The organism is Dyella sp. 01L423 (genome assembly GCF_056399945.1).
On the sequence record NZ_JBFTSI010000004.1, the window covers coordinates 282,739 to 340,409 of the forward strand.

A 57,671-nucleotide genomic window follows, 5' to 3' on the forward strand; every position below is an offset into this window, starting at 1 on the left:
GGTTGGGCGTGCGGGTGGCAAGGTAACGCCAAATGCGGCCCCCGTCATGCTGAACCGTTCTGCAGCGCACCACGTCACACTTTCGACCCATAGTCCGTTAGCACTATGGCGCCTCGCGCTAGATCGAACTGCGTATCGAAGGGGCGTACGGGATTCTTTAGAGTGCCAATCAGGGCGATTGCGTGAAGCGGCGCCCATCGAATCGTTTTGTTCCCTGCCGGGATCCCGCGTGATGCTTTCAACCTGCCACTGCCTGTACTCAAAGCCCCGGCGCCGGCACGACTGCCTGCCGCCGGTGCGCTGTTGCGAGTGGGAGGTCTGACGCATGGAGCCGCGAGCGCATCTGCTGCCCCGCCTGTTCATCGATGTCGTCCTGCCCAGCACGATTGCCGCTCTGGCCTTGATCCTGGCGCTGTGCCTGCAGCAGACGCACAGCCTGGCCGAGCGCGTGGATGCTGCCGCGAGCCTGCGCTTGGCGCGGCTTGCCGGCGAACTGGAACTCGCCGACGGCGTGTCGCCTCAGGCTGCACTCGATCGCACGCTGCATGAGGGAAAAGCCGATCAGGTGCTGCGCGTGGAGCTGCATGGGTCAGACGGCCGGCTCTGGAGCAGCGGTACCGCAGCGACCACCGGCAGCACCACTTATCGCAACGAGGTGAAGCCGCAGGGCAATATCTCGACGTGGGTGAGCATGGATGTCGATACCCAGCCCCTGCGCAAGGCACAGGCCATGGTGTGGCTGCTGGGTGCCTTGTGCGCCGCGGGCATCCTGGTGCTGGCGTGGCTGGCGCGGGTGTCGATACGCCATCGCGTGCTGGAACCGCTGTCGCAGGTTCGCTATGCCGTGCATGAGCTGGTCAATGCCAGGCATCCGCATATCGACGACACGCCGGTCAGCACCGAGTTCCAGGAACTGCGCAAGACCTTGCAGCGCCTGTCCGAACTGCAGGAAGCACAGCGTCGCGACTGGAGCACGATGCAGCACGACAACGCGGTCGAGGCACTCGATCGATTGCGTCAAAGCCAGGCCGCCACGCGCAGCAAATCGCAGTTCATCGCGCTGGTGAGCCATCACTTCCGCCAGCCCTTGCAGGCGCTGGAACTGTTTGCGGCCGGCCTCGATCAGAACGCAAGCAACGAGCAGCAGTCGCCGTTCCAGCAGATGCGCCACAGCATTGCGTCGATGACGCGCTTGCTCGATGCGCTACTGGAAATCTCGCGCCTCGATGCCGGCGTGATCGCGGTGAAACCGATCGGCTTCACCGCCGCCGAACTGTTCATGCGCGACCGCACTTCGCTCAATCACGAGGCGCTGCAGCATCACGTCACGCTCGCATGGCGCGGCAGCCACCACCAGCTGCACGGCGATGCCGACGTGGCTGCGAGCCTGCTCTATCAGTTGGCCAGCAATGCGATTGCCAATGCGCCGGAAGGACGCGTGCTGATCGCCGCACGCCGTCGCGGCCAGGCCATCCGCATTGAAGTGCGCGACAACGGTCCGGGCATCGCGGTGATCCACCAGCAACGCATCTTCGAAGAATTCGTGCAGTTGCAGGCCGGCGAAAGCGAACGCCGCGGCGGTTACGGCCTGGGCCTGGCGATTGCCGAACGCCTGGCGCGGCTGCTGGGCACGCGCATCGGCCTGCGTTCGGAGCCTGGCCGTGGCAGCACCTTCTGGTTCGACCTGCCGCGCATGCCGGTGATGGAACGTCATTCCAGCGCCAGCGCGCAGAAACCGGCCGCGCCGGCCTGGCGCCAGGCGAGCTGAATTCGCCCTTGTTTCAGACAAAAAAAGACCCGCGTCGCCGCGGGTCTCCGAGATCCTTTGGTGGGTCGTCCGAGATTCGAACTCGGGACCAATAGATTAAAAGTCTACTGCTCTACCGACTGAGCTAACGACCCATGCGTCAAAAGCCAGCCCGATATTTTATGGGCTGGGCGCCCCGGGCACAAGCAAGAACGTTCAGACGTAGCGGGTGGGGTCCGGCAAACCGGCCGCCTTGAAGCCCTGGGCACGCAATACACAGGCATCGCAATGCCCGCAGGCGCGGCCCTGCGCGTCGGCCTGATAGCAGCTCACCGTTTCGGAGAAATCCACGCCCAGGCGCTGGCCTTCGCGGGCGATATCGGCCTTGCTCATGCGCATCAGCGGCGCGTGGATGCGGATGCCCGCGCCTTCCACGCCGGCCTTGGTGGCCACGTTCGCCAGCTGCTCGAAGGCCTCGATGAAGGCCGGGCGGCAATCGGGGTAACCCGAGTAGTCCACCGCGTTCACGCCGCACCAGATATCGGTGGAGCCGAGCACTTCGGCCCAACCCAGGGCGATCGAGAGCATGATGGTGTTGCGCGCCGGCACATAGGTGACCGGAATGCCCTGCTCGCCCGTCTGATCCAGCGGCACGTCGATATCGGCGGTGAGCGCCGAGCCGCCGATGGTGCGCAGGTCCACCTGCACCGTCTTGTGCTCGACCGCGCCCAGCAGGCCGGAGACGCGCTCGGAGGCGGCCAGTTCGGCACTGTGGCGCTGGCCGTAGGCAACGCTCAAGGCGTGCACCTGATAGCCCTGTTCACGGGCGATGGCGATGGTGACCGCCGAATCCATGCCGCCGGAAACGAGCACGACGGCCTTGCGGGGAGTTGCTTGGGACATGGGAGAAATCCACTCAAGAGTCAGGCCGGTGATCCGGCCGATTAAGCACCGTCGGCAACACAGGCCGAAGCGCGGTAGAACCAGAAGTAAGTGAAGAGGAGTGAGAAGTGAGAGCGCGCGCGGGCTTTCTCTCACTTCTCACTCCTATCCACTCACTCCTGCCTTTAGTGTCCTGGCTCGTCGTTCCACAGCAGCTTGTGCAGCTGCAACTGGAAGCGCACATCCAGTTTGTCCTCGATGATCCATTCGGCCAGCTCGCGCGGCTTGATCGCGCCGTGCACGGGCGAGAACAGCACCATGCAGCGGTTGACCAGATCATGCTCGGCGACCACGTCGCGCGCCCATTCGTAGTCGGCGCGACTGGCGATGACGATCTTCACCTGATCGTGCGGCAGCAAGTGCTCGATGTTGGACCACAGATTGCGCTTGGCTTCGCCCGAATCGGGCGCCTTGAGGTCCATCACCTTGCGCACGCGCGGATCGACTTGCGCGACATCCAGCGCGCCAGAGGTTTCCAGCGACACGTCGTGGCCTGCATCGCACAGGCGCTTGAGCAGGATCAGGCAACGCTTCTGCGCGAGCGGTTCGCCACCGGTGACGCACACGTGCCTGGCGCCATGCGAAGCGACCTCGGCCACGATGTCGTCGATATCGCGCCAGTCGCCGCCGTAGAACGAATACTCGGTATCGCACCACACGCAACGCAGCGGGCAGCCGGTCAGGCGCACGAACACCGTGCGCCAGCCGATGGCATCGGCCTCGCCCTGGATCGAATGGAAGATCTCGGTGATGCGCAGGCGCTCAGCCGGCGCCTGCGTCGGCGTGGTGGATGCCACGCTCGTGTTACTGCCAGTCACAACCACTACCTCAGTTGGCCGGCTGGGCCTGCAGGCGGCGCAGGCGCTCCTGGGCCAGGCCGGCGGCCTTGGAGCCGGGGTATTTCGCAGTGACGTTCTTCAGCGTGGCCTTGCCCGCATCGACCTGCTTGAGCTCGATCTGGCTATAGCCGACCTTGAGCAAGGCGTCGGGCACCTTCTCGCTCTGCGGGAACTGGCTGAGCAGACGCTGGAACGCTTCCATCGCCACCTGGTAATTGCTGGTGGCGTAGTAGGACTCGCCCAGCCAATAGAACGCATTGGGCAGCAAGGAGCTGTCCGGGTACTGCTGGATGAAATTGCGGAAGTCGCGCGAGGACTTCACATAGTCGCCGGCACGCAGCGACTTGAAGGCATCGTCGTAAGCGGCCTGCGCATTGGCGTTGGCGGCCGCGGGAGCGGCGCCAGGCTTGCCTGCAGCCGGTGGCGTGACCACGGGCGGAGGCGGCGCGGCATTGGCGGCCGGCGCGTTGTTGGGATTGGCATTCCCCGCATTTGCGTTCGCTGCACCAGCGCCGCTTTCAAGGCGACCCAGGCGCGAATCGAAATCCGTGGCTTGCGATTTGTTCTTGTCGTTGGCTTCCTGCAACTGGTGCTGCAGTTCCTCGATCTGGCCCTGCATCTGCTGCAATTGGGATTGCAGTGCCTGCACCTGATTGACCAGCGTGGTGCCACCCTGATTCTGCTGGTTCTGGGCCTGCTGCTCGAGTCGCGATACGCGGTCGGCGAGGCTGAGCCTGGAATCCTGGGCGTGTACGGAGGCGCCAAAAAGCATGGCGGACGCGATTGCGCCCGCCATGCTCATCCTGGCTGTAAAGCTGTTAGCCAGTCGCTTCTTCATTACTTCGCCGTGTAGACGATCTCGACGCGACGGTTCTTGCTCCAGCAATCTTCGTTGTGCTCACGGCACACCGGCTTTTCCTTGCCGTACGAGATCACGTTGAGCTGGCTGGCCGAGCCGCCGTTGGACTGCAGCGCGCTGGACACGGCATTGCCGCGACGCTCGCCGAGGGCCAGGTTGTACTCGCGCGTGCCGCGCTCGTCGGTGTTGCCTTCAAGGCGGATCTGCGCCATCGGGCGATCCTGCAGGTACTTGGCATGGCAAGCCATGATCTGCTGGAACTCAGGCTTGATTTCGTCCTTGTCGAAATCGAAGTACACAACGCGCTGACGGAGGCAGGCGTCGGTATCGAGATCGGCCGGGGTGTACTTGCCAGCGGTCGACGGAGCCGGGGTGGTCATCGGCGCTTCCGGCTGCGGCTGCGGCTTGACTTCCTGCTTCTTCGAGCATGCGGCCGCGCCAACGCAGAGCAGGGCGACCAGGGCGACGCGAACGGTCTTATTCATGGTGGACGTTCCTTCAAACAGGTTTGAGTTCCGACAGTCAATAATGATTGCGGTTACGGGACAGTTTTCGCCGGTGGACCGGCTGTTATTTTGCCATTTTGATGCCGGCGGTGCGCTGTCTCGCGCCGCCTGGCCCGCCTTCCGCGACGGATTGCCACGGCCGGCAAGCTGTTTGATCCGTCGTGTCGTCCAAGACTTCACGCCCGGATCACATGGCCGTGACGCTTACGCGTCACGGCATGAACTGCTTATCGCTGACGATAGGGACCCCAAGCCGGCTCGCGCACATCGCCATCTGCCAGTACCAGTCGCTGACGGACGAGGCCGTCGGCGGACACGGCATACAGCACACCACGGCGGCCTTCAGAGGCGGCATACAGCAGCATGCTTGCGTTTGGCGCGAAACTCGGTGTTTCGTCGATCGGACCCGGCGAGATGAAGCGCACCTGCCCACCCAGACTGCGGTCCATGATGGCAATACGATACACGTTCCCGTTGCCCTGCACCATCGCGATCTGCTTGCCGTCGTAGCTGATCGAGGCGTTGGCGTTGAACTGACCCTGGAAGGTGATGCGCTCGGCCCCGCCGCCACCGGCCGACATCTGGTAAAGCTGCGGGCGACCCGAACGGTCGGAGGTGAAGATGATGCTCTGGCCATCCGGCGTCCAGCGCGGCTCGGTATCGATGGCCAGGTTGTTGGTGAGGCGGGTTTCCTGGCGGGAGCCCACGTCCATGACGTAGATCTCGGGATTGCCCTGATAGGACAGCGCCAGGGCCAGCTTGCTGCCGTCCGGCGACCAGTTCGGCGCACCATTGATGCCCTTGGCGCGGGCCGAGATCAGCTGACGCGAACCGGTGGTGACGTCCTGCACGTAGATCGCCGAATTGCCGCTCTCGAACGACACGTAGGCGATCTTGCGGCCGTCCGGCGACCACGCCGGCGACAGCAGCGACTCACGCGAACGGGCCACCACCTGCGGGTTATAGCCGTCCGAATCGGCCACGATCAGCGAGTAGGTGGTGTTGTTACCCAGGCCCACCGCGGTGATGTAGGCAATGCGGGTCCAGAACGCGCCACGCACGCCGGTGATCTTCTCGTAGATGGCATCGGCGATCTGGTGAGCCACGCCACGCAGGTCGCCGGCCGGTGCGGTGAACGCCTGGGCCAGCAGACTCTGCTGCTTGTTGACGTCCCACAGCTCGTACTCGACGCGCATCATGCCGCCGCCGGCATCGCTGATGCGGCCGATGGTCAGGTAGTCCTGCTTGAGCAGTCGCCAGGTGGCGAAGTTGACGTCCGCACCCTTCGACGGCGTCTCCACGATTTCGCTCTTGGCGAGCGAGCGGAATTTGCCGGACCGGTTGAAGTCGTTGCGGATGACGTCGGCGATGTCGGTCGGCAGCGGCGCACCGCCCGCCTGGGCGAACGGCACCACGGCGATCGGCGTGGCCGTGGTCGTGCCGCCGACGATGTCGACGTTGAGCGACTGGGTCTGCTGGGCTGCTGCGGGACCGGCGAACAACGCGGCCACCAGGAGCAGGACGAAGGAGTAGCTGAAGGTCAGTTTGCGCATGGGGTCCATCACTGCGGTCTGAAAGTGAAATCAATTTGACGCTGGAACACGCTTTCGAAGCCTTTGTAGGGCAACGGCTGCGCGCGCAGCACCGCGTTTTCGATGGAGCGCTTGCCGGCTTCGTCGTAAGGGCAACTGGAGTCGACCTTGGCGCTCATCACGTCGCCTCCTGGCAACTGCACAATATGCACCGTGCACGGTGTGTTGGGCATGTTATCCGGGCGAAGCCAATTCTGAGTGACCGCGTTCTGAATCGCGGCCAAATACTGCGCCAGCAGGCCGGCATCGGGGCCGTTCTGGCCAGTCTGGCGCTGGGCTGCCACCGGCACGTTGTCCAGGCCGTTGTCCTGGGCGTTCTTCAGGTCCTGCATCTGCTGCTTGGCCTGGTTGGCCTTGCTCTGGGCCTGTTTGACCGACTTGTCGGCCGCATCCATCTTGGCGAACAGCTCGTCGAGCTTCTTCTGCTCTTCCAGCTTGTGCTTGGCCGCCTGGGCGTCCAATTCGGCCGCGCGCTGGCGCTGCTTCTCTTCCTGTTCCCGCTTGGCGTCTTCGGCTTTTTCCGCCGCATCGGCCACCACCTTCTCCTGATCCTTGGTATCGGGATGCTCGGGCGGGGGCGGCAAGGTCTTGATCTTCGGGGTTTCTTCCGAAGGCGGCGGCGGGATCGAAGGCGGCGGCGGCACGGTTGGCGGCGTCGGCTTGGCCTGGGCAGCCTTCGGCGGCGGCGCGCCGGTCGGGCCCACCAGGGTGGCTTCGATGATTTCGCCCTGCAGCTGGATCGGCTTGGCGCAGGCGATCAGGTTCCAGCTCGCCGGCAGGTGCAGCGTCTCGAACAGGCTTTCGTAGAACGAGCACGGCACCACCGCGAGTATCAGGAAACCCACGATGCCCAGATGGAGGATGGCGGAAAGGACAACCGCCTTGGACGTGCCCTTGGGGGTGTCTTCCCTCATTTCTTCTTGCCCGACTCCGGTGCGCTCATCAGGCCGACCTTGGAAACGCCGGCCTGCTGCAGGTCGGCCAGCACCTGATAGACGCCGTCGTACTTGCCGTCGCGGTCACCTGCGACGAGCACGCTGACATCGGGGTTCGCCTTGACGAACGCACCGACCTTGGTCTTCATGGTGTCCACATCGATCGGCTGGCGCTTCTCGGTACCCAGGGTGAGGTAGAGCTGCCCGTTCTGGTCGACCGCGACGATCACCGGATCCTTCTTGTCCTGCAGCGACTTGGCGTTCGCCTGCGGCAGGTTGATGTCGACGTTCTTGTTGATCATGGGTGCGGTGACCATGAAGATGATCAACAGCACCAGCATCACGTCGATATAGGGAACGACGTTGATCTCGGATTTCAGCTTGAGGCGCTTGTGGCGCGCGGAGCTTCGCATGATCGAGTCCCTCAGGCCGCTTCGTCGGTCTGGATCTGACGCTGGAGCACCGAAGAAAATTCTTCCTGGAACACTTCATAGCGCGAGGCGACGCGCTCGACCTTGTTGGCGAAGCGGTTGTACGCCCACACCGCCGGGATCGCGGCGAACAGGCCCATCGCGGTGGCGATCAGCGCTTCGGAAATATGCGGGGCCACCACGGCAATGGTGACGTCCTTCATTTCGCCCAGGCCCTGGAAGGCGCCCATGATGCCGATGACGGTGCCGAACAGGCCGACGTACGGGCTGATCGAGCCGACGTTGGCGAGGAATTCCAGATTGCGTTCCAGGCGGTTGATTTCGCGGGTGCCGGCCACGCGCATGGCGCGCTCGGAACCTTCGATCACCACGCGCATGTCATGCACGCGACGCTGGCGCTGGCGCACGAATTCGCGGAAGCCCGACTCGAACACGTTCTCCAGGCCGCCGTTGCTGGCGCCGCGATTGCTCACTTCGCGGAACAGCTGGGCGAGGTCCGCACCGGACCAGAAGCGCTCCTCGAAGCTCTCCGCCTCTTCCATCGCCGCCTTCAGCTGCGACACCTTGCGGATGATGATGACCCACGAGAGGAAGGAGAGCACCAGCAGCGCCAGCATGACGAACTGGACCAGGATGCTCGCTTCCGCGACCAGTTTGAAAATATTGACTCCACCGTTCATTGCTCGAAGGTCCTCCAGCACACGTACTTTTATTTAAGGGAAAAGGCCGGGGATAAGGTCGGCCGGAATTTGCACCGGACGCATGCGGCGGACATCGACGCACGCCACGCGCACCTTCGCGCGGATCAGCTCCGCGCCGTCCGCCCGGCGGATCGTCTGGGCGAAAAGGATACTGGCTGCCCGCCGTTCTTTGACTTCGACGCTTACCGCCAGTTCATCATCCAGCAGGGCCGCGCGCAGGAAGTCGATCTGCATTTCGCGGACCAGGAAGGCCAGGCCGGTGCTTTCCTTCACCGCGGACTGGCTGATGCCCAAGGCACGTAGCCATTCGCTGCGTGCACGTTCCATGAAACGCAGGTAGCTGGCGTGGTAGACCACCCCGCCCGCATCGGTATCTTCCCAATACACGCGCACCGGCCATTCGAAGGGCTCGGTCGCACTGGCTAGCGTGGTATCAGACATCGCTGTTGTCGGCCGTGAAGAGGTCGGCGGGCACCGAGGGTCGGGGCGGCGGGGTCAGGCCCAGGTGGCGCCAGCCCTTGGCGCTGGCCATGCGGCCGCGCGCGGTGCGCACCAGGTAACCCTGCTGGATCAGATAAGGCTCGACGACGTCCTCGAGGGTGCCGCGGTCTTCGCTGAGCGCAGCCGCCAGCGACTCCACGCCGACCGGACCGCCATCGAAGTTCTCGATGATGATGGTCAGCAGGCGACGGTCGAGCTCGTCGAAACCTTCGGCGTCGATCTTGAGCATGTCGGTGGCGGCACGGGCGGCGTCACGGGTGATCTGTCCTGCCGCGCGCACCTCGGCGTAGTCGCGCACGCGACGCAGCAGGCGGTTGGCGATACGCGGCGTACCGCGCGAGCGACGCGCAATCTCCTGCGCCCCTTCCAGCTCGCAAGGAATACCCATGATGCGCGCCGAGCGCCGCACGATGGCGGTGAGCTCGTCGGGCGTATAGAACTCCAAACGCTGCACGATGCCGAAACGGTCGCGCAATGGCGCCGTGAGCAGGCCGGCGCGGGTGGTGGCGCCGATCAGGGTGAACGGCGGCAGGTCGAGCTTGATCGAACGGGCTGCGGGGCCTTCACCGATCATGATGTCGATCTGGAAGTCTTCCATCGCCGGATAGAGCACTTCCTCCACGATCGGCGACAGACGATGGATCTCATCCACGAACAGCACGTCGTGCGGCTCGAGGTTGGTCAGCAGCGCGGCCAGGTCCCCTGCCCGCTCCAGCACCGGACCGGACGTGGAACGCAGATTGACGCCCAGCTCGTTGGCGATCACATGGCTGAGCGTGGTCTTGCCCAAGCCTGGCGGGCCGAAGATCAGCACGTGATCGAGCGCGCCGCCGCGCTTCTTGGCCGCCTCGATATAGATCGACAGCTGCTCGCGCACCGTCTGCTGGCCCAGGTATTCGGTCAGTCGCTTGGGGCGAATGGAGGCTTCGAGGGCCTCGTCGTCCATCTGGGCGGCAGCGGTAACGATGCGGTGTTCGGTCATGGGGCGAAATTATGGCAGAGCACGATGACGCAGGCTTGAAAAAAAGCCCGCCGAGCCAGCCCTCGCAACGAAAAAGGGCGCCGAAGCGCCCTTTTCGTCAAATTTCGACCTGGGCGCCCAGTTCGATCAGACGATTGCCCGGAATCTGGAAGAACGCCGTGGCCGGCAGCGCATTGCGCGCCATGAAGGCGAACAGCTTGTCGCGCCACAACGCCATGCCCGGTCGCTTGGCGTCCGCGATGATGGTTTCGCGCGAGAGGAAGAACGTAGTGTCCATCATGTCGAAGGGCAGACCCTTCTTGGAGCACTTGGACAGCGCATAGGGGATGTTCGGATCTTCCGCAAAACCGAAGCGCAAGGCCAGTCCGTAGAAATCGCCACCGAGCTCGGTGATTTCGATGCGTTCGCCCAAGTCCGCCGTCGGCGTTTCCAGCATTTCCACCGTCAGCAGCACGTTGCGTTCGTGCAGCACCTTGTTGTGCTTGAGGTTGTGCAGCAACGCGTGCGGCACGGCGTTCTGGTTGGCGGTAAGGAACACGGCCGTGCCCGGCACGCGCAGCGGCGGATGCTCGGCGATGTTCGCGATGAACGGATCCAGCGCCAGGCCCGACTGCTTGATCTCGCGCACCACCAGCTCACGGCCACGGCGCCAGGTGGTCATCACGATGAAGATCGCCACGCCCAGCACCAGCGGGAACCAGCCGCCGTACTCGACCTTGATCAGGTTGGCGCCCAGGAACGACAAGTCGATGGTGAGCAACAGCACGCCGGTCACGATCACCGTGAGGCGGCTCCAGTGCCACTGCCTGCGCGCCACGATCAACGCCAGGATGCTGGTGATGGTCATGGTGCCGGTCACCGCAATACCGTAGGCCGCGCTCAGGTTGTCCGAACTGCGGAAGCCAAGCACCGCGATCAGCACCATGATCAACAGGAAGTTGTTCACCCACGGCACGAAGATCTGGCCGGACATCTCGCGCGAGGTGTGCACCACCGGCATGCGCATCGAATAACCCAGCGACATCGCCTCGCGCGTCATCGAGAACGCGCCGGAGATCACCGCCTGCGAGGCGATCACGGTGGCGATGGTGGCCAGGCCGATCATCGGGTACAGCAGCGGCTCGGGAGTCAGCTTGAAGAACGGGCTGTCGATGGCTTCCGGATGACTCAGCAGCAATGCGCCCTGGCCGAAGTAGTTGAGCACCAGGGCCGGCAGCACGAAGCTGAACCAGGCGAGGCGGATCGGACGCTTGCCGAAATGACCCATGTCCGCGTAAAGCGCTTCGGCGCCGGTCAACGCCAGCACCACGCCGCCGAGCGCGATGAAAGCCTGCATGCCGTGACTGAAGAAGAACTTCACGCCGTAGACCGGATTGATCGCCAGCAGCACCTGCGGATTGTGCACCACCATGCGCAGGCCCAGCAGCGCAATGACGATGAACCACACCACCATCACCGGGCCGAACAGTCGGCCGACGCGCTCGGTGCCATGACGTTGCAGCGCAAACAGGAAGAACAGGATGACTGCCGTGATCGGCACCACCCAGTGGCCCAGATGAGGTGCGGCCACCTTCACGCCTTCCACCGCCGACAACACCGAAATGGCAGGCGTGATGACGCCATCGCCGTAGAACAGCGCCGCGCCAAAAATACCGATGATGGCCAGCAGCCAGCGCTGGCGCGCATCGCCGCGCACGCTGCGCAGCGCCAGAGCGAGCAGCGCCATGATGCCGCCCTCGCCCTTGTTGTCCGCACGCATGATGAACACCACGTACTTGAGCGAGACCACGATGATCTGCGCCCAGAAGATCAGCGACAGCACGCCGTAGATGCTCTCGGGCGTCGGCTTCATGCCGTCGTGGCTGAGCGTGGTCTGCAAGGTGTACAGCGGGCTGGTGCCGATATCGCCATAGACCACGCCGATCGCGCCGAGCGCGAGCGTGGCCAGCCGACGTTTGGTGTCAGCGTCGGACATGCCGTGAGAGGAATCAGGGGTCACGTCTCAGTGTCCTAGTGCGGCGCGCAGCGCCTTGCGAATGATAGCTTCGGCCGTATCGCCGTCGGCGGCGACCTTCTGCACCAGGCGGGTCACTTCGGCCGGCTTGTAGCCAAGTTGCTGCAAGGCCACGGTGGCTTCGCCCGTCGGGTCCAGCGGCGCGCCGTTGGGCGAGGCATGCGAGCCGGGCAGCGTGGTGGCCAGTCCGTCCACGCGATCGCGCAGCTCCACCACCATGCGTTCGGCCGTCTTCTTGCCGATACCGGGAATCTTGGTGAGCGCCACCACGTCGCCCGTCTGCACGAGACGCGCGAAGTCGTTGGTGGATACGCCCGACAGCACGGCCAGCGCGATCTTCGCGCCGATACCGCTGACTTTCTGCAGGTTGCGGAACAGGGTGCGTTCGGACTCGTGCATGAATCCGTACAGCGCGACGCTGTCTTCCTTCACCGCGTAGTGCGTGAGCAGGGTGACTTCCTTGCCGGTCTGCGGCAGGTCGTAGATGGTGGACATGGGCGCTTCGAGCTCGTAGCCCACGCCGCCCACCTCCACCATCAGCCACGGCGGCTGCTTGGACACCAGGGTGCCGCGCAATCGACCAATCATCGACGCCTCCAGGCGGTACGGGGAATGCCCACGCGCAAGAGGCTGGCACGGGTATGTGCGTGGGTCACCGCAATGGCAAGCGCGTCTGCCGCGTCAGCCTGCAGGGGGCCCTTGAGTCCGAGCAGGACGCCGATCATGTGCTGCACCTGGGTCTTGTCGCCGCGGCCGCTGCCGACCACGGACTGCTTTACTTCTGTCGCCGCATACTCGTGCACCGCGATCCCCTGGCTGACCACCGCGCAGATCGCGGCGCCCCTCGCCTGCCCCAGCTTCAACGCCGAGTCCGGGTTGCGCGCCATGAATACGCGCTCCACCCCGCACTCGTCCGGCCGATGGGCGGCGATGATGGCACACAGCTCGTCAAATATGCGTTTCAGGCGCAGCGGGAAGGTGGCTTCGCCGGCCACCACCAACGCACCATGGAAAACATGGGACAGCTTGCCCGTGGCGTCGACATCGATGATGCCTACGCCGGTGCGCTGGCTGCCCGGGTCGATGCCGATGATGCGGGTCATGGGCGAAGAGTCGTCGCGGGCCGATGAAGGGCCCGCGAACTTAGCTCGCAGCCTCGGCCGGCAGCAGCGCGTTGTGCGACACCTCGCTGACGTCGTCGAGCGCGTCAAGCTTCTCGAGCAGATCGAGCAGGGTTTCGAGCGCCTCGTCCGGCACCGCAACGCGATTGCTCGGGCGCATGCCCACGCCGGCATGCTGCGCGTTCAGACCGGCGGCGATCAGCGCCTGCTGCACGGCTTCGAAACTTTCCGGCGCACACAGCACGGTGCTTTCGCCATGCTCGTTCACCACGTCGTCGGCGCCTGCGTCCAGGGCCGCCTCGAGCACCTTTTCTTCAGCCGCTTCGTTGCCGCCGGTGGCAAACACCAGTTCGCCCACGCGGGAAAACTGGAACGCCACGGAACCGGTGGTGCCCAGGTTGCCGCCGTGCTTGGTCAGCGCGTGGCGCACGTCGGCCACGGTGCGGGTCGGGTTGTCGGTGAAGCAGTCGATGATCAAGGCGATGCCGGCGGGGCCATAGCCCTCATAGCGCAGCTCTTCCATGGCGGCGCCGCCATCGGCGCCCGAGCCGCGCTTGATCGCACGCTCGATGGTGTCCTTGGTCATATTGGCCGACAAAGCCTTGTCCACCGCCGCGCGCAGGCGCGGGTTGGCGGATGGATCGGCGATGCCGGCACGTGTTGCCACGGTGATTTCGCGGATCAGCTTGGTGAACACCTTGGCGCGCTTGGCGTCTTCGGCATTCTTGCGACCTTCGATGGACGGGCCTCTACCCATGGCACTTCCTGCAAATCTGGTGAACGGACGAGGCGCGAATTCTATCGCTTCACGGCGTAGTACGGGCAAGCGGCACGCGAAAGCGCTTGGGAATGCGCCCTGTCAGGCCTCAGCGCGATCGAAACGACCCAGCTGGAGGAACTGGGTGACCTGGCGCGCGGCTTCCTGGGAAAACAGCAGCCCCGTATGGTTGGTCTCGATGGCGCAGTGGTCGGCGATGCCAGGCAGGAACGTCTCTTCCACCGTCACACAGCCGTCGTTGTCGCCGGCGAACTGTCCGATCATCGCGCCCAGGCCGAGCGACACCTTGCCGGCAATCACACCCACCTCGCGCTCGCCCTGCCAGCGGTCGAAGCCGTTTTCCAGCAGTTCGCGATTGTGGCCGAGCAAAACCTCGCCACCACGCCCCATGCCGGCGAAGCGACGCGCGGCGGCACTGCCCTTGAGCGGGGATCCGAGGCAGACCACGCGCCCCGGAGGCAACGCGACTTCGGCGCAGGCGCGCAGCGCCAGCAGGCCGCCCAGGCTGTGGCCGACCAGATGCACGGTGTGCGAATCCTGTCCCAGCTCATGGATGCGCGACTGCAGACTGGCCAGGATGCGCGGCTGCGAGGCCGCCACGCTCATATAGTCGAAACGATGGACGCGAAAACCCGCCTCCATCATGCGCCGATGCAGCAGCAAGAGCGCGAAACCGCGCATCCAGAGGCCGTGCAGGAGAATGACGTGATCGGTCATGGCGCGTGTGGGGACTTCATCGACGATGAGAATGATCGTGCTTCGGCAACCAGATCATTCTGAAGAGTCCATTGTGCACAAAAAGTTGCGCTGCGGCCGCGACCCAGTACGCGAAAGGTTTCGCAGCGTCGCTTGCGCGCTCTTTCGCTCGTCATTCCGGCGCAGGCCGGAATCCAGTAGCGAGCGTGCAGGGTTTTCGCGAAAACCATCCACTGAGTCTCTGGATTCCGGCCTGCGCCGGAATGACGGCAGAAAAATCAGACCGGTTTCGTTTCCGCAGCCACCTTCACATGCAATTCCTTCAGCTGTGCCTCGCTCACCAAAGACGGCGCGTCGGTCATCAGATCCTGTGCGCTGGTGGTCTTGGGGAAGGCGATCACGTCGCGGATGGATTCCGTACCGGCCATCAGCGCGGCGATGCGGTCGATGCCGAAGGCCAGGCCGCCGTGCGGCGGTGCGCCGAACTTCAGTGCCTTGAGCAGGAAGCCGAACTTCATCTCGGCCTCGTCCGGCGTGATGCCGAGCAGGTCGAACACCGTGCTCTGCATGTCCGGACGATGGATACGGATGGAGCCGCCGCCGATTTCGTTGCCGTTGAGCACCATGTCGTAGCCGCGGCTCACTGCGTTGGACGCATTCGCGCGCAACTCGGCGATGTCGTCCACCTTGGGCGCGGTGAACGGATGATGCAGGGCGACGAAGCGCTTTTCTTCCTCGTCGTATTCGAACATCGGGAAGTCGGTGACCCACAGCGGCTTCCAGCTGTTTTCGACCAGGCCGCGGTCCTTGCCGACCTTCAGTCGCAGCGCACCCATGAAGTCGGTGACGGCCTTCCACGTGCCCGCGCCGAAGAACAGCATGTCGCCGGATTCGGCGCCGGTGAGCTTGAGCACGCCTTCCAGCGCTTTATCGTCGAGGAACTTGGCAACCGGCGAGTTGATGCCTTCGCGGCCCTTGGACAAGTCATCCACGCGCAGCCAAGCCAAGCCCTTCGCGCCGTACTTGGCCACGTATTCGGCGAGCTGGTCGATTTCCTTGCGCGTCAACGTCGCGCCGCCCGGCACACGCAGCGCGGCCACGCGGCCGTCGTCGGCATTGGCCGGCTCGGCGAACACCTTGAATTCCACGTGCTTCACCGCGTCGGCGATGTCGACCAGTTCCAGCGCAATGCGCAGGTCCGGCTTGTCCGAACCGAAGCGACGCATGGCTTCGGCCCAGGTCATGCGCGGGAACGCCGCATCGAGCTCGACGTTCACCACTTCCTTGAACACGTGGCGGATCAACTCCTCCACGAAATCCTGCACGTCCTTTTCTTCGACGAAGGCGAACTCGAGGTCGAGCTGGGTGAATTCGGGCTGGCGATCGGCGCGCAGATCTTCGTCGCGGAAGCAGCGGGCGATCTGATAGTAGCGGTCGAAACCGGCCATCATCAGGATCTGCTTGAACAGCTGCGGCGACTGCGGCAGCGCGTAGAACTGGCCCGGATGCACGCGGCTTGGCACCAGGTAATCGCGCGCGCCTTCGGGCGTGGCCTTGGTCAGGATCGGCGTTTCGATGTCCTGGAAACCCGCGGCATCCAGATAGCGGCGCAGCGACTGCACCAGCTTGATGCGACGACGCATCATCTGCTGCATGTCCGGGCGGCGCAGGTCGAGGTAGCGATAGGTCAGGCGCATCTCCTCGTTGGGATTCTCGTGCATCGCGAACGGCAGATCCTTCGCGGCGTTGAGAATCTCGACGTTGTCGGCCACCAGCTCCACCGTGCCGGTGCGCAGCTTGTCGTTCACCGACAGGCGCTTGCGGATGGCGCCGGTGACGCGCAGGCAGTACTCGTTGCCGATTTCATTGGCCACGGCAAATGCGGCGGCGTTGTCACGCTCGATCACCACCTGGGCCAGGCCCTCGTGGTCGCGCAGGTCGACGAAAGCCACGTGGCTCTGCAGGCGCAGGGTGTTGACCCAGCCACACAGGGAAACGGTCTGGCCGACCAGTGCCTCATCGATGAGGCCGCAAAAATGCGTGCGCATGCGCTTGGAACTCCGGGCCGCTGGGCGGCGTGATGCGTGGACAAGAAGACCCGGAATGTTAACACCGACCCGCCCGGCGGCGAACGGCAGGCGGGGCTGCAAAACCCCGCCTGCGCCCACTTTTCAGCCCGTTACCAGCGCCGATTGACCGAGAACAGGCCGCGGCAGCCCTTGGAAACCCACACGCCGGCACGGTTCCAGCCCCAGCTATAGCCCTGCTCGCAGGCCGAGCCGGACAGCTGGCGCACCAGCACGGCGTTGCCGCGCGCACCCACGTCCACCTGGCAGAAGTGGTACTGCTTGTCGTTGCTTTCGCATTGCAGGCGGATTTCGCGATCCCAGTCGGGACCCGGGCGCCAGCCGCCGTTATCCGGCGGACGATAGCCCGGCGGCGGGTAGTAGCCACCACCCGGCGGGCGATACCCGCCTCCGCCCATTTCCACGAACTGGGCGCGGCAGCCGCGATCCACCCACAGGCCGCCGCGATCGACGCCCCAGGTCTGGCCGCGTATGCACGGGCTGTTCGATTCCTGGCGGATCATTTCGGCGTCGCGCCACGGCACCTGGCAGCGCGTGAAACGGCCATCGTCGCTGCCGCAACGCACCTGGTCGCGACCCTGCGCATGCACCGCCGGCGCCGCCACCCACAACAGGCCTGCCATGAGACCTGCCGCTACACCCATCAAGCCTGTTCGTATCCGGAACATCGATCCCACTCCTCTGTGACGGCTAGTCACGCTAGTGGGAATATCTTCAACCGGAATTGAATATCTTGCGACTGTTCGTAGAAACCTGCCGGCCGGCTATCCGGCGTTCAGCCATCCGGCTCGCTCAGCTGTCGCTGGAGGAGCTCGATGAGCTTGAGGGAGCGGGCGGGCTCGGGGCGCTGGCCGCAGGCGCGGCGCTGTCGCCGGCCAGGTTGCGCTTCTTGTCGCCGTCCTTCTTGAAGTCGGTCTCGTACCAGCCGCTGCCGGCCAGGCGGAAACCCGGCGCGCTCAGGCGCCGCTTCACTTCGGCCACGTCGCAAGCCGGGCACACCGACGGATCGGGGTCGGCGATCTTCTGCAGGCGGTCAAAACGGTGGCCGCAGCTGGCGCATTCAAATTCGTAGATAGGCATGGACACTCCGAAGGATCGCTCGCCGTGCCGGGATCACGCACCGACGCGTACGACGACAACTGTCCATTATCGAGGCGAACGGCGGGAATTCAACGATTTGTAGGTCCGGCAAGGCAAACGGCTAAAGCGCGAAGGCGACCAGCACCGCTGCTTCGGTGAATTCGGTGAGCGCACCGCAGGTATCGCCGGTCATCCCGCCCAGCCGGCGCATGCAGCTCCATCGCCACCAGACAAACACCAAGGCGGCCACCAGGATGGCCCGCAACCCGTGCCAGCCGGCGAACAGCGTAACGATGGCGGCGAACAGCAGGGCCAGGGCGCATCGCGCGCGCGACTCACCCACCAGGCCGCTGCCAAGGCCGCCGCTGCGTACGTAGGGCGTCGTCATGAACGCCGCGGTGAGGATCGCGCGCCCCAACAAGGGCGCCACCCACAACATCGCCGACGGCTGGGGCATGCTGGCCAGCGCCGCGAATTTCAACAGCAACACCAGCATGATCGCGGTAACCCCGATGGGGCCGCTGCGCGGGTCTTTCATGATGGTCAGCGTGCGCTCGCGATCACCCAGGCCACCCACCCAGGCGTCTGCACTGTCGGCCAGGCCATCCAGGTGCAGCGCCCCCGTCAGCGCCACCCACGCAACCAGCAACAGCGCTGCAGCCAGCAAGGATGACGCGCCCGATAACAACCAACCCAGGCACCACAGCAAACCGCCAATCAACAAGCCCACGGCCGGATACCAGGCCAGCTGCGCCGAGGGGGAGGACGCGCCATCGAACGCGCGCGCCGGCAGCGGCAAGCGCGTGAGAAAACCGATGGCAGCGAACAGTCCCCGCATCAGGCCGGTTCCTGCTTGCTCGTGGGCGACACCCAAGGCAGCACATGCAGCGATGCGTGCGGCACGTCGATGTTCGCCATCTCGCCGAAATCGCGCGCTTCCGCCTCGCAACGCAGCAGACGGATCGCACCGCCATGGGTCACCACCAGCACCCGCTGCGATTCCGCCGCTTCGGCGACCTCGTTCAAGGCGGCGCAGAGACGGTCGCGAAAGGCGGCGAACGGCTCGCCGCCCGGCGGCGGATGCGCGACGGGATCGGCCCAGAAGCGCGTCAGCGCGTCACCTTGTTCCTGCGCCAGCGTCTCGATGGGCACGCCCTGCCAATCGCCGAAGTGATATTCGGCCAGACGCGCATCCACCCGCATCGGCACGCGCCGCGCACAGGCCAGATCCTGCGCGAACTCCGCACAACGACGCAGCGGCGACGTGACGATGGCATCCCAGCTGCGTCCGAAAATCGCCGCACGCAACTGACTCCAGCCCAGCGGGCTGAGCGCGTCGTCGAGTTGGCCGCGATAGCTGCGCTGCCCGGTATCGCCATGGCGCAACAAATCGATGCCGGTGTGCTTGCCGATCATGCGCTGCTCACCCCCGCCTGCGCGAAGGTGGCCATGCGCGCGTGCAGATCGCAGGCCAACCGCATCAACGGTACCGCGGCAGCAGCACCGCTGCCCTCGCCCAGGCGCAGGCCAAGATCCAGCAGCGGATCGGCTTCCAGTACCGCAAGCAGGCGTGCGTGACCGCGCTCGCGCGAGCGATGCGCGAAGAACATCCATTCACGGCAGGACGGATTGATGCGCACCGCTGCCAGTGCCGCCGCCGTGGTGATAAAGCCATCGACCAGCACAGGAATACCGCGCTGCGCCGCGCCGATATACGCGCCGCACAACGCGGCGATCTCGAAGCCACCCACGCGACCGAGCCACGCCAGCGCATCGTCATCGGCGGGATAGAGCGCCAACGCGCGCTCGATCACCGCGGCCTTGTGCTGGATACCCGCGGCATCCAAACCGGTGCCGGCGCCGGCGAGCGCACTGGGCGATTCGCGCAACAGTCCACAGGCCAGCGCCGCCGCCGAGGTCGTGTTGGCGATGCCCATCTCGCCGCCGATGAAAAGCTTCGCACCGGCCTGCCGCGCAGCTTCCGCGCTGTCTGCGCCGGCACGCAGGGCGAGCTCCAATTGCACCGCGCTCATCGCGGGGCTTTCGCAGAAATTGTTGGTCTGCGGCGCAATGATGGCGCGTCGCACATGGGGCAGTTCGCCCGGATCGTTCACCGTACCCAGGTTCACTACCTCGAGCATGGCGCCCAGGCTGCGCGCCAGCACGCTGATCGCGGCACCGCCATTGGCGAAGTTGCGGATCATCTCGCCGGTCACTACCTGCGGAAACGCCGATACGCCTTCGGCGGCCACGCCGTGGTCGCCGGCAAAAATACTGATCCATACCGACTGCACCGACGGCATCACCGCGTGCTGCATGCCGGCCAGACGCACGGCCAGCGTTTCCAACGTGCCCAATGAACCCGGCGGCTTGGTCAGCTGCGACTGGTGTTCCAATGCGCGCTGGCGGCTCGCTTCGTCGATCGCGAAGCAGGGTTCGGTCAGCCAGTCTTGGCTCATGTAAGACTTCCTTTGAGGGGCATGGGTAATCCGGCAGCGACAAACACCACCCGCTCGCACTGCGCGGCAAGGGCTTGGTGCAAGCGTCCGGCTTCATCTACAAAACGTCGCGTGAGTTCACCCATGGGCACCACGCCCAGGCCCACTTCGTTGCTGACTAACAGCAGCTGACCCTTCAGCGAAGGCAGCAGGTGAAGCAAGGCGTCACGCTCCTGCGCGAAGCGTGCGGTATCGGGGGCGCCCAGCAGGTTGCTGAGCCACAGCGTGAGACAGTCGACCAGCACGCATCGGCCAGGGCGCGCATGCGCTTCCAGGGCCGCAGCCAGGGCCAGCGGTTCTTCCACGCTGAGCCAGTGGGAAGGACGTTGCGCCCGGTGACGGGCGATGCGCGCGGCCATCTCCTCATCGTGCGCCTGTGCGGTGGCGATGTAGACCACCTCGTGCCCCGATTCGGCGGCAAGTCGTTCGGCCAGCGCGCTCTTGCCGGAGCGGGCGCCGCCGAGGATCAAGGTGCGCATGGCGTGCCCTCCTTCATCGGTTGCAGCAGTCGCAGCAGTGCCGCGGTATCGAGATGTGCTTCCACGGTATCGGCCACGCGGTCGATGCTCCCCTCGCGCAGCGCGTGCAGGTCGAGCGGAGCGGCATCGCGCAGACCCGCCCAGCCAAGCAGGGCCGCGAGCGCCTGCGGCTCATCGAATAGACCGTGGAGGTAGGTGCCAAGGATCTGACCATCAGTCGACAGCGTGCCGTCAGGTTCGCCCGAACCGAGCACACTAGCCGGCTGCTCCAACGCTGCACCACGACTGACGCCGCAGTGGATCTCATAGCCGCTCACCCGCGCGTCTCCCAGGACCAGTTTCCCCTCCACGCGCCGCAATTGCTTGCGCGATTGAAGCGTGGTCTCCATCTGCAACCAGCCCAGTCCATCGCTCGAGCCCGGCTCGCTCTCGATGCCCAGTGGATCATGCACGAAGCGCCCCAGCATCTGGAAGCCGCCGCAGATGCCGATCACTTTCCCGCCATAGCGTAGATGCCGCGTGATGGTTTCGTTCCAGCCTTGCGCGCGCAGCCAGGCCAGGTCGGCGCGGGTGGATTTGGAACCGGGCAGCACGATCAGGTCCGCGTGCGGATGCACTTCATCGGGACCCACGAAACGCAGCTCGACGTCTGGATGGGCAAGCAAAGCGTCGAAGTCGGTGTGGTTGCTGATGCGCGGCAAAGCGGGAACCAGCACGCGCAGGCGGGCGGCATGCTTTTTTATGGCGTCGCGCGGCAACGCGTCTTCGGCCTCCAGGTGCAGGCCGTGCAGATAGGGCAGCACACCGAGCACCGGTTTGCCGGTTTCGCGCTCCAGCCAATCCAGGCCCGATTGAAGCAAAGCCATGTCGCCGCGAAAACGATTGATGACGAAGCCGGCGATGCGCGCGCGTTCGCTTGGCGAAAGCAGCGCCAACGTACCCACGAGATGCGCGAACACGCCGCCGCGATCGATGTCGGCGATCAGTATCACTGGGCAATCGACCGCCTCGGCGTAGCCCATGTTGGCGATATCGCGATCGCGCAAGTTGATCTCCGCCGGACTGCCCGCGCCCTCCACGACGATCGCGTCGTAGCGATCGGCCAGGCGGCGATGCGAGGCGAGCACGGCGTCCATCGCGATGCGCTTGTAGTCGTGGTAGTGGCGCGCATCCATGTTCGCCACCGGATGCCCATGCACGATCACCTGCGCGCCGATGTCGCTATTGGGCTTGAGCAGGACCGGATTGAAATCGGTATGCGGCTCCAGGCCAGACGCCTGCGCCTGCACGGCCTGGGCGCGGCCGATTTCGCCGCCATCGATCGTCACCGCGGAATTCAACGCCATGTTCTGCGGCTTGAACGGCGCCACCGCGATGCCGCGTCGGTGCAACCAACGGCACAAACCGGTGACCAGGGTGCTCTTGCCCGCATCGGAAGTGCAGCCTTGCACCATCAGCACGCCAGCGCTCATCGCAGCATTTCCTTCAAGTCCAGCGCGCCTAGCGCATCGTCGAGGCGCTGCAATGCGGCGTCATCGGGGGGTAGGCCAAAACGCAGGCTTGCCGGCGTGTCGAACAGACGGGTCAGGATGCCTTGCTTGGCGAGCGCCACATGCACGGCTTCAGCGCGCGCGTGCCGCCACCACTGGAAGAACGCGCATCCCGCCGCGGGTGCCATGCCATGACGCAGCAGCACAGACGCAAGACGATCGCTCATGCTGTGCAGCCAAGTGAGTGCCGTGGCCTGCCACGTGCGATCGGCAAGCGCGAGCTTTAGCACATGACGCGTGGGTCCGCTCAAAGTCCACGGGCCCAGACAATCGCCCAGCGATGCAAGCAGCGCAGGATGTGCCGCCACAAAGCCGGCGCGCGCCCCAGCCAGACCGAAGAACTTGCCGCAGGAACGGAGCACGATCAGCCCCTCGCGTTGCGCTTCACTGCAAAGGCTGTGCTCCGGCGTGGCATCCATGAAAGCCTCGTCGACGATCAGCCAGCCGCCACGCGCAGCCAACGCCGCATGACTTGCCAGCAAGGCGGCACGATCGAAACGCTCGCCGCCGGGATTGTTCGGATGGATCAGGACGATCACGTCGTAGCGCGATGGATCCGCCAGCAGACTCGCTGCCGACTGCGTTTCCACCGCATGGCCCGCACGGCGCCACGCATGCGCGTGTTCGTTGTAGCCCGGCGCAATCACTCCCACCCGCGAGGTTTGCCGCAGATTGGGCAGCATCTGGATGGCGGCCTGCGATCCGGCTACGGGCAACAGTTGCGCGGCACCGTAGTACTCGCACGCCGTCTCCGTGAGGCCATCGTCGTCTTCGGGCAATCGCTGCCAGACGGAGGCCGGCACCGCGGGCACCGGCCAGGCGTAAGGGCTGATGCCGGTGGACAAGTCCAGCCACGCGTCTGGCGCTATGCCGTAGGCGCGCGCTGCTCGCAGCAGGCGTCCGCCGTGTTCAAGCATGGCCGGCTCCCCAGCCCACGGCGCCGAGCAGCGCGATCACCACCAGCCAGAGCACCACGCAGCGACGCACCAGGCGCAACGCGCGCACGATGGACTGCCCATCCGGCGCATCACCCTCGCCCAGCACGGGACGCGGTTCCCACACACCGTCATAAGGCGCGGCGCCACCGAGGCAGACGCCGAGAGCGCCCGCACCGGCAGCCATCACCGGGCCGGCGTTAGGGCTGTCCCATCGCGGCGCCTGTTCGCGCCAGCAACGCCACGCTCGTGCCGCATCGCCCAGCAACACGTAACTCATCGCAGTCAGGCGCGCCGGCAGAAAATTGAGCACATCATCGATCCGCGCAGCCGCCCAGCCGAAGCGCTCATAGCGTTCTGTGCGATAGCCCCACATGGCATCCAGCGTGTTGGCGAGTCGATAGAGCACGGCGCCCGGTGCTCCCAGCACGAGGAACCAGAACAGCGCGCCGAACACTGCATCGTTGCCGTTCTCCAGCACCGATTCCGTGGCGGCAGCAGCCACCTGCGCATCATCCAGTGCGACGGTATCGCGACTCACCATGCGTCCCACCGCCGTGCGTGCACCAAGGATGTCGCCGGCGGCAAGCGCGCGGGCGACCGGCATGGCGTGATCGCCCAGGCTGCGCAAACCGATGACGAGGTAGAGCACGATCACATCGAAAACCAGACTCAACCAGGACGCCGCGTACCCGATCCACACGCCAAGCAGCCAAGCCAGCGCCACCAGAGGCAGCACCACAGCGCACCACGCCAGCACGCCCGCCGCTCGACGATCGCCGTGCCATCGCGATTCGGCCCAGGCGGCCAGACGTCCAAACAGCACCAACGGGTGCATCCGCCGCGGTTCGCCCAGCCACGCATCAAGCACAATCGCGAGCAGCATGGTCAGGGCGGTGATCATGGCTGGAACAAGGCCACGGCTGCCGTCGGGTTGGACGGGAAATAGAGATGCATGAAGCTCGCGGTGAAACGGCCACGGCGAAATACGCCTTCCCGACTCGGGCCGCCATCCGGATTGGCGGCCATGGTCAACGGCGGCTCGCCGATCTCGGCGAGCGCGTAATGGAAGGTGTGGCCGCGCAACTCGCCTTCGGGCAGGGCGACGGATTGCATCCCCAACCCACCGAGTCGCGTCTGCATCGTCGCCTGGCCCTGCAACAGCCCCGCCATCGGAAATGCCTTGCCATCGGTACCCGCCAGGGAATCCAGCGCGTAAAGCATGCCGCCGCATTCGGCCAGCAGCGGGCGGCCGGCGTTGACGTGATCGTGCAAGGAGCTGCGCAAGGTGTCGCTATCGGATAGCGCCTGCAAATGCAGTTCGGGATAGCCGCCAGGCAGCCATGCCGCATCGCATTCGGGCAGCGCATCGCCAGCCAGCGGCGAGAAGAAGCGCAACTCAGCGCCCGCTTCGCGCAACAGATCGAGATTGGCCCGATAGAGAAAACAGAACGCCGCATCGCGTGCAATGGCGATGCGGCAATCCTTCAGATGCCTGGGCACCGGCGCGCGCGAAGCAGCGGGGAAACTCACCGGTGGCGGGATTTCAGCCGTGGCGTGCGTCGCCCATGCGTCGGCCAGTGCATCCAGGCGCGCATCGATATCGCCAAGTTCACCAGCAGCCACCAGGCCCAGGTGCCGCTCGGGCAAGGCCAGCGCGGGATCGCGGGGCAAGGCACCCAGCCATTGCAGATGCGACGGCACACTGCCGGCAAGCAGTTGTGCGTGATACGCGCTGCCCACACGATTGGCGGCGACACCATGCACGCGCAAACCGTCGCGATAGCTCGCCAGTCCCAGCGCCAGCGCACCGAAAGTCTGCGCCATCGCCGAACCGTCGATCACGGCAAGCACCGGCAACCCAAAACGCTGTGCAAGGTCGGCGCTCGATTGGCCGCCGTCGAACAAGCCCATCACGCCTTCGACCAGGATGAGATCCGCCTCGCCCGCCGCCTCGACCAAGCGCGCGCGCACGTCATCCTCGCCGTTCATCCACAGATCAAGCTGGTAGACCGGCGCGCCACTGGCACGCTCAAGCACCATGGGGTCGAGAAAGTCGGGGCCGGTCTTGAAGACGCGCACGCGCCGGCCCTGCCGAACGTGCCAGCGCGCCAGGGCTGCCGTCACCGAGGTCTTGCCTTGGCCCGACGCAGGCGCCGATACCAGCAAGGCGGGACAGGAGGCGCTCTGGTCGGTCATCGGTGAACTCCGTTGTTTATTCCACTCGCCACACCGAGCGAACGCTTCAGAGCTCGATGCCCTGCTGCGCCTTGATGCCTGCCTGGAAGGCGTGCTTCACCAGGCGCATTTCCGTCACCGTATCGGCCAGTTCCACCAGGGCATCCGGCGCGCCGCGACCGGTGATCACCACGTGCTGACGTGGCGGCCGGGCCTTCAGCGCGGCGCATACGATGTCCAGGTCGATATAGCCTTTGACCAGGGCGATATTGAGTTCGTCCAGCAGCACGAAGTCGATCGACTCATCCACCAGCATATTGGCCGCCACCTGCCAGGCCGCTGCCGCCGCCTGGATGTCGCGTGCCTTGTCCTGCGTTTCCCACGTATAGCCTTCGCCCATCACGTGGTAATCGAGCTCATCGGGAAAGCGGCGAAAGAACGCCTCCTCACCGGTGGAAAAACTGCCCTTGATGAACTGCACCACGCCGCAGCGAAAACCATGGCCCAGCGAACGCGCCAGCATGCCGAAGCCGGACGAGCTCTTGCCCTTGCCGTTGCCGGTGTTCACCACCAGCACGCCGCGCTCGATGGTCGCACGGGCAATCTTGCGATCGACCAGTTCCTTCTTGCGCTGCATGCGCTCGCGGTGGCGCTCTTCTGCATTCGGCGTTTCGGGCGTATCGCTCATGCTCAGGCTTCCTTCTGCTGCACACTCGAAGACGATGCCACGCGCACGATCAGCGCGTGCAGCACCAAGGCTGCTGCCACGTAACAGAGGGTGGTGCGTACAAACAGCGGACCCCACTGCCACAGGCGCGCCAGGTATTCAGTCATGTGCGGCTGCGCATAACGACCACCCAGCCAATAGAACGAACCGTTGGAGATGGCAAAGGACCCGATCGCCGCCAGCACCGCCACGCCAAAGGCGCCCAGCAGCGACAAGGCGCTCTGATCCACACGCGGCGCATACCAGCGTCCGGCGTACCACAGGACCGCATAAGCCAGCGGCAGGAACGAGTAGGCCAGCGTCACGCAGAAAGCGCTCACGCCTGCGTAGCTGATCGATACCCAGTCCAGCGCCACGGCGAGCAGCACCATCACCACGAAGGTCCAGTGCCGGCGCAGGTACAGACCGCCGAGGAAAAACAACGCCATCGATGCATCAGGCAGATGCAGCATGTCGCCGAAATGCTTGAAGCGGGTGGCGATCATCACCGCCGCCAGCAGCAGCCACAGCGCGTTGAAGCGCGAACCGGAGAGAGCTTTCACAAGACGACTCCTAGTCGAATGCATGGAAAAACGCCGAGGCCCACTCAGGCCCCGGCGTCATGGCTTACTGCGCGGGTTGATAACGCAGGGTCAACATGTAGTTACGACCCGGCTGGTTGAAGTACCAGGCGGTTTCGTAGTCCTTGCCGAAGGCATTGTTCAGTGCCAGCTGCAGCTTGAAATCGCGCGAGATGGCGTAGGCAACACGCAGGTTGGTGATGGCATAGCCGCCCAGCGGATGCTGGTTGGCCAGATCATCGTAGCGACGACCCGAGACGAACCACGTGCCTCCCACGCTGAAGTCGCCGAAGCTGTGGTCGAGGTCGATATTGCCGGTCTGTCGCGCACGGCGTGGCAGCAGGTTGCCTTCGTACGCGGCCGATTCGTCGCGCGGGTCCAGCCAGGTGCCCGTGCCCGTCACCAGCCAGCCCAGCACGTGCCCGCTCACCACGCCTTCTGCACCGCGGATGCGCGCCTCGTCCACATTGCCCGGCGCCTGGGTCGCCGCGTCGTAGGTGATCAGGTCGGTCACGTTGTTGCGGAACGCATTCAACGACCAGTAGCCCCAGTCGTAGCTGCCGCGCAGGCCGAGTTCGAAGTTCCTCGAACGTTCCGGCTTGAGATTCGGGTCGCCGTAGAACGGGTAGTACAAGTCGTTGAAGGTCGGCGCCTTGAACGCGGTGCCATAGCTCGCGGTGAGGCGCAGCGTCTGCGTGAAGTCCCAGCCCCACAGCAGGCTGCCGGTGTTCTTGCTGCCGAACTGGCTGTTGTCGTCGTGACGCACGCTGGCCTGCACCGACTGGCTGCCGAAGGTCTGCTGCCATTGCACGAAGCCGCCGCGATCGATGCGGCTGTTCACCGGCTCGCCGGTAAACGCATTCATGTAACCAGCCGTGCTGTCCACATGGTCACGCTGCCAGTCGAAGCCGGTCGTCAGCAGGCCACCCCAAAAGCCGATATCCGCCTGGAACGAACCCAGGTCGCGATGCGTGTCGAAACGATCGACGTACACGCCCTGGTAAAAGTCCTTGCTGAAGTCGCCGCTGGTGCCGAGGCTGAGCGTGAGCTTCACGTTGGACGCCGGGCGGTAGTGCACGCTGCCACCCACGACTTGCGTGGCGCTCTTGTCGGAGTCGGTGTACGTGCCGTCGTAGTAGTTGTGGCCTTCGCTGCGGAACAGGCGCACATCGGCGTCCCACTGTTCGTCGAACTTGTAGCCGCCCTGCAGGGTCAGCGCATTGTTGCGATAGCCGTCCTTGTCCGGCTGGTCGGCAAAGCAGGCTGCGCCCACTTCGGCCGCACCGACGCGGCAGGAATTGATGCCGTGCGTCTGATCGTGCGATGCCTCCAGCGAGTACCAGCCGTCGCCGCTCTTGCCGGCAAAACCGGCCGAGCCATTCAGATGGCTATAACTGCCGACGCCCAGGCTGAAGGACGGCACGAAGGCGCCTTCCGGACGACGCGTGAAAATCTGGATCACGCCGCCGATCGCCTCGGAGCCGTAGAGGCTGGAGAACGGGCCGCGCACGATTTCAATGCGCTCGATCTGGTCGACCGGGAAGTCCTGCAACGCCGCCGTGCCCAGCGTGGCCGAGCCGATCTTGACGCCGTCGATCATCACCAGCACATGGTCGGCTTCGGTGCCACGCAGGAACGCGCTGGTCGCCTTGCCGGGACCGCCGTTGTTGGCGATCTGCATGCCCGGCGTGCCGCGCAGCAGGTCTGCCAGGGAGGACGGCTGCAGGCGTTCGATATCGGCGCGGTCGATCACCGTCACCGCGGACAGCGTCTGGTTCTGTGTCTGCTCGGTGCGCGTGGCAGTCACCACCACACCGTCGAGGTTGGTCGTGTCGTCCGCAAACGCAGGCAAAACGATGGTCAAAAGCGCCGTCGCCAACGCGGTGCGACGGATCATGGAAAGTCGGATGGTCAAAGTACTGCTCCTCAACCGCGCCTGCCCGCGCGGATCGCATGGGAAATAGACAGGCAGGAGGAGCGTGGCGGCCGTGCGCGTGCACGACATCCATGACACGGCCCACCGCCTGTCTGGTCGTACCTCAAGGCCGGTCTCCGGGCTCGCGGGCGAAGACGTAAACGCCTTCCGGAACGACGCCTTCCCATGCGCTTGGCACAGTGGCTCGATGTCGCTCCGTCGATCCTCATCTGGATCGCGCCTGCCTACCGTTGCGGGGGCAGCTCCGGAATAGGCGCATCAGCGCCGCACCGGATTCCCGTTTCAACTCCCAGCCGACTGGCTGGGGGTCACCTCAGGTGGGGCGCATGGTAGCAGAGTGGGGGCTGGGGCCGTTGGGTTGAGCCGTCTCCCCGTTTCGTCCGTGCACGCCTTCCTGTGGGAGCGCACCCTGTGCGCGACAGCCACGCTGGGATGTATCGCTCCGTAGGTTCGTCGCGCACAGGGTGCGCTCCCACAAAAAAACCGCTCCGCCCGCACCAGAACGCACGGTTCTTGGCTCTTGATGTGGCTCTGGCCATTGGGGGTCCCCGCATGACGCGGCGGTCGGGTTACCCGGGGGGCCCTTCTCCGTTGGTCACTTTCTCTTGGGCAAGCAAGCGAAAGTGACCCGGGCCGCGGCAGCGGCACGGAAGCCCGCGGCAGGCGGGCCACGCGACAACCAAACACCGAGGCTCTGGATCCCGGCCTGCGCCGGGATGACGACGTTGGGACGGTCCCGCGAGCACCCGCCCCTCACCCCAGCCCTCTCCCGATGGGGAGAGGGAGCAAAGCGGCGCGCCTTTGAAAGGCCACGCAAAACAAAACGCCCGCCCTGCTCACACAGGACGGGCGCCACAACCGGCAACTTCCAAACGACCCAGCACAGTTACTGCGTGTGGAAGACCAAATGCCCCTGCTCTGCCTCCACCACGATGGTCGCGCCAGCAGCAAACTTCCCTTCCAAAATCTGACGCGCCAGCGGATTCTCCAACTGCTGCTGAATCGCCCGCTTCAGCGGCCTCGCGCCATACACCGGATCGAAGCCCACATTGCCGAGCAGGTCCAGCGCCTTGTCGCTGATCTCCATGCGCAGCTGACGCTCGGCCAGACGCTTCTCCAGATAGGTCAGCTGGATCAGCGCGATCTTGCGGATCTGCTTCTTCTCCAGCGGGCGGAACACCACCAGTTCATCGAGTCGGTTGATGAACTCCGGACGGAAGTGCGCCTGCACCACGCCCAGCACCGCCGCCTTCATCTGCAGATAATCGGCCTCGCTGTCGCCCGCCTGCTCCTGGATCATCTGCGAGCCAAGGTTGGAGGTCATCACGATGACGGTGTTGCGGAAATCCACCGTGCGACCCTGGCCGTCGGTGAGGCGACCATCGTCCAGCACCTGCAGCAGGATGTTGAACACGTCCGGGTGAGCCTTTTCCACCTCGTCCAGCAGGATCACGCTGTACGGGCGACGACGCACGGCCTCGGTGAGATAGCCGCCTTCTTCGTAGCCCACATAGCCCGGAGGCGCGCCGATCAGGCGGCTCACGGAGTGCTTCTCCATGAACTCGCTCATGTCGATGCGCACCATCGCATCCTGCGTGTCGAACATGAACTCGGCGAGCGCCTTGCACAGTTCGGTCTTGCCCACGCCGGTGGGACCGAGGAACAGGAACGACCCGTTGGGGCGATTCGGATCGGAAAGACCCGCACGCGAGCGGCGAATCGCATCGGACACCGCACGCACCGCTTCATCCTGGCCAACCACGCGCTTGTGCAGCGCGTCTTCCATATGCAGCAGCTTGTCGCGCTCGCCTTCCAGCATCTTGTTGACCGGGATGCCCGTCCAGCGCGACACCACCTCGGCGATTTCTTCCTCGGTGACGCGATCCTGCACCAGCTTGAAGTCCTGCTTTTCGGCGGCTTGCGCGGCGGCGAGCTGCTTTTCCAGTTCCGGCAGCTTGCCGTACTGGATCTCGCTCATCTTGGCGTAGTCCTGCTGACGCTGGGCGGCGTCCAGTTCCACGCGCGCGGCCTCGATCTGTTCCTTGACCTTGGTGGCGCCCTGCAGCGCGGCTTTCTCGGACTTCCAGATCTCGTTGAGATCGGAGAACTCGCGCTCCAGCTTTTCGATGTCGCTTTCCAGATCGGCAAGGCGCTTCTTGGAGGCGTCGTCGGTTTCCTTCTTGAGCATCTCGCGCTGGATTTTCAGCTGGATCAGGCGACGCTCCAGGCGATCGAGCTCCTCCGGCTTGGAATCGATTTCCATGCGGATGCGCGAGGCCGCTTCGTCCATCAGGTCGATGGCCTTGTCCGGCAGCTGGCGATCGGGGATGTAGCGGTTGGACAGTGTGGCCGCCGCGACGATGGCCGGGTCGGTGATCTCGACGCCGTGATGCACGGCGTAGCGCTCCTTCAGGCCGCGCAGGATGGCGATGGTGTCTTCCACGCTGGGCTCGCCCACGTAGACTTTCTGGAAGCGGCGCTCCAGCGCGGCATCCTTCTCGATGTACTTGCGGTATTCGTCCAGCGTGGTGGCGCCGATGCAATGCAGTTCGCCGCGCGCCAGCGCGGGCTTGAGCATATTGCCGGCATCCATGGCGCCATCGGCCTTGCCGGCGCCCACCATGGTGTGCAGCTCGTCGATGAACAGAATGACGCGGCCTTCCTGCTTGGAAAGATCATTGAGCACGCCCTTGAGGCGCTCCTCGAACTCGCCGCGAAATTTTGCGCCGGCGATCAGCGCGCCCATGTCCAGCGCGAGCACACGGCGGTCACGCAGGCCTTCGGGCACTTCGCCCTTGACGATGCGCTGGGCCAGGCCCTCGACGATCGCGGTCTTGCCCACGCCGGGCTCGCCGATCAGCACCGGGTTGTTCTTGGTGCGACGCTGCAGCACCTGGATGGTGCGACGGATTTCCTCGTCGCGACCGATCACCGGATCGAGCTTGCCGGACTCGGCGCGCGACGTAAGATCGATGCAATATTTCTCCAGGGCCTGACGCTGGTCTTCAGCGTTCTCGCTCTGCACCTTTTCGCCGCCGCGCAGCTTCTCGATGGCAGCCTCGACATTCGCCTTGGTGGCACCGGCCGCCTTGAGCGCGGCGCCCAGTTCGCCCTTGTCTTCCAGCGAGGCGAGCACGAACAGTTCGCTGGCGATGAATTGATCGCCACGCTGCTGGGCCAGCTTGTCGGTGAGGTTGAGCAGGCGCGTCAGCTCGTTGCCGACATGGATATTGCCCTCCTGCCCCGTGACGCGCGGCAGGCGGTCCACCATTTCGTTGATGCGCTGGCGCAGCGTGGGCACGTTGACTTGCGCCTGGGTCAGTAACGGCCCGGTGGAACCGCCCTGCTGGTCGAGCAGCGCGGCCATCACGTGGACCGGTTCAAGCATGTTGTTGTCGCGTCCAACGGCAAGCGACTGGGCGTCTGCCAAGGCCTGCTGAAAACGCGAGGTGAGTTTGTCCATCCGCATGGGTTGTCCCCTCGATCAATAGGATTTGGCGGCCCTCGCCACCACTGCCAAAACACATGCGGATCACCCGCGCGTGATTCAAGCCACGTCAACGCCAGGTGTACGACATTTCTTCAGCCAACACGCGCCGCACCCAGAGCTTGCCTTCACATTTGGCTTGATAGTCTGCGCTCGTGCTATCCCCCGTGCCCCACTCCGCCATGTCCGCCCAAATGCCTCTCCCGGCTCCGCCTATGCCTGGCGTGGATGACCGCTGGGCGTTGTTCCTCGACGTGGATGGCACGCTGCTGGATTTTGCCGATCACCCCGATCAAGTTTGCGTGGATTCGCGTCTGCGTGAACTGGTGGAAGACCTCTACGGCGCCCTCGATGGCGCGCTAGCGCTGGTGAGCGGACGCGGGCTCGACGACCTCGACGATTTGTTTGGCCATCCGCCGTGGGCGATGGCCGGTTTGCATGGCCTTGAATTGCGCGGCGCCGACGGTCGCTATCGCGGTGTGCATATCGGCGCCAGCCGCCGCTCGCTGGTTCGCGACATCGCCAGCGCCATCGTCGCCGAATTGCCCGGCGTCATGCTGGAAGACAAGGGCATGGCGATAGCGCTGCATTGCCGCACCTCGCCGCAGATGTTCGAACGTTTGCGCGAGCGCGTGCAGAAGGTGCTGCCATCGCTGGCCGGCTACGAAATGCAGCCGGGCAACCTGGTCATCGAACTGAAGCCCGAAGGCATGGACAAGGGCTCGGCGGTGGCCACATTGATGTCGGCATGGCCGTTCCGCGATCGCCTGCCGGTGTACGTAGGCGACGATCTCACCGACGAACATGGCTTTGCCACGGCCAATCTCCAGAACGGGTTGAGCGTACGCGTGGGTTCGCGCGAACCGAGCGTGGCCCGCTATTCGCTGCCGGAGCCTGCCGCCGCGCGGGCCTGGCTGTTCCGCGTGCTGCACGCACTCAAGCATGGAGCCCTCGCGCATGCCCACTCCTCGGGAGGAAACGCCTGATACCCAAACCAATCCGGGAGCGAAATCGACCCTGGAACTGGGTGTCATCGGCAACGGCAGTGTTGCTGCACTGATCGACGGGCGCGGCCGCATCGTATGGTGTTGTCTGCCGCGCTTTGATGGCGACGCGAGCTTTTGCGCGCTGTTGTCGCCGCAATGCGACGGTGGCGACTGGTCCATCGAGCTGGAAGACATCGACCGCGCCGAACAGCATTACATGCCCAACACGGCCGTGCTGGTCACCCGCCTTTACGACCACCATGGATCGGGCGTGGAGATCGTCGACTATATGCCGCGCTTTCGGGCGCGCGGCCGCTTCTATCATCCCGTGCTGATCGCGCGGCGCGTGCGGCCTATCGGCGGCTCGCCGCGCATCAGAGTGCGGTTGCGTCCGCTGTGCAAATACGGCAGCGAAGTGCCGCAGACGACCTCGGGGAGCAACCATATCCGCTTCCTGCTCGAGGGCGTCGTGCAGCGCCTGACCAGCGATGTGTCGTCCACGATGATCGAACGGGGGCTGCCGTTTTTCCTGGAGAAACCGGCGCATTTTGTGTTCGGTCCGGACGAAACGCTCTTGGAAAGTCCGGCGGACTTCATCCATCACACGCTGGAGAACACGCTCACCTATTGGCGCGAATGGGTACGCAACCTGTCCGTTCCGTATGAATGGCAGGAACCGATCATCCGCTCCGCCATCACCCTGAAGCTATGCCAGTACGAAGCGACCGGCGCCATCGTGGCGGCGCTCACCACCTCCATTCCCGAGTCCGCCAATTCAGGCCGCAATTGGGATTACCGCTACTGCTGGCTCCGCGACGCGGCCTTCACCGTGCGCGCACTCAACCGTCTCGGCGCCACCCGCAGCATGGAGGAATACATCCGCTACGTATTCAACCTGGTCGCCGATGGCGACGGCGAGATCGGACCCGTGTTTGGCATCACTTTCGAACATGACCTGGCAGAAACGCAGGTAACCAGCCTGGCCGGCTATCGCGGCATGGGACCGGTGCGGGTGGGCAACGACGCGTGGCGGCAGCGGCAGAACGATGTGTATGGTTCGGTCGTTCTCGCCTCCTCGCAGATTTTTTTTGATCGCCGCCTCGAACATCCGGGCGATGAACTCACCTTTCGCCGGCTGGAGCGCATGGGCGAACTGGCCCTGCGCGTGGCTGAAACACCGGATGCCGGGCTGTGGGAATATCGCGGCCGGGCCGCGGTGCACACCTATTCCGCCGCCATGTGCTGGGCTGCCTGCGATCGCCTTGCGCATATCGCGACCGAACTTGGCCTCGACGAGCGTGCGCGCTACTGGCATGACGAAGCGGTTGCACTGCACGCCCGTATCGAAGCGCACGCATGGAACGAAAAGCTCGGCACCTTTGTGGACGCCTACGATGGCGAACACCTGGACGCGAGCCTGCTGTTGCTGGCCGATATCGGTTTCGTCAATGCGATGGACCCGCGTTTCATCGCTACGGTGGATGCCATCGGCCACGCGCTGGGGCGCGGCGATTATCTATTCCGCTACATCGCTCCGGACGATTTCGGTGCGCCGGAAACCAGCTTCAACATCTGCACCTTCTGGTACATCGAAGCGCTGGCCGCCACTGGGCGCCGGGAGCGTGCGCGCGAGATGTTCGAACACATGCTGGCGCAGCGGAATCCCCTGGGCCTGTTGTCCGAAGACATCGCTCCGGCCAATGGCGAGCACTGGGGCAATTTTCCGCAGACTTATTCGATGGTGGGCCTGATCCAGGCCGCAATGCGCCTCTCTAGGCGTTGGGAGGATGCATTGTGACGATGGCTGGAAGAAACAGCGGTCAGGGACGACTGATCGTGGTTTCAAACCGAGTGGCCCTTCCCGACCAGACCGCAACCGGCGGTCTGGCGTCGGCCATGCGGGCCGCCCTGCAGGAGCGCGGAGGCGTGTGGTTTGGCTGGAGCGGCAAGATCGCTCGCCAAACCGCCAGCGAAGTGCACAAACAAAGCGATGGACCGGTGGAATACGCCACCATCGATCTTTCGCGCACCGATCACGACGATTTCTACGACGGCTTCGCCAACCGCACCTTGTGGCCGCTGCTGCACTATCGGCCCGACCTGGTCGACTACGATCGCAAGCACCTGGCCGGCTATCTGCGCGTCAACAATCTTTTCGCCGAACAGCTGATCTCGCTGATCGGCCCGAAAGACCTGGTGTGGATCAACGACTACCACCTCATTCCACTCGCTGCCATGCTGCGCGAACGCGGCGTACGCAATCGCATCGGCTTTTTTCTACATACCCCGCTGCCGGCCGCCAGCCTGCTGATCGCGCTGCCGCGTCATCTGGAATTGCTGGAGACCTTGGCCTGCTATGACCTGGTCGGCCTGCATACGGCGCGCGACCAACGCGCCCTGCAGGAGTACTTCCTGTTCGAGGTGGGCGCGAGCATGCGCCGCGACGGACGCATCCGCACGCCGGCAGGACACACGTTTCGTGCTGAAGTGTTTCCCATCGGCATCGACACCGCGCAGGTGGCCGAATCGGCCAGCCATGCGGACGAGCACGAAGAGATCCACGACCTGAAGCAGAGCCTGGAAGGCCGTGCGCTGATTATTGGCGTGGATCGGCTGGATTACTCCAAGGGTCTGCCAGAGCGCTTCCATGCTTATGCGCGATTGCTGGAGCGTTCGCCGCAACTGCATCGCAAGGTGACCTTCCTGCAGATCGCCCCGCCCTCGCGCGGCGGCGTGCTGGAGTACCGCCAGATCCGCCGCGAACTCGAACGCATGGCCGGCCACATCAATGGCATGTACGCCGCGCCGGACTGGGTGCCGATCCGCTACGTCAACAACTCCTTCCCGCATAGCCTGCTCAGTGGCTATTACCGCAGCGCCCGCGTGGGCCTGGTGACGCCGCTGCGCGATGGCATGAATCTGGTGGCCAAGGAGTACGTGGCCAGCCAGGATCCGGAAGATCCCGGCGTGCTCGTGCTGTCGCGCTTTGCGGGCGCCGCGCAGGAATTGCGCGACGCGCTGTTGGTCAATCCGGCGGATACAGAGGAATTGGCGGAAGCGCTGGGTATTGCGCTTGAGATGCCGCTGCACGAGCGGCGGGTTCGCTGGCGTCGGATGATGGATGTGTTGGAGAAGCAGGATGTGACGGCGTGGCGGAATTCGTTTTTGCGGCGGTTGGCGGACTGAGCCACCAGTCCTACCTTTGTGGGAGCGCACCCTGTGCGCGACAGCCACGCAGCGGACTTCCTCAATGTTGCGGCAAGCATGGGTGACTCGCTTATCGCGAGTCACCGTCGCGCACAGGGTGCGCTCCCACAGGAGGCGGAAGATTGGTGGCGCTCAGCCTTCGAGCCAGATCAGGCTGGCGAAGCGGCCGCTTTGCGCGCCGTCGCGGCGATAGGAATAAAAGCGATCATCGGTGCGCGTGTCGAAGCCGCCACCGTAAATCTGGGCGACGCCGGCTGCCAGCAAACGGCGACGCGCGAGCCAGGCCAGATCGCATAGCCAGTGGCCCGGGCGCGTAGGCTCGAATCCGCCTGCAGCGCCGCCATCGAGCGCCACGAACGCATCACGCACTTCCACGCCCACTTCGTAGCTGCCCTTGCCAATGCACGGCCCCAGCCACGCCATCACCTGCGCGGGCGGGGCCTGCAGGGAATTCAATGCAGCTTCCAGCACGCCAGCCTGCAAACCGCGCCAGCCCGCGTGGGCGGCGGCCACAGCGCGACCGTCGGCGGTGCAGAACAGCACCGGCAGGCAATCGGCCGTGAGTATGACCAGGGGCTCGCCAGCACGCCGCGTCATCGAGGCATCGGCGCGCGGCTCCAGCCCGTCGCCAGGCTGGTCGACATCGACCACGTCCACCCCATGCACCTGTTGCAGCCAGTGCGGATCGCGCTCCAACGTCAAAGCCCTACGAACGGCGGCCCGATTGGCCACCACCGCCTCGGGCGTATCGCCGCAACGGGCGCCCAGATTGAAGCGCGCCCAAGCATCCTGGGAGACGCCCGGCCCTTGCCGCGTGCTGACCGCCGCCCGCACATGGGCGGGCGCCGGCCAGTCCGGCACAAGCCAGGCGCTATCCAGGGTCACCGCCAGTCGCTCGGATCGGCCTGGGCGGTATCGGCGCGCAGTGCGTCGATCAGTGCCTGCTGGTCGGCCGGGCGATCGGCGCTGAACGACATCGGTTCATGCGTCACCGGGTGTTCGAACGCCAGGCGCTCGGCGTGCAGCGCCTGGCGGCGGAAGCCGCGCAGTGCCGCCACCAGCTCGGGCGTGGCGCCCTTGGGCAGGCGCAGGCCACCGCCGTACAGCGGATCGCCGACCAGGGGATGGTTGATATGCGCCAGGTGCACGCGAATCTGATGGGTGCGGCCGGTTTCCAGGCTGCACTGGATCAGGCTATGCCCGCGGAACCGCTCGCGCAGGCGGTAATGGGTGACGGCGTGCTTGCCGTCCTCCTCGTCGCGCACGGCCTGGCGCAGCCGGTCGCCCATATGGCGGCCAATCGGCGCATCCACCGTGCCCCCGGCCACCAGGGTGCCCAGCACCACGGCCTCGTACTGCCGTTCCACGTCGTGGCGCGACAGCATGTCCACCAGCCCCGTATGGGCCGCCAGGGTCTTGGCGACCACCATCAGGCCCGAGGTGTCCTTGTCCAGGCGGTGCACGATGCCGCCGCGGGGCAGCTCGGCCAGCTTCGGATCGTGGTGCAGCAAGGCGTTCAGCACCGTTCCGGCGCTATTTCCTGCGCCCGGGTGCACCACCAGGCCGGCCGGCTTGTTCAGCACCAGCAGGTAGTCGTCCTCGTGGACGATGTCCAGGGCGATGGCCTCCGGCTCCAGCTGCACTTCGTTCTCAAGTTCCGCTTCTACCTGGACTTTTTCCCCGCCACGCAACAACTGGCGAGGCGGCGCGACGGCGCCGTCCAGGGTCACGGCACCGGCCTTGATCCAGGCCGTGAGACGCGACCGCGAGTAGTCGGGGAACATCTCGGCCACCGTCTGGTCGAACCTCCGACCCGCGGCCGACAGGGGCACCGTGGCGTCATGACGGATCATCGTCATGGTCGGCCGCCCGGCCGGCTGGCCGTTTCGGCTATCATCCCTTTTCGCTCAAACATCTGAACCCTTCTCATGCGCGTAACCAAGCTGCCGGCTTTCAAAATTTTTGTCGTGCTCGCCATCGTTTTGTCGATGAGCGCATGCTCGATGTTCCATCACAAGAGGGACACCAACGATACGCTGCCGGTAGACAAGCTTTACGACAAAGCTCACGACTCACTGGAACACGCCGATTATTCGGCCGCCAGCAAAGCCTACCAGCGCCTGATCGCGCGCTTCCCGTCCGGCAATTACAACGAGCAGGCTCAGCTCGACCTGGCCTATGCGCAGTACAAGGACAACCAGCCGGACGACGCTTACTCCACGATCAACCGCTTCATCAAGACGTATCCGACCCACAAGCACGTAGATTATGCCTATTACTTGCGCGGTCTGATCAATTTTGATCGCACCGGCGGCGCCATGGAGCGCCTGCTGCAGAAGAACGAAGCGCAGACGCGCCGCGACCAGGGCTTCAACCTGAAGTCGTTCGACGACTTCTCGGAGCTGTCTCGCCGCTTCCCGGACAGCGCCTACACCGCCGATGCGCGCCAGCGCATGATCTACCTGCGCGATGTGCTGGCGCAGTTCGAGATCAACGTGGCCGAGTACTACCTGCGCAACAAGGCCTACGTGGCCTCTGCCGACCGCGCCCAGTATGTGATCGAGCATTACCAGCAGGCCCCGCAGACGGGCGACGCGCTGGCCATCCTCACCCGCAGCTACCTGGGCATGGAACAGAAGAACCTGGCCGACCAGACCCGCCAGGTGCTGGCCCTGAACTATCCGGATCATCCGTACCTGAAGGATCCGAAGTGGCCGCACGCACCGTCGCTGCTGCGCAAGGCGGTTCCGTTCTCGGGGCATCATTGATTCGAGAGCGGGGTTGCTGGTCGCGTTGCGGCCTGTGAATGGAAAAAGCCGGTGGCCTTGGGCCGCCGGCTTTTTTTGTGCCTGACCGCTGGATGGTGCCCCACCCATTGTGGGAGCGCACCCTGTGCGCGACCGCGGAGCTCAATCCAGCCGCAGTTGCAGGTTGTCGCGACGCCATTAGCCGGCACCGGGGTACACCTCATCTCCGCGGTCGCGCACAGGGTGCGCTCCCACAGTAGAGGTACTCGCTACTTCCAGCCCGACGTAATCGGATACCGCCGCTCGCGCCCAAACGCACGCGTCGTCACGCGCGGCCCCGGCGCCGACTGCCGACGCTTGAACTCATTGAGCAGCACCAGCCTCACCACGCGACGCACGGTGTCGGCATGGAAACCCTGCGAGGCGATTTCCGCCTGCGACTGCTCGGCTTCGATAAAGCGCGCAAGAATCGCGTCAAGTTCGTCGTACGGCGGCAGTGAATCCTGGTCGGTCTGGTTGTCGCGCAGTTCGGCGGACGGCGGGCGGTCGATCACCGCCGAAGGAATCGCTTCCGGCTCGCCAATGCGCGCTGCATGCTCATTGCGCCAGCGCGAGAGACGATAGACGACGGTCTTGTAGACATCCTTCAGCGGCGCATAGGCACCGCACATGTCGCCGTACAACGTGGCGTAGCCCACCGCCATTTCGCTCTTGTTGCCGGTGGCCAGCAGCAGGCGGCCGTGCTTGTTGGACAACGCCATCAGGGTGACGCCTCGCGTACGCGACTGCAGGTTTTCCTCGGTGGTGTCCGCGGCCTTGCCCGCAAACGCAGGCGTGAGCGCGCCAAGAAACGCATCGACCATCGGCTCGATATTGATGATGTGGTAATCCACACCTGCCTGCTCGGCCTGTGCACGCGCGCCATCGAGCGACAGCTGCGAGGTGTAGCGCGTAGGCATCATCACCGCGGTGACGCGGTCGGCGCCCAGCGCATCGACGGCCAGCGCCAATGTGAGCGCGGAATCAATGCCGCCGGAAAGGCCCAGCAGCACGCCAGGAAAACCGTTCTTCTCGATGTAGTCGCGAATACCGCGCACCAGCGCCGCGTACAGCGTGGCTTCGATCGACGCGTCCGCCGCCGTCGGCCAGTTTTCCGCGCTCAGGGTGCGCGTTTCGCTATCGAATTCGGCCCATAGCATCACGTCCACAAAATTCGGGGCACGCGCGGCGATGCTGCCATCCGCGTTCACCAGCAGCGAGCCGCCGTCGTAAACCACTTCATCCTGGCCGCCGACCAGGTTCACATAGGCGATGGCGCAGCCGGTTTCCAGCGCACGCTGGGTGAGCACGGCCTCGCGCGAGGATTGCTTGGCGTCGTCCCACGGCGATGCGTTGATCACCACGATCAGCTCGGCGCCTGCCGCAGCGGCCTTGGCCGCGGGCTCGGGTTGCCAGATGTCTTCGCAGATCAGCATGCCCACGCGCACGCCCTCGAACATGGCCACGGCGCTGTCATGGCCGGGGCGGAAATAGCGCTTGTCGTCGAACACGCCGTAGTTCGGCAAAGCCTGCTTGTGCGTGGTCAATTCGATAGTGCCGCCACGCAGCAGGCTGGCGGCGTTGTAAACCTCGCCCTCGCTGTGCGGATGACCGACCAGCGCCGCCACGCCGTTGGTGCCGCCGGCAAGTGCATTGAGCTCGCACTGGCAGGCCGCCAGAAAGCTCGGGCGCAGCAGGAGATCTTCCGGCGGATAGCCGCTCAGGGTCAGCTCGGGAAACGCCACCAGCGCCGCGCCGCCATCGCGCGCCTGCGCCAGCAGGTCTCCCACCTTGGCCGCATTGGCCGCAACCGCGCCTACGGGAAAATCGAACTGGGCCAGCGCGAAGCGTAAGGAGGGCATGCCGGGGAATCCATACTCTTGGGGCCTGAAATTGTACCCGAGGCTCGTCCGGCCCACCGCCGGATCAGCCCAGATGCTGGTGCAGCAAGACCGCCGCCAGCGTCAGCATGAACACGGCGATCGCCACATCGAACACGCGCCAGGCCAACGGGCTGCGGAACACCGGCAGCAGCAGGCGCGCGCCGTAGCCCAACGAGAGAAACCACAGCACGCTGGCGCTGGCTGCACCGGCTGCAAAAAGCCAGCGCGCATCACCGTCGTAATGCGTGGAAAGACTACCGAGCAGTACCACCGTATCCAGATAAACGTGCGGATTGAGCAAGGTGAACGCCAGGCATGCCAGCACCACGCGGCCCCGGCTCAGCGCACCATCACCGGTCGGCTGCAGGCCGCTCTCGCCCTGCCATGCGCGCCGCAGCGCCAAGACGCCGTAACCGGCGAGGAACACCGCGCCGGCAAAGCGCAGCCATTGCAACAGGCCGGGATGCTGCTGCACGACCAGGCCCATGCCCGCCACGCCCAACAGGATCAGGCCGACATCGGCCAGGATGCAGACGCTCACCACGGCGCCCACGTAGTGCCGCTGCAGGCCCTGCCGCAGGACGAAGGCGTTCTGCGCGCCAATGGCGATGATCAGCCCCGCGCCTGCGGCGAGGCCGGCCAGGTAGGCCGTGGCAATCATGGGAATGCTCCGAAAAGACGGCTACTGTGGCGTAGACGCCTGAGACAGTAAAACTAATTATTCTTAACTTACCTGAATTTTTCTAATGACCACCGTGGGAGCGCACCCTGTGCGCGATTGCCGTACCTCAAAGCTCATCGCGGGCCCGTCGCGCACAGGGTGCGCTCCCACAGTGAATGCCCAGGATGACGCACTATGAGCCTGCTCAATCCCCAACTCACCGCATTCGCCGCCGTCCTGGAAGAAGGCAGTTTCGACGGCGCCGCGCAGCGCCTGTCGCTGACACCCTCGGCCATCTCCCAACGCATCAGGGCGCTGGAAGACCGGCTGGGTCAGGTGCTGATCCTGCGGCACACGCCAAGCGAGGCGACCGAGGCCGGCGAACGCCTTCTGCGCAGCGTTCAGCAGATGCGCATGCTGGAAGCGGAGACCTTGAACGAGTTCCGCGTCGGACCGGACAGCAGCGGTCCGACCACGGTCGCCATCGGCGTTAACGCCGACTCGCTGGCGACCTGGTTTCTCGCTGCGCTGGCGCAGCTGCATGACCGCCACCAGCTGCTGTTCGATGTGCGCGTGGAAGATCAGGACCATTCCACGAACCTGCTGCGCGATGGCTCCGTACTCGGCGCCATCACGGCCGAGCCGCAAGCCGTGCAGGGCTGCAGCGTGAAGAAGCTCGGCGTGATGCGCTATTTGCCGGTCGCCTCGCCGGCGTTCGTGAAGCGCCACTTCGCCAGCGGCGTCAACGCAGCCTCACTCGGCCATGCACCGATGCTGGTGTTCAACCGCAAGGATGCCTTGCAGTGGCGCTACATCCACAGCGTCACTCGAGCGCGCATGGCGCCACCGATGCACTACGTGCCCTCGTCCACGGCCTTCGTTGAAGGCGCAGAACTGGGGCTGGGCTGGGCGATGGCGCCGGAGTCGATGTTGGCCAAGCATTTTGCGGCCGGCACGCTCAAGCCGATCGCGCCCAACCAGTGGCTCGATGTGCCGTTGTATTGGCAGTGCTGGTCGATTCGTTCGGCGACGCTGGCGACGGTGACGGAGGCGTTGTTGCGGGCGGCGCAGGATGGGTTGCGCCAGCGCAGGTGAGCCCGTGGTGCGAATTTTGTGGGAGCGCACCCTGTGCGCGACTGCGGTGCACCGCAATCAGAGCATGGCCTGCGCAGCTCGGAAGCATCGCGATGTAGGCAGCGCTGTCGCGCGCAGGGTGCGCTCCCACAGATGCGATGTCACACGAGGTGGCGCAGGACGCTATCCAAAGAAAAAGGGCCGCATCGCTGCGGCCCTTCTTCGCTCGATCGAAAAGACTCGATTACTTCTTCATCAAGCCAGCAAGCGTCTTGCCCAGATCGGCCGGCGACTTCACCGTGGTGACGCCAGCCTTCTCCAGCGCAGCGAACTTCGCCGCTGCCGTGCCCTTGCCGCCCGAGATGATCGCGCCGGCATGGCCCATGCGCTTGCCCGGAGGAGCCGAGGCGCCTGCGATGAACGAGACCACCGGCTTGGTGACGTATTCACCGATGAACTCGGCCGCGTCTTCTTCAGCGCTGCCGCCGATTTCGCCGACCATGATGATGCCTTCGGTCTGCGGATCGTCCTGGAACAACTTCAGGCAGTCGATGAAGCTCAGGCCGTTGATCGGGTCGCCGCCGATGCCGATCACGGTGGATTGGCCCAGGCCTTCGTTGGTGGTCTGGAACACCGATTCGTACGTCAGCGTGCCGGAGCGCGAGACGATGCCGACCTTGCCCGGCATGTGGATGTGACCCGGCATGATGCCGATCTTGCATTCGCCCGGGGTGATGATGCCGGGGCAGTTCGGCCCGATCAGCACGATTTCCGGATGCTGGGCCAGCACGTTCTTCACGCGCAGCATGTCCAGCACCGGGATGCCCTCGGTGATCGCCACGATGACCTTGATGCCGGCATCGATGGCTTCGAGGATCGAGTCGGCCGCGAACGGCGGCGGCACGAAGATGACGGATGCATCGGCGCCAGTTTCATCGACCGCTTCGGACACCGAATTGAAGACCGGCAGACCGATGTGCTCGCTGCCGCCCTTGCCCGGGGTCACGCCGCCGACAACCTTGGTGCCGTAATCCAGCGCCTGCTGCGCGTGGAAGGTGCCCTGCTGGCCGGTAAAGCCCTGTACCAGGACCTTGGTGTTCTTATTGACGAGAACGCTCATGGATCTTTGCTCCTCAGGCCTTGGCCGCAGCCACGGCTTTCTGCGCCGCATCGTTGAGATCGTTGGCCGGCGTGATCGCCAGGCCGGAGTTGGCGAGCAGTTCGCGGCCCAGCTCCACGTTGGTGCCCTGCAGGCGCACCACCACGGGGATCTTCAGACCCACTTCCTTCACGGCCGCGATGATGCCTTCGGCGATCAGGTCGCAACGCACGATGCCGCCGAAGATGTTGACCAGGATGGCCTTCACCTTGTCGGAGGAAAGAATCAGCTTGAACGCCTCGGTGACGCGTTCCTTGGTGGCGCCGCCGCCGACGTCAAGGAAGTTGGCCGGCTCGCCGCCTGCCAGCTGGATCACGTCCATGGTGGCCATGGCCAGGCCAGCGCCGTTGACCATGCAGCCGATGGTGCCGTCCATGGTGACGTAGTTGAGGTTGTGCACGACGGCAGCGGCCTCGGCAGCGTCTTCCTGGGTCAGGTCGCGCATGGCGGCCAGATCCGGATGGCGGAACTCGGCGTTGTCGTCGGAGTTGACCTTGCCGTCGAGGGCGGCGAGGTTGCCGTCTTCGAGGATGGCGAGAGGGTTCAGCTCGACCAGGGCCAGGTCCTTCTCGTTGAACAGCTTGTACAGGCCCAGCATGATCTTGGTCAGCTGGCCGACCTGCTTCGCGTTGAGGTCCATGGCGAAGCCGAGCTGGCGGCACTGGTAGGGCTGCAGGCCTTCCACGAAGTCAACCACGATGGTGTGGATGTCTTCCGGGGTGTCCTTGGCGACCTGCTCGATGTCCACGCCGCCGTGCTTGGAGGCGATGAACGAGACCGACTTGCTGTCGCGGTCGGTCAGGATCGAAAGGTACAGTTCCTTGGCGATGTTGGTCGCGTCGGTGACCAGCACCAGGTTCACCGGCAGCGCACGGCCGGCGGACTGGTAGGTTTCCATGTTGGTGCCCAGCATGCCCTTGGCAGCTGCGCGCACGTCGTCGAGGCTCTTGCAGAACTTGACGCCGCCGGCCTTGCCGCGGCCGCCTGCGTGGATCTGTGCCTTGACCATCCACTGCGAACCACCAAGGTGCTTGGCGGCGTCGACAGCGGCATCGGGAGAGTTGGCGACCTTGCCCGGGGGCACGGCAATGCCGTACTTCGCGAACAATTCTTTGGCCTGGTACTCGTGGAAATTCATGGATACCTCGAGAGTACGGGGGAACATGACGGCCGGCCGGTTGTGGGAGACCGGACGGTCAGGGGAACGACGGCGGTACAAGCGCTGCCGGGATGCAGTGCGCCGCCGCCTGCCTTTCGACATGACGGAAACCGCGCAATACGGCCCGGTATTTTCGCAGCAGCGGCCCCCAATGGAAAGGGGCCGGCCGGCCTAGGGGCTATCCGACCTTGCTTGAGCGGGGCCTCCCGCAAGTCTCCAAAGCCCCGTCTATACTGGTCCGGACCGCCTTTGGGCCGACTGAGAGAGACCCGGTGTCGAGCACCATCCAGCCTGCCTACCCCGCCGCGCGCACCGCCCCCGAGGCAGCGCGCCACGAGCTGCTGTTCCTCAATTGCTTCCGACTGGCCCAGGCCCTGGTCTATGTGGGCCTGGCCCTGAGCCCGAGCACGCTGGGCTGGCCCAAGCTGGCGGATGTCGGCCTGGCCCGCGGCGTGGCGGTGCTGTTCCTGCTGTTTGCGCTGGGCATGCTCTCGCTGACCCGCCGCTCCACGCCCTGGTTGCGCTGGACGGTGTCCGGCGCCCTGGTGGTGGACATCATCGCGGCGGTGCTGGCCATCGTCACCATGCACGACGCTCGCATCGGCATCGCCATGATGCTGGCGGTGAACCTGGCGGCCGGCGCGCTGATCCTGCCGCTGCGGCTTTCGTGTTTCTTTGCGGCGCTGGCCACACTGGGCGTGATCGGCCATTCGGTGCTCGAGGCCCAGGGCCAGGGCGGCATGGACCGCGAACTGCTCGAATCGAGCCTGTTCGGCCTCGCCTACTTCGCGATCACCATGCTGTGCTATGTGCTCAGCCGCCAGATCCGCGCCAGTGAGGCCTTGGCCGAACAGCGCGGCGTGGACCTTGCCAACCTGGCCCAGGTCAACGAGCTGATCATCCGCCGCATGAAGACCGGCGTGCTGCTGGTGGACGATGCCAACCGCATCCACCAGATGAATGAGTCCGCCTGGATGCTGCTGGGCAATCCCACCGCCGACCAACGCGACCTGGGTCGCGTGGCGCCGGAACTCTCGCGCCGCCTGTACCACTGGATGACCTCGGGCAAGCTGGACGAGTCCGCCACCCAGCTGGCCGACGGCGTCCCTGAGGTGGTGCCGCGCTTCAGCCGCCTGGCGCCGAACGACGACTCGCACGTGCTGATCTTCCTGGACGATACCTCGCTGGTATCGCGTCGCGCCGAGGAGCTCACGCTCAGTTCGCTGGGTCGCTTGTCGGCTTCGATCGCCCACGAAATCCGCAACCCGCTGGCGGCGATTCGCTATTCCGCGCAGCTGCTGGCCGAGTCGGAAGACCTGCCGCCCACCGACCAGCGCATGGTGGAGATCATCAACAACCACTGCGTGCGTTTGAACGAGATCATCGAAAACATCCTGCAGTTGTCGCGGCGCGAGCGCTCACGCCCGGAAACGCTGGACCTTGGCACCTGGGCCAACCAGTTCGTCGACGAATACCGCCAGGGCAACGACCTGGGCGAGGATTCGCTGCGGGTGATCCAAGCCAGCACGCCAGTGGCGGCCGTGGCCGATCCGCAGCAGTTGCAGCAAGTGGTGTGGAACCTCGTGCAGAACGCGCTGCGTTATGGACGCATGCCCGGCGAGCCGGCGCGCGTGATGGTGGTGGCGCGTCATGGCGAGCATGGCGTGCCGATACTTGAAGTGATCGATCGTGGTCCGGGCATTGCGCCGAAAGTGGCGGCGCAGATTTTCGAGCCGTTTTATACGACGCACGAATACGGCACGGGTCTGGGTTTGTATCTCGCGCGCCAGATGAGCGAGGCGAACCAGGCATCGCTGGAATATGTGCGTGTGGCGGGTGGTGGTAGTTGTTTCCGACTCGTGCTGACGCCCGCGCGGGTGGGCAAGGCCACGGGCGACGCAGCGGCGGCGGGTTAAGTTCGCCTTCCCTAACAGCGCGGCTTCTTTGTGGGAGGCCACCCTGTGGGCGACAAATCTCGCGATGAGGTATCGACGGAGCGCTGCTGTCGCGCACAGGGTGCGCTCCCACAGTCATCTCGCAACGGGCCTTTTTTGTAGGAGCCCACCCTGTGCGCGACGACCCCGCGACGAGGCATCGACGAAGCGTCGCTGTCGCGCACAGGGTGCGCTCCCACAGTGTGGCTTCGCGGCGTGCGATCAGGTCTCGCGAACGATCAGCTCAACCGGCAACGTTTCCGATTGCTGCGTCTGATCGCCAATCAACGCCAGCACCTTGCGCGCCAGCAGCGTGCCGCCTTCCTGCCAGTCCTGCCGCACCGAGCTCAATGGCGGCAGGAAGCTCGCCGCCAGCGGCATATCGTCGTAACCCACCACGGAAACATCGCCAGGCACAGTGCGCCCCAGCGTGTTGAGTGCGCGGATCGCACCCATCGCCAGCAGATCGCTGCAGGCGAATACCGCATCGAAGGGCACGCCGCGGTCCATCAGCGAATGCATGGCGTCGCCGCCCGAGGCCAGGGTGAATTCGTCGCGGCGTATCAGCAGCGGCTTGATGCCGTGCGCGGCTAGCGCATCCACGAAACCGTTGAGTCGCTCGAAAATCTCCGGGTGATTCGGGTTGCCCACGAACACCGGATAGCGGCGGCCCAGGCGGATGAAATGCTCCGCCACCACGCGGCCGCCCTGGCGGTTGTCGCTGCCCACCACGATGTGTTCGTCGCCCGGGGCGCCCCACACCACCATCGGCAGGCCCAGCTTGTCGAAGCGGCGCACGGCGTCCTGGCGTGAGCCCTGGCCAAGCAGGATCAGGCCATCCGCGGCTTGAACAGCCGCGGCTGTCGCACCCTGGCGGGTGGTCAGCAGCACGCTGTAGCCGTGCTCGGTCAGTTCCTGGGAAATGCCGCCGAGCAGGATCAGCGGATACGGATCGAGCATGGTGCGGTCGTGGGAAGGCTTCATTTCCACGATCACGGCGACCGTGTGGCTGCGGCGCAGCCGCAGGTTGCGCGCGCTCACGTTGAGCTTGTAGCCGAGTTCGTGCGCGAGCGCCTGCAGACGCTCACGGGTCTCGCGCTGCACCAGCGGGCTGTCGCTGAGCGCCCGCGAAATGGTGATCTTGGATACCCCGGCCACCTTCGCAAGATCCGCCATGGTCAGACTGGCGGAAGGCGCGGCGCCCTGGCGATTCTTTTGCTGACGACTCAAGACCTGGCCCCAATGTCTTGTGAGCGGTCGCACGGCATCCGCGCGACGGCCAACCTTGGCAAACCCAGACAGTGTCGTGGTTTGCACTGCCAACGTCCAACACCGTATGGAACCATCGTCTCCCCACCGAGCGCGCGGCCGACCCGCGCCCATTCGGAGGCGCAAGGCCTTGCGCTTGCAATACACCATCCATGAGATCGATTTCAGGCGCAACGATGTTGTGCCGCAGCAAATGTTATCGATATCTTGATATCGATAACATTTGCTGCGAAGCTCCGCCCGCACACCAAGAAGCCAGGCCGACCTGCGCGTCTTGTGGGTCAGCCAAAAAACAGAAATAAGCGCGGAGAGAGACGTTGGATCAACCAGAAACGGCGCAGGTCTTGCCGCCCCTTGGCCGTGCTTTGCGCGACCCCTGGGTGGTCACCCGTGAGAACGCCGATCCCGCCGGCTTCGCGCAGGACGAAAGCCTGTTTGCCCTCTCCAACGGCGCCCTGGGCGTGCGAGGCGGATTGGAAGAAGGCGACAGCCCAAGCCAGGCCTGTTTCCTGGCCGGCGCCTGGGAACGCACGCCGATCGAGTACCACGAGCGTTTTCCCGGCTTTGCCGCCCATACCGACACCCGCATTCCGGTCGCCGACGGCACGCGCATCCATCTGCGCCTTGGCGATACCCCGGTACGCCTCGGCGACGGCGAATGGTTGCAGTTCGAGCGGGCACTGGATCTGCGCAGCGGCAGCTATCGCCGCCAGTTGCGCTGGCGCTCGCCCGACGGCGCGACCTTGCTGATCGACGCCGAGCGCATCGTCAGCTTCGACGGCGCCGCCCTCTTGGCGATCCGTTACCGCGTGCAGTCGATCGACTACGCCGGCCCGATCACGCTGGAGTCCTGCATCAGCACGGCGCGCAATGCCACCGAACAGGGTGACGACCCGCGCATCGGCACGCGCGTGGATGGCGGCCTCGCCAGCACCGACGCGGCAGCAGGCGACCTGCTTGCCCATGTGCTTCAGCGCACCGCGCACAGCAACATTCGTGTGGCCTGCATGCAGCAGCACGCGATCATCGATGACAGCCTGGGCTTCCGCCTGGCCAACCTCGCGCAGCACGGCGTGATGCAGGTGTTCGAAGGCGCACTGGTGCCGGGCCAGTCGGTGGCATTCGAAAAGTATGTCGCCTATGCCTGGACGCAGCCCGAGGGCACCGACACCGACGCCGAATTGCTTGCACGCACCGCCAGTGCACTCGCGCAAGCGACCGCGCAAGGTTACGACGCGCTGCTTGCGCGCCAGACCCAGTCACTCGCACAGCTATGGCACAACGCCGATCTCGCCATCGACGGTGATCCGGCCACGGAACAGGCGCTGCGCTTCAACCTGTTCCACGTGTTTCAGTCCAGCAGCCGCGACGGAAAAGGCACCACCGCCGCCAAGGGCCTCACCGGCGAGGGTTACGAGGGCCACTATTTCTGGGATGCCGAGGCCTTCATGCTGCCGGCCATGGTCGCGCTGGCGCCGGATGTGGCGCGCAGCATGCTGATGTATCGCCACGGCACGCTGGAGCGCGCCCGCGCACATGCGCGCGAACTCAACCACGCCCGCGGCGCGCTGTATGCGTGGCGCACCATCAGCGGCGACGAATGCTCCGCGTATTTTCCCAGCGGCTCGGCGCAGTACCACATCAACGCCGCCGTGGCCTGGGCGATCCGACACTACGTCGATGCTACCGGCGACGATGCCTTTCTGCGCGACGTCGGCGCCGAGATGCTGTTCGAAACGGCGCGCATATGGCTGGACATCGGCCACTTCAATCCACGCCGTGGTGGCGCGTTCTGCATCCACGGCGTGACCGGTCCCGACGAATACACCGCGCTGGTCGACAACAACCATTACACCAACCGCATGGCGCAGCGACATCTGCGCGATGCGGCCGCGGTGGCGCATTGGCTCGCCGACTCGGCGCCGGATACCTACGCGGAACTCGCCCGCCGCATCGGCCTGGAATCGTTCGAGATCATGCAGTGGCAGCGCGCCGCCGAGCTGATGCATCTGGCAGAGGACGCCGAGCTGGGCATCTTCCCGCAGGACGACACGTTCCTCGACAAACCGCGCATGCCGGCGCATGCAGCCGGCGAAGGCAAGCGCCCGCTGTTGCTGGAACTGCATCCGCTCACCATCTACCGCCACCAAGTGGCCAAGCAGGCCGATGCGCTGCTCGCGCTGATGCTCGCCGGCGACGATGTGAGCCTTGCCGCCAAGCGACGCAACTTCGATTACTACGAAGGCGTCACCGTGCACGACTCGACGTTGTCTGCTTCCACCTTCAGCGTGATGGGCGCGGAAGTGGGCGAAAGCGAAAAGGCCTGGCACTACTTCCAGGACAGCTTGCGCGTAGACCTGGACGATCTGCACGGCAACGCCGCCCACGGCTTGCACATGGCCGCGATGGCCGGCAGCTGGTTGTCCCTCGCCTGGGGTTACGGCGGCATGCGCGTGGTGAATGGCGAACTACGCCTGCGCCCGCAACTGCCCGAGGCATGGCATCGCTATCGCTTTGGCGTCGCCTGGCAACAGGCTCACCTGCGCGTGGAAGTGGATCGCACTGGCGTGCGCTACACCGTCACGCGCGGCGATAGCGTGCGCTTTCGCCATGCCGGTGAACCGGTGCGCTTGCGCCATGGCGAATCGATTTCCATGCCGCATCGCGAGCCAGAGCAAGCGATGCTGCAGGCCGTGATTTTTGACCTCGACGGCGTCATCGCGGATACCGCAGTGGTGCACCGCGCGGCATGGGAGCAGCTGGCACACGACATCGGCGCCCCCTTCGACGAACACATTGCTGAACGCATGAAAGGCGTGGACCGCCGCGGTTCGCTCGAGATTCTGCTGGAGCGTGCGCCCCATGCGTACTCCGAGCGCGAGAAGCGCGTTCTGGAAGATCGCAAGAATGCGTACTACATCGCGCAGATCGAATGCTTCGGCCCCGATCAATTGCTCAGCGGTGCACGCTACGCCGTAGAAAGCGTTCGCGCCGCAGGCCTGTGCACCGCACTTGCATCGGCCAGCCGCAACGCACCGCTGCTGCTGGAGCGCCTGGGCATAGTCGACCTGTTCGACTACGTCGTCGACGCATCGCGCATCACGTACTCCAAGCCGCATCCGGAAATCTTCCTGGCCGCTGCGACGGGACTGGGATTGGCGCCGGAAAACTGCCTGGGCGTGGAGGATGCCGCGGCCGGCGTCGACAGCATTCTTGCCGCCGGCATGCGTGCCGTGGGCGTGGGTGACGCCACGGTTCTTTCGCGCGCCGAGGACATTTTGCCGGGTATCGATGCGTTCGATATCCAGCGCTATCTCAACCAGCCACCGACGGCTCGGGGAACGCCGGCGGAGGCCGTGTCGAACCACTGATCAGGACCACTCTGACAGCGTGCAGTACCACTCCTAAGAAACACTACAACTGCTTTTCTTTTGATGGGGAGGAAACACCATGAACACGCAACGCATGACTCGTAGGCTGCTTGCCACCAGCATTGCCGCTTTGCTCGTCGCCAGCTCGCTACACGCGCAGGATGCGGCATCCGCGGCGCAGACTCCGCCCGCTCAGACGCAAGGTCCATCGGCAGCGCCAGCCGCTCCCGCGGCCAACCAAAAGAACGCGACCAATCTCGACCAGGTGGTGGTCACCGGCACCGCAGCCGCCGGCGGCCTGAAGAAGATCGACACCTCGTACTCGGTCACCGCGGCCACGCTTGACCAGATCCGCGAATTCAATCCCAAGAGCACGGCCGACCTGCTGAAGATGGCGCCGGGTGTGTTCCCGGAATCGTCGGGCGGCCAGACCGGTGCGAACATCGAAGTGGCCGGCTTCCCCGGCGGCGGCGACGCGCCGTTCGCCACGCTGCAGATCAATGGCTCGCCGATCTATCCCATGCCGACGCTGTCGTTCATGGAAAACTCCTCGATGTTCCGCCTCGATGACACCATCGACCACGCGGAATTCGTGCTCGGCGGCCCGGCCGTTCTTTACGGCAACGGCCAGCCCGGCCTCACCGCCAACTTCATCCTGCGCGAAGGCACCGATAAACCGAGTGGCGATATCGGCGTCACCTACGGTTCGGAAGGCCTGGTGCGTCTGGACGGCTTCTACGGCTTCAAGATTGCCGACGGCTGGTACGGCAGCGTGGGCGGCTTCTGGCGCCAGTCCGATGGCGTGCGCGATCCGCAGTTCGACGCCGACAAGGGCGGCTCGCTCACTGCGACGCTGACGCACAACTTCGGCGACAGCGGCTCGATCATGTTCTACGCGCGCGACCTGAAGGATCACAACCAGTTCGTCACCGATACGCCGATCCTCAATCCGGGTCGTGGCCAGTTCGACAACTACCCCGGCTTCGATGCGCTCACCGGCACCTTCGGCAGCAAGGCCGACCAGTACGCCTTCCTGCAGACTACGCCTTGCAACACGGCAGGCTGCCAGCCCGCCGGCCAGCACGTGAACCTGGCCGACGGCCGCGGCGCGGACGTGGTTTCCGTGGGCGGCAACCTCGACCTGACCTTCGGCGACGGCTGGAACATCTCCGACAAGTTCAACTTCACCGGCGGCCAGATGAACACGGTCGCGTTCTTCAGCACCGGCGCCAATCCGCAGACGCTGGGCAGCTACATCGACGACCAGATCACCGCCGACGGACTGCCGGCCGGCACCACCGCCACCGCCACCTACGTCAACAACGGCGGCGCGGCGGACATGAACCAGAACGTCACCACGCAGGGCTACTGGTATGTGCACAAGCGCATCCAGGGCGCGACGAACGAGTTCCACATCAGCAAGGACATCTTCGAAGGCAACACGCTGACGGTCGGCAACTACACCGCCGTCTACAACGACCACGACAACTGGCTGCTCGGCAACAACATGCTGCTGCAGGCCAAGAACAACCCGTATCCGATCGCCGTCACGCTGAGCAATGGCGATGTGCTGTCGAGCCCGGGCGGTTTCGTCAGCGGACCGTCCACGGCCATTCGTGAAGCGTGGAACGGCTTCAACACTGCGTTCTTCCTTACCGATTCGTGGAAGGTCGACAAGTGGTTGTTCGATGCCGGCGTCCGCGAGGAGCGCCAGGAAGCCAATGGCCGCATCCAGAACACCGCGACCGGCGATCTCGACGGCAATCCGACCACGCTCTACAACAACAACTCGCAGTACCTGATTGGCGGCAACACGTACATCAACTACGCGAAGACCGCACCGTCGTGGACGATCGGCGCCAACTACGAAATCCAGAGCAACATGAGCGTGTACGCACGCGTCAACGACGGCGTGCACTTCCCGGGCTTCGATGATTTGCGCGGCCTGCCCAGCCAGCCGGTCAACAAGATCCACAACATGGAAGTGGGCTTCAAATACCAGGCCGACTGGGTGTACGTGGACGTGAACGCGTACCGCAAGCTGTTCTACAACGTGCCGTATACGATCACCCAGGGCAACGGCCAGCAGTTCTCGTTCGACTACGGCTCGGCCACCAAGGGCATCAACTTCACCACCGTGTTGAAGCCGGTGCCGGGCACGCCGGGCTTCCAGATCGCGTTCAGCGGCAACTACATGGACGGCCATTACACGCACAGCGCCGCCTGCACGCCGTACCTGCAGCAGAATGGAGACGAGGGCTGCGCCAGCCTCAACGGCATGCAGTTGCAGCGCCAGCCGCAGTTCCACGGCATCCTGACGCCCTCGTACCAGTGGCCCACCGGCTTCGGCAACATGAAGCTGTGGCTGACCTACGAATACGTCGGCAACCGTTACGGCGACCTGATCGAACAGCAGCCGCTCGGCCAGTACCACACGCTGGCGTTTGGTGCGACGGCGAACATCGGCGAGAACTGGCAGGTTAATCTTCAGGGCACCAACCTCACCAACGAGATCGGCATCACCGAAGGCAACTCGCGTCTGTTCGGCTTTGCCAGCGCGGGCGGCGTGATTCTTGCCCGCTCGATCGAAGGTCGCGAGGTCAACCTGCAGGTCAAGTACAACTTCTAAGGGGTTTCACCAGAGCACTTCCCTCGACTGTCCCGGGCGCCGCTGGCGTGGCGTCCGGGACCTTTTTAAACCTCATCACGAGGTGTGCATGAACCGGTTCCGCATGGTCGCCGCGCTGGCATCGATCTACATGGTGTTCGCGATACTGCTCAACAGCGTCGGCACGGTCATCCTGCAGTCCATCCACACCTTTGGCATCGACAAGCCGCAGGCCAGCCTGCTCGAACTGTTCAAGGACTTGTCGGTCGCCGCCACCTCGTTCCTGGTGGCCTCGTTCCTGCCGCGGCTGGGCTATCGCCGCGCGATGATGCTGGCTCTTTGCATCGTGGGCAGCGCCTGCGTACTGATGCCGCTGTTCCCCAGCTTCCATACCACCGAATTGTTGTTCACCTGCGTGGGCGTGTCGTTCGCGCTGGCGAAGGTGTCTGTGTATTCCTCCATCGGCCTGCTGACCGACAGCAAGGCCGAGCACGGGCGGCTCACCAATACCATCGAAGGGCTGTTCATGCTCGGCGTGCTGGCCAGCGGCTGGCTGTTCAGCGCGTTCATCGATCATGGCAACCCGGCCAACCCCTCGTGGTTCAACGTGTATTGGGTGCTGGCCGTGCTGTGTTTCGGCACGGTGGCGCTGCTGTCGGGCGCGCGGCTGGACGAATCGGCGGCGCATGGCGAAGTGCGGCTGTCGATGGGTCAGGCCCTGCGCGACATGTACCGCCTGCTGATGCGTACGCTGGTCTACGTGTTCCTGCTTTCCGCGTTCCTCTATGTGTTGATCGAGCAGAGCTTCAGCACCTGGCTGCCGACCTTCAACAACGAGATCCTCAAGCTGCCCAATGCGATGAGTATCCAGATGGCGAGCATCCTGGCCGGCGCGACGGCGCTTGGCCGCATCCTCGCCGGGCAGCTGCTTCGCCGCATGTCATGGCACGTGTTGCTCAACCTGTGCGTGGTGGGCATGGGCGCGCTGATCCTGCTGGTGCTTCCGCTGGCGAGCCATGCTGCCATCAGTACGGACGTGGGCTGGTTCAACGCCCCGGTCGCTGCCTACTTGATCCCGCTGATCGGTTTGCTGATGGCGCCGATCTATCCGGTCATCAACTCGGTGGCGCTCAGCTCGCTGCCCAAGCCCTCGCACGCCGCCATGACCGGCCTCATCGTGATCTTCTCCGCACTGGGCGGCACACTGGGCTCGCGCATCACGGCCATCGTGTTCACCAACTTCGGCGGGGTCCATGCGTTCTATTTTTCGCTGGTGCCGATGATGTTGATCCTGGTTACGCTGTTTTTCTTCAAGCGCGAAACCGACCGTTCGGCCCTTCCCTCCTTGCTGGCGCCTGAGGGTGCGGCGTGAGTTTCACGCGCCGCCAGTTTCTGGCGTCGGGAGTGGCGGCGGCGGGAGCCGCGCTGACATCGAGGTGGGCGACAGCAGCAGGCCACCAGACAAATGCCGCGCGCAACATCCTGCTCATCGTCGCGGATGATCACGGCTACGACATGTCCGGTGTGGGAACGGCGGTGCAGACGCCCGCGCTCGACCGGCTTGCGCGCGAAGGTACATTGTTCACCGACGCCTATGCCTCGGTGTCGTCGTGCAGCTCCAGCCGCTCGACGCTGTATACGGGTCTGTACTCGCATACCAACGGCATGTACGGCCTGGCGCACGACGTGCACAACTTCTCGCTGCTGGAGGACGTCAAGACGCTGCCATGGATGTTGAAACAGCACGGCTACGCCACCGCCCTGGTGGGCAAGCTTCATGTGAAGCCGGAGGCCGCCCTGGCCTACGATGCGTGGTTGCTGCCGGAGCAGGCGGGTAACCGCGACGTCGCCGCCATGGGCCATGCCGCAGGGCAATGGATACGCGCACAGGGCGCGAAGCCGTTCTTTCTCACCATGGGCTACAGCGACCCGCATCGCGCGGGCGATGCCTCGCAGTTCGGCAATACGCGCGACTGGCCGGAAGTGAAGCGCACGCGCTATCGGCCCCAGGACGTGACCATCCCCTCCCACCTGCCGGATCTGCCAGGCGTGCGTGAGGATCTCGCCCAGTACTACGAGGCCGTGAGCCGAATGGATAGCGGCGTGGCGATCCTGCTGCGCGAACTGGAAGCCTCGGGACACGCCGACGACACGCTGGTGATCTATCTCTCGGACAACGGCCGCCCGTTTCCCGGCGCCAAGGACAATCTCTACTACGAAGGCATCCACCTGCCACTGATCGTGCGGACGCCGCAGGCGACGCGCCGGGGGATTCGCAATAACGCGATGGTGAGCTGGATCGACATCACGCCAACCATCCTCGACTGGGCCGGCGTGTCGCCGCCGCAGGGCTATCGCTATTTGCCGCTACCGGGACGTTCGCTGTTGCCGATCCTGGAGCAGAGCACACCCGGCGGCTGGGATGAAGTGTTCGCCACGCACTCGTTCCACGAAATCGACCAGTACTACCCCACCCGTTCGTTGCGCACGCGGCGCTACAGTTATTTCCTGAATCTGCAGCCCAGCTTGCGCGTGCCGATTGCCAGTGACGTGGCGCTGTCGCCATCCTGGAAGGCCATCACGACTACGCCGGGCGCCCGATTGGGCAAACGTACGCTGGAAGCCTTCGAACACCGGCCCGATGAAGAGCTCTACGACCTGCACGCCGACCCGGACGAAGTGGTGAACCTGGCCGGCGATGCAAGCCACGCCGCCGCGCTCGCCGACGTGCGCGCCCAGCTGGCGCGCTGGCGCACCGCCACGCACGATCCGTGGATGGCCGGCATCACCAATCCTTTTGGACCCGCACGCTAAGCGCGCGAGCGATCACACGATGGAACGAGGAAGACGCAACGCCATGATGTCCCTGCTACGACGACTGCCCCGCACGGCTGCCTTTGGCCTGCTGTTTGTTGCCGCCCGCGTCAGCGCGGCCACCGATCCCAGCTTTGTGCTCACCGGCACGTCGGACCAGTTCGGCAGCTATTTCCCGAGCTACCTCGCCAACGGTTACTTTTCCACGCTCACTTCGGTGCGCGGCACCGAGCCGACCATGGGCTATATGGTCGCGACCATGGACTATGCGAAGGACGATATCGCCCGACCGGCGGCCATGCCCGGCTGGAACGAGATCGACTACAACCCGGGCGGCGGCTGGCTCAATTCCACCCGCGTGGCGAAGGAGATCTTCACCGACTACTCGCAGACGCTGGACATGTATGGCGCGACGCTGAGCACGAAGTACCGCTTCGTGTACGCCAACAAATCCACCGACGTGCAGGTCACCACCTTCGTCAGCCAGTATGCGGGGCATCTCGCCGCCACGCGCCTCACCCTCACGCCGCAGTTCGACGGGAGCGTGCAGCTGACCTTCCCGATACGCCTGTGGTCGGAACATCAGCCGCGCTTCCCGA

49 protein-coding genes, 1 tRNA gene and 1 riboswitch (1 of these 51 running past the window's edge) are annotated in these 57,671 nt (G+C 64.8%); of the genes, 12 read left to right on the top strand and 38 right to left on the bottom strand.

The window, feature by feature from the left end; genetic code table 11:
• Positions 1-325: 325 nt before the first annotated feature.
• On the top strand, positions 326-1,768 hold the full coding sequence (locus AC1DMY_RS13860) for a sensor histidine kinase (protein ID WP_477165515.1): 1,443 nt from the start codon (positions 326-328) through the stop codon (positions 1,766-1,768).
• Positions 1,769-1,826: 58 nt separating this feature from the next.
• On the opposite strand, the gene AC1DMY_RS13865 is transcribed toward AC1DMY_RS13860, so the two are convergent.
• The 31 genes from AC1DMY_RS13865 to clpB all read right to left on the bottom strand — a co-directional run bounded on the left by AC1DMY_RS13865 (position 1,827) and on the right by clpB (position 32,143).
• Positions 1,827-1,902, bottom strand: a tRNA-Lys gene (locus AC1DMY_RS13865).
• Between the two features lie 61 nt (positions 1,903-1,963).
• Positions 1,964-2,650: a 7-cyano-7-deazaguanine synthase QueC gene (gene queC, locus AC1DMY_RS13870; RefSeq protein ID WP_477165516.1), complete on the bottom strand. Its 687-nt coding sequence runs from the start codon at positions 2,648-2,650 to the stop codon at positions 1,964-1,966.
• A gap of 164 nt (positions 2,651-2,814) precedes the next feature.
• Positions 2,815-3,507 (bottom strand): 7-carboxy-7-deazaguanine synthase QueE, encoded by a 693-nt coding sequence (gene queE, locus AC1DMY_RS13875; protein ID WP_477165517.1) that lies wholly within the window; start codon positions 3,505-3,507, stop codon positions 2,815-2,817.
• A gap of 10 nt (positions 3,508-3,517) precedes the next feature.
• On the bottom strand, positions 3,518-4,366 hold the full coding sequence (ybgF, locus tag AC1DMY_RS13880) for a tol-pal system protein YbgF (protein WP_477165518.1): 849 nt from the start codon (positions 4,364-4,366) through the stop codon (positions 3,518-3,520).
• A complete protein-coding gene (pal, locus tag AC1DMY_RS13885; protein ID WP_441603132.1) occupies positions 4,366-4,872 on the bottom strand; it encodes a peptidoglycan-associated lipoprotein Pal in 507 nt (168 codons plus the stop codon). Before pal ends, ybgF begins: the two co-directional genes overlap by 1 nt.
• A gap of 248 nt (positions 4,873-5,120) precedes the next feature.
• Positions 5,121-6,446: a Tol-Pal system beta propeller repeat protein TolB gene (tolB, locus tag AC1DMY_RS13890; protein WP_477165519.1), complete on the bottom strand. Its 1,326-nt coding sequence runs from the start codon at positions 6,444-6,446 to the stop codon at positions 5,121-5,123.
• 8 nt (positions 6,447-6,454) lie between these two features.
• On the bottom strand, positions 6,455-7,399 hold the full coding sequence (gene tolA, locus AC1DMY_RS13895) for a cell envelope integrity protein TolA (protein ID WP_477165520.1): 945 nt from the start codon (positions 7,397-7,399) through the stop codon (positions 6,455-6,457).
• Positions 7,396-7,833 (bottom strand): protein TolR, encoded by a 438-nt coding sequence (tolR, locus tag AC1DMY_RS13900; protein WP_477165521.1) that lies wholly within the window; start codon positions 7,831-7,833, stop codon positions 7,396-7,398. The genes tolA and tolR overlap by 4 nt, the downstream gene beginning before the upstream one ends.
• 11 nt (positions 7,834-7,844) lie before the next feature.
• Complete coding sequence (tolQ, locus tag AC1DMY_RS13905; RefSeq protein WP_121882443.1) at positions 7,845-8,531, bottom strand: protein TolQ; 687 nt, start codon at positions 8,529-8,531, stop codon at positions 7,845-7,847.
• Positions 8,532-8,564: 33 nt separating this feature from the next.
• Positions 8,565-8,993, bottom strand: coding sequence for a tol-pal system-associated acyl-CoA thioesterase (ybgC, locus tag AC1DMY_RS13910; RefSeq protein ID WP_477165522.1), 429 nt, complete (start codon positions 8,991-8,993; stop codon positions 8,565-8,567).
• Positions 8,986-10,035, bottom strand: coding sequence for a Holliday junction branch migration DNA helicase RuvB (gene ruvB / locus AC1DMY_RS13915; protein ID WP_477165523.1), 1,050 nt, complete (start codon positions 10,033-10,035; stop codon positions 8,986-8,988). Before ruvB ends, ybgC begins: the two co-directional genes overlap by 8 nt.
• A 97-nt stretch (positions 10,036-10,132) precedes the next feature.
• The gene (locus tag AC1DMY_RS13920; RefSeq protein WP_477165565.1) at positions 10,133-12,010 is read right to left on the bottom strand and encodes a potassium transporter Kup; all 1,878 of its coding nucleotides are present in this window, start codon (positions 12,008-12,010) and stop codon (positions 10,133-10,135) included.
• Between the two features lie 27 nt (positions 12,011-12,037).
• A complete protein-coding gene (ruvA, locus tag AC1DMY_RS13925) occupies positions 12,038-12,637 on the bottom strand; it encodes a Holliday junction branch migration protein RuvA (RefSeq protein ID WP_477165524.1) in 600 nt (199 codons plus the stop codon).
• Positions 12,634-13,152 carry a crossover junction endodeoxyribonuclease RuvC gene (ruvC, locus tag AC1DMY_RS13930; protein ID WP_477165525.1) on the bottom strand — a complete coding sequence of 173 codons (519 nt, stop codon included), beginning with the start codon at positions 13,150-13,152 and terminating at the stop codon, positions 12,634-12,636. The genes ruvA and ruvC overlap by 4 nt, the downstream gene beginning before the upstream one ends.
• A gap of 40 nt (positions 13,153-13,192) precedes the next feature.
• The gene (locus AC1DMY_RS13935) at positions 13,193-13,927 is read right to left on the bottom strand and encodes a YebC/PmpR family DNA-binding transcriptional regulator (RefSeq protein ID WP_477165526.1); all 735 of its coding nucleotides are present in this window, start codon (positions 13,925-13,927) and stop codon (positions 13,193-13,195) included.
• A 102-nt stretch (positions 13,928-14,029) separates the two neighbouring features.
• On the bottom strand, positions 14,030-14,665 hold the full coding sequence (locus AC1DMY_RS13940) for an esterase/lipase family protein (protein ID WP_477165527.1): 636 nt from the start codon (positions 14,663-14,665) through the stop codon (positions 14,030-14,032).
• 257 nt (positions 14,666-14,922) lie between these two features.
• On the bottom strand, positions 14,923-16,692 hold the full coding sequence (aspS, locus tag AC1DMY_RS13945) for an aspartate--tRNA ligase (RefSeq protein ID WP_477165528.1): 1,770 nt from the start codon (positions 16,690-16,692) through the stop codon (positions 14,923-14,925).
• Between the two features lie 131 nt (positions 16,693-16,823).
• On the bottom strand, positions 16,824-17,399 hold the full coding sequence (locus AC1DMY_RS13950) for a DUF3011 domain-containing protein (protein ID WP_477165529.1): 576 nt from the start codon (positions 17,397-17,399) through the stop codon (positions 16,824-16,826).
• Positions 17,400-17,523: 124 nt separating this feature from the next.
• On the bottom strand, positions 17,524-17,811 hold the full coding sequence (locus AC1DMY_RS13955) for an FmdB family zinc ribbon protein (RefSeq protein WP_441603141.1): 288 nt from the start codon (positions 17,809-17,811) through the stop codon (positions 17,524-17,526).
• Positions 17,812-17,932: 121 nt separating this feature from the next.
• Complete coding sequence (locus AC1DMY_RS13960) at positions 17,933-18,652, bottom strand: adenosylcobinamide-GDP ribazoletransferase (protein ID WP_477165566.1); 720 nt, start codon at positions 18,650-18,652, stop codon at positions 17,933-17,935.
• Positions 18,649-19,227 carry a histidine phosphatase family protein gene (locus AC1DMY_RS13965; protein WP_477165530.1) on the bottom strand — a complete coding sequence of 193 codons (579 nt, stop codon included), beginning with the start codon at positions 19,225-19,227 and terminating at the stop codon, positions 18,649-18,651. The genes AC1DMY_RS13960 and AC1DMY_RS13965 overlap by 4 nt, the downstream gene beginning before the upstream one ends.
• Complete coding sequence (gene cobT / locus AC1DMY_RS13970) at positions 19,224-20,270, bottom strand: nicotinate-nucleotide--dimethylbenzimidazole phosphoribosyltransferase (RefSeq protein ID WP_477165531.1); 1,047 nt, start codon at positions 20,268-20,270, stop codon at positions 19,224-19,226. Before cobT ends, AC1DMY_RS13965 begins: the two co-directional genes overlap by 4 nt.
• The gene (cobU, locus tag AC1DMY_RS13975; RefSeq protein ID WP_477165532.1) at positions 20,267-20,788 is read right to left on the bottom strand and encodes a bifunctional adenosylcobinamide kinase/adenosylcobinamide-phosphate guanylyltransferase; all 522 of its coding nucleotides are present in this window, start codon (positions 20,786-20,788) and stop codon (positions 20,267-20,269) included. The genes cobT and cobU overlap by 4 nt, the downstream gene beginning before the upstream one ends.
• Positions 20,776-22,260 carry a cobyric acid synthase gene (locus AC1DMY_RS13980; RefSeq protein ID WP_477165533.1) on the bottom strand — a complete coding sequence of 495 codons (1,485 nt, stop codon included), beginning with the start codon at positions 22,258-22,260 and terminating at the stop codon, positions 20,776-20,778. The genes cobU and AC1DMY_RS13980 overlap by 13 nt, the downstream gene beginning before the upstream one ends.
• Positions 22,257-23,255: a threonine-phosphate decarboxylase CobD gene (gene cobD, locus AC1DMY_RS13985; protein ID WP_477165534.1), complete on the bottom strand. Its 999-nt coding sequence runs from the start codon at positions 23,253-23,255 to the stop codon at positions 22,257-22,259. Before cobD ends, AC1DMY_RS13980 begins: the two co-directional genes overlap by 4 nt.
• Entirely contained in the window at positions 23,248-24,177 is a 930-nt protein-coding gene (gene cbiB, locus AC1DMY_RS13990; protein ID WP_477165535.1) for an adenosylcobinamide-phosphate synthase CbiB, read from the bottom strand. The genes cobD and cbiB overlap by 8 nt, the downstream gene beginning before the upstream one ends.
• On the bottom strand, positions 24,174-25,472 hold the full coding sequence (locus AC1DMY_RS13995; protein ID WP_477165536.1) for a cobyrinate a,c-diamide synthase: 1,299 nt from the start codon (positions 25,470-25,472) through the stop codon (positions 24,174-24,176). The genes cbiB and AC1DMY_RS13995 overlap by 4 nt, the downstream gene beginning before the upstream one ends.
• Before the next feature lie 46 nt (positions 25,473-25,518).
• Positions 25,519-26,139, bottom strand: coding sequence for a cob(I)yrinic acid a,c-diamide adenosyltransferase (gene cobO / locus AC1DMY_RS14000; RefSeq protein ID WP_477165537.1), 621 nt, complete (start codon positions 26,137-26,139; stop codon positions 25,519-25,521).
• A gap of 2 nt (positions 26,140-26,141) precedes the next feature.
• A complete protein-coding gene (locus tag AC1DMY_RS14005; RefSeq protein WP_477165538.1) occupies positions 26,142-26,720 on the bottom strand; it encodes a hypothetical protein in 579 nt (192 codons plus the stop codon).
• A gap of 64 nt (positions 26,721-26,784) precedes the next feature.
• Positions 26,785-28,743, bottom strand: coding sequence for a TonB-dependent vitamin B12 receptor (gene btuB, locus AC1DMY_RS14010; RefSeq protein ID WP_477165539.1), 1,959 nt, complete (start codon positions 28,741-28,743; stop codon positions 26,785-26,787).
• Between the two features lie 21 nt (positions 28,744-28,764).
• Positions 28,765-29,005, bottom strand: a riboswitch (cobalamin riboswitch).
• Positions 29,006-29,560: 555 nt separating this feature from the next.
• Complete coding sequence (clpB, locus tag AC1DMY_RS14015; protein WP_477165540.1) at positions 29,561-32,143, bottom strand: ATP-dependent chaperone ClpB; 2,583 nt, start codon at positions 32,141-32,143, stop codon at positions 29,561-29,563.
• 233 nt (positions 32,144-32,376) lie between these two features.
• On the opposite strand from clpB, the gene otsB reads away from it, so the two are divergent.
• The 3 genes from otsB to otsA are packed head-to-tail and all read left to right on the top strand — an operon-like array spanning position 32,377 to position 36,333.
• Positions 32,377-33,147, top strand: a complete 771-nt coding sequence (gene otsB, locus AC1DMY_RS14020) for a trehalose-phosphatase (protein ID WP_477165541.1) — start codon at positions 32,377-32,379, stop codon at positions 33,145-33,147.
• Positions 33,119-34,945: a glycoside hydrolase family 15 protein gene (locus AC1DMY_RS14025; RefSeq protein WP_477165542.1), complete on the top strand. Its 1,827-nt coding sequence runs from the start codon at positions 33,119-33,121 to the stop codon at positions 34,943-34,945. The genes otsB and AC1DMY_RS14025 overlap by 29 nt, the downstream gene beginning before the upstream one ends.
• Positions 34,946-34,947: 2 nt before the next feature.
• Positions 34,948-36,333, top strand: a complete 1,386-nt coding sequence (gene otsA, locus AC1DMY_RS14030) for an alpha,alpha-trehalose-phosphate synthase (UDP-forming) (RefSeq protein WP_477165543.1) — start codon at positions 34,948-34,950, stop codon at positions 36,331-36,333.
• A gap of 153 nt (positions 36,334-36,486) precedes the next feature.
• Here otsA and pgeF read toward each other — a convergent pair whose 3' ends face one another.
• Positions 36,487-37,233 carry a peptidoglycan editing factor PgeF gene (gene pgeF, locus AC1DMY_RS14035; RefSeq protein ID WP_477165567.1) on the bottom strand — a complete coding sequence of 249 codons (747 nt, stop codon included), beginning with the start codon at positions 37,231-37,233 and terminating at the stop codon, positions 36,487-36,489.
• 2 nt (positions 37,234-37,235) lie between these two features.
• On the bottom strand, positions 37,236-38,213 hold the full coding sequence (gene rluD / locus AC1DMY_RS14040; protein ID WP_477165544.1) for a 23S rRNA pseudouridine(1911/1915/1917) synthase RluD: 978 nt from the start codon (positions 38,211-38,213) through the stop codon (positions 37,236-37,238).
• A 69-nt stretch (positions 38,214-38,282) separates the two neighbouring features.
• On the opposite strand from rluD, the gene AC1DMY_RS14045 reads away from it, so the two are divergent.
• Positions 38,283-39,122 carry an outer membrane protein assembly factor BamD gene (locus AC1DMY_RS14045; RefSeq protein ID WP_046972119.1) on the top strand — a complete coding sequence of 280 codons (840 nt, stop codon included), beginning with the start codon at positions 38,283-38,285 and terminating at the stop codon, positions 39,120-39,122.
• Positions 39,123-39,370: 248 nt separating this feature from the next.
• On the opposite strand, the gene AC1DMY_RS14050 is transcribed toward AC1DMY_RS14045, so the two are convergent.
• Both AC1DMY_RS14050 and AC1DMY_RS14055 read right to left on the bottom strand, forming a co-directional pair.
• Positions 39,371-41,002 (bottom strand): NAD+ synthase, encoded by a 1,632-nt coding sequence (locus AC1DMY_RS14050; RefSeq protein WP_477165545.1) that lies wholly within the window; start codon positions 41,000-41,002, stop codon positions 39,371-39,373.
• Between the two features lie 64 nt (positions 41,003-41,066).
• Positions 41,067-41,684: a LysE/ArgO family amino acid transporter gene (locus tag AC1DMY_RS14055; protein ID WP_477165546.1), complete on the bottom strand. Its 618-nt coding sequence runs from the start codon at positions 41,682-41,684 to the stop codon at positions 41,067-41,069.
• Positions 41,685-41,879: 195 nt separating this feature from the next.
• Here AC1DMY_RS14055 and AC1DMY_RS14060 point away from each other — a divergent pair, with 195 nt between their 5' ends.
• Positions 41,880-42,779: a LysR family transcriptional regulator ArgP gene (locus AC1DMY_RS14060; RefSeq protein WP_477165547.1), complete on the top strand. Its 900-nt coding sequence runs from the start codon at positions 41,880-41,882 to the stop codon at positions 42,777-42,779.
• A gap of 223 nt (positions 42,780-43,002) precedes the next feature.
• On the opposite strand, the gene sucD is transcribed toward AC1DMY_RS14060, so the two are convergent.
• On the bottom strand, positions 43,003-43,878 hold the full coding sequence (gene sucD / locus AC1DMY_RS14065) for a succinate--CoA ligase subunit alpha (protein WP_046972115.1): 876 nt from the start codon (positions 43,876-43,878) through the stop codon (positions 43,003-43,005).
• A gap of 13 nt (positions 43,879-43,891) precedes the next feature.
• On the bottom strand, positions 43,892-45,055 hold the full coding sequence (sucC, locus tag AC1DMY_RS14070; RefSeq protein WP_441605339.1) for an ADP-forming succinate--CoA ligase subunit beta: 1,164 nt from the start codon (positions 45,053-45,055) through the stop codon (positions 43,892-43,894).
• A gap of 293 nt (positions 45,056-45,348) precedes the next feature.
• Here sucC and AC1DMY_RS14075 point away from each other — a divergent pair, with 293 nt between their 5' ends.
• Entirely contained in the window at positions 45,349-46,992 is a 1,644-nt protein-coding gene (locus AC1DMY_RS14075) for a sensor histidine kinase (protein ID WP_477165548.1), read from the top strand.
• Between the two features lie 240 nt (positions 46,993-47,232).
• On the opposite strand, the gene AC1DMY_RS14080 is transcribed toward AC1DMY_RS14075, so the two are convergent.
• Positions 47,233-48,186 carry a LacI family DNA-binding transcriptional regulator gene (locus tag AC1DMY_RS14080; RefSeq protein WP_477165568.1) on the bottom strand — a complete coding sequence of 318 codons (954 nt, stop codon included), beginning with the start codon at positions 48,184-48,186 and terminating at the stop codon, positions 47,233-47,235.
• 410 nt (positions 48,187-48,596) lie between these two features.
• Between AC1DMY_RS14080 and pgmB the strand changes: the two genes are divergently transcribed.
• From pgmB to AC1DMY_RS14105, 5 genes are all read left to right on the top strand, one after another.
• Positions 48,597-51,650 (top strand): beta-phosphoglucomutase, encoded by a 3,054-nt coding sequence (gene pgmB / locus AC1DMY_RS14085; RefSeq protein WP_477165549.1) that lies wholly within the window; start codon positions 48,597-48,599, stop codon positions 51,648-51,650.
• A 79-nt stretch (positions 51,651-51,729) separates the two neighbouring features.
• Positions 51,730-54,279 (top strand): TonB-dependent receptor, encoded by a 2,550-nt coding sequence (locus tag AC1DMY_RS14090; protein WP_477165550.1) that lies wholly within the window; start codon positions 51,730-51,732, stop codon positions 54,277-54,279.
• 88 nt (positions 54,280-54,367) lie between these two features.
• Positions 54,368-55,630, top strand: a complete 1,263-nt coding sequence (locus AC1DMY_RS14095; protein WP_477165551.1) for an MFS transporter — start codon at positions 54,368-54,370, stop codon at positions 55,628-55,630.
• Positions 55,627-57,072 (top strand): sulfatase family protein, encoded by a 1,446-nt coding sequence (locus AC1DMY_RS14100; protein ID WP_477165552.1) that lies wholly within the window; start codon positions 55,627-55,629, stop codon positions 57,070-57,072. Before AC1DMY_RS14095 ends, AC1DMY_RS14100 begins: the two co-directional genes overlap by 4 nt.
• Before the next feature lie 43 nt (positions 57,073-57,115).
• On the top strand, positions 57,116-57,671 hold the start of the coding sequence (locus AC1DMY_RS14105; RefSeq protein WP_477165553.1) for a glycosyl hydrolase family 95 catalytic domain-containing protein. The gene runs 1,694 nt beyond the window's last position; 556 of the gene's 2,250 nt are visible here — the first part of the coding sequence; the start codon lies at positions 57,116-57,118; the stop codon falls past the right edge of the window.

Excerpts from the sequence above, each read along its gene's own strand:
- cobU (WP_477165532.1), bottom strand. The coding sequence starts at position 20,788 with ATGCGCACCTTGATCCTCGGCGGCGCCCGCTCCGGCAAGAGCGCGCTG.
- AC1DMY_RS13995 (WP_477165536.1), bottom strand. The coding sequence starts at position 25,472 with ATGACCGACCAGAGCGCCTCCTGTCCCGCCTTGCTGGTATCGGCGCCT.
- tolR (WP_477165521.1), bottom strand. The coding sequence starts at position 7,833 with ATGCGAAGCTCCGCGCGCCACAAGCGCCTCAAGCTGAAATCCGAGATC.
- tolA (WP_477165520.1), bottom strand. The coding sequence starts at position 7,399 with ATGAGGGAAGACACCCCCAAGGGCACGTCCAAGGCGGTTGTCCTTTCC.
- AC1DMY_RS14050 (WP_477165545.1), bottom strand. The coding sequence starts at position 41,002 with ATGCCCTCCTTACGCTTCGCGCTGGCCCAGTTCGATTTTCCCGTAGGC.
- AC1DMY_RS13920 (WP_477165565.1), bottom strand. The coding sequence starts at position 12,010 with ATGTCCGACGCTGACACCAAACGTCGGCTGGCCACGCTCGCGCTCGGC.
- ybgF (WP_477165518.1), bottom strand. The coding sequence starts at position 4,366 with ATGAAGAAGCGACTGGCTAACAGCTTTACAGCCAGGATGAGCATGGCG.
- btuB (WP_477165539.1), bottom strand. The coding sequence starts at position 28,743 with ATGTCGTGCACGCGCACGGCCGCCACGCTCCTCCTGCCTGTCTATTTC.
- cbiB (WP_477165535.1), bottom strand. The coding sequence starts at position 24,177 with ATGATCACCGCCCTGACCATGCTGCTCGCGATTGTGCTTGATGCGTGG.
- AC1DMY_RS14060 (WP_477165547.1), top strand. The coding sequence starts at position 41,880 with ATGAGCCTGCTCAATCCCCAACTCACCGCATTCGCCGCCGTCCTGGAA.
- AC1DMY_RS13980 (WP_477165533.1), bottom strand. The coding sequence starts at position 22,260 with ATGAGCGCTGGCGTGCTGATGGTGCAAGGCTGCACTTCCGATGCGGGC.
- AC1DMY_RS14080 (WP_477165568.1), bottom strand. The coding sequence starts at position 48,186 with ATGGCGGATCTTGCGAAGGTGGCCGGGGTATCCAAGATCACCATTTCG.
- sucD (WP_046972115.1), bottom strand. The coding sequence starts at position 43,878 with ATGAGCGTTCTCGTCAATAAGAACACCAAGGTCCTGGTACAGGGCTTT.
- ruvC (WP_477165525.1), bottom strand. The coding sequence starts at position 13,152 with ATGACCCGCATCATCGGCATCGACCCGGGCAGCCAGCGCACCGGCGTA.
- AC1DMY_RS13955 (WP_441603141.1), bottom strand. The coding sequence starts at position 17,811 with ATGCCTATCTACGAATTTGAATGCGCCAGCTGCGGCCACCGTTTTGAC.
- tolQ (WP_121882443.1), bottom strand. The coding sequence starts at position 8,531 with ATGAACGGTGGAGTCAATATTTTCAAACTGGTCGCGGAAGCGAGCATC.
- ruvA (WP_477165524.1), bottom strand. The coding sequence starts at position 12,637 with ATGATTGGTCGATTGCGCGGCACCCTGGTGTCCAAGCAGCCGCCGTGG.
- rluD (WP_477165544.1), bottom strand. The coding sequence starts at position 38,213 with ATGACGATGATCCGTCATGACGCCACGGTGCCCCTGTCGGCCGCGGGT.
- queC (WP_477165516.1), bottom strand. The coding sequence starts at position 2,650 with ATGTCCCAAGCAACTCCCCGCAAGGCCGTCGTGCTCGTTTCCGGCGGC.
- cobD (WP_477165534.1), bottom strand. The coding sequence starts at position 23,255 with ATGCTTGAACACGGCGGACGCCTGCTGCGAGCAGCGCGCGCCTACGGC.
- AC1DMY_RS13950 (WP_477165529.1), bottom strand. The coding sequence starts at position 17,399 with ATGTTCCGGATACGAACAGGCTTGATGGGTGTAGCGGCAGGTCTCATG.
- otsA (WP_477165543.1), top strand. The coding sequence starts at position 34,948 with ATGGCTGGAAGAAACAGCGGTCAGGGACGACTGATCGTGGTTTCAAAC.
- tolB (WP_477165519.1), bottom strand. The coding sequence starts at position 6,446 with ATGCGCAAACTGACCTTCAGCTACTCCTTCGTCCTGCTCCTGGTGGCC.
- AC1DMY_RS14055 (WP_477165546.1), bottom strand. The coding sequence starts at position 41,684 with ATGATTGCCACGGCCTACCTGGCCGGCCTCGCCGCAGGCGCGGGGCTG.
- AC1DMY_RS14090 (WP_477165550.1), top strand. The coding sequence starts at position 51,730 with ATGAACACGCAACGCATGACTCGTAGGCTGCTTGCCACCAGCATTGCC.
- sucC (WP_441605339.1), bottom strand. The coding sequence starts at position 45,055 with ATGAATTTCCACGAGTACCAGGCCAAAGAATTGTTCGCGAAGTACGGC.
- ruvB (WP_477165523.1), bottom strand. The coding sequence starts at position 10,035 with ATGACCGAACACCGCATCGTTACCGCTGCCGCCCAGATGGACGACGAG.
- AC1DMY_RS14045 (WP_046972119.1), top strand. The coding sequence starts at position 38,283 with ATGCGCGTAACCAAGCTGCCGGCTTTCAAAATTTTTGTCGTGCTCGCC.
- cobT (WP_477165531.1), bottom strand. The coding sequence starts at position 20,270 with ATGAGCCAAGACTGGCTGACCGAACCCTGCTTCGCGATCGACGAAGCG.
- AC1DMY_RS13935 (WP_477165526.1), bottom strand. The coding sequence starts at position 13,927 with ATGGGTAGAGGCCCGTCCATCGAAGGTCGCAAGAATGCCGAAGACGCC.
- AC1DMY_RS13965 (WP_477165530.1), bottom strand. The coding sequence starts at position 19,227 with ATGATCGGCAAGCACACCGGCATCGATTTGTTGCGCCATGGCGATACC.
- pal (WP_441603132.1), bottom strand. The coding sequence starts at position 4,872 with ATGAATAAGACCGTTCGCGTCGCCCTGGTCGCCCTGCTCTGCGTTGGC.
- AC1DMY_RS14025 (WP_477165542.1), top strand. The coding sequence starts at position 33,119 with ATGCCCACTCCTCGGGAGGAAACGCCTGATACCCAAACCAATCCGGGA.
- AC1DMY_RS13860 (WP_477165515.1), top strand. The coding sequence starts at position 326 with ATGGAGCCGCGAGCGCATCTGCTGCCCCGCCTGTTCATCGATGTCGTC.
- cobO (WP_477165537.1), bottom strand. The coding sequence starts at position 26,139 with ATGAGCGATACGCCCGAAACGCCGAATGCAGAAGAGCGCCACCGCGAG.
- AC1DMY_RS13940 (WP_477165527.1), bottom strand. The coding sequence starts at position 14,665 with ATGACCGATCACGTCATTCTCCTGCACGGCCTCTGGATGCGCGGTTTC.
- ybgC (WP_477165522.1), bottom strand. The coding sequence starts at position 8,993 with ATGTCTGATACCACGCTAGCCAGTGCGACCGAGCCCTTCGAATGGCCG.
- aspS (WP_477165528.1), bottom strand. The coding sequence starts at position 16,692 with ATGCGCACGCATTTTTGCGGCCTCATCGATGAGGCACTGGTCGGCCAG.
- otsB (WP_477165541.1), top strand. The coding sequence starts at position 32,377 with ATGCCTGGCGTGGATGACCGCTGGGCGTTGTTCCTCGACGTGGATGGC.
- clpB (WP_477165540.1), bottom strand. The coding sequence starts at position 32,143 with ATGCGGATGGACAAACTCACCTCGCGTTTTCAGCAGGCCTTGGCAGAC.
- AC1DMY_RS14095 (WP_477165551.1), top strand. The coding sequence starts at position 54,368 with ATGAACCGGTTCCGCATGGTCGCCGCGCTGGCATCGATCTACATGGTG.